At 47.5% G+C, this 57,671-nt stretch carries 49 protein-coding genes, 3 tRNA genes and 1 pseudogene (2 of these 53 running past the window's edge); 38 read left to right on the top strand and 15 right to left on the bottom strand.

Annotation, left to right across the window (positions count from 1 at the left end):
• Positions 1-867: the 3' portion of a metallophosphoesterase family protein gene (locus ACFQ3W_RS10485; protein ID WP_379319175.1), read on the top strand. 486 nt of this gene lie to the left of the window's left edge; 867 of the gene's 1,353 nt are visible here — the last part of the coding sequence; its start codon lies off the left edge, out of view; the stop codon is at positions 865-867.
• Positions 864-4,142, top strand: a complete 3,279-nt coding sequence (locus ACFQ3W_RS10480) for an AAA family ATPase (protein ID WP_379319174.1) — start codon at positions 864-866, stop codon at positions 4,140-4,142. The genes ACFQ3W_RS10485 and ACFQ3W_RS10480 overlap by 4 nt, the downstream gene beginning before the upstream one ends.
• Positions 4,143-4,433: 291 nt before the next feature.
• Here the strand turns inward: ACFQ3W_RS10480 and ACFQ3W_RS10475 are convergent, their stop codons facing one another.
• Complete coding sequence (locus ACFQ3W_RS10475) at positions 4,434-5,468, bottom strand: YkvI family membrane protein (RefSeq protein ID WP_379319173.1); 1,035 nt, start codon at positions 5,466-5,468, stop codon at positions 4,434-4,436.
• A gap of 102 nt (positions 5,469-5,570) precedes the next feature.
• On the opposite strand from ACFQ3W_RS10475, the gene ACFQ3W_RS10470 reads away from it, so the two are divergent.
• The 3 genes from ACFQ3W_RS10470 (at position 5,571) to ACFQ3W_RS10460 (ending at position 6,931) form a co-directional block, all read left to right on the top strand.
• On the top strand, positions 5,571-6,143 hold the full coding sequence (locus ACFQ3W_RS10470; protein WP_379319172.1) for a xanthine phosphoribosyltransferase: 573 nt from the start codon (positions 5,571-5,573) through the stop codon (positions 6,141-6,143).
• A gap of 105 nt (positions 6,144-6,248) precedes the next feature.
• Complete coding sequence (locus ACFQ3W_RS10465) at positions 6,249-6,569, top strand: hypothetical protein (protein ID WP_379319171.1); 321 nt, start codon at positions 6,249-6,251, stop codon at positions 6,567-6,569.
• A gap of 146 nt (positions 6,570-6,715) precedes the next feature.
• Complete coding sequence (locus tag ACFQ3W_RS10460; protein WP_379319331.1) at positions 6,716-6,931, top strand: hypothetical protein; 216 nt, start codon at positions 6,716-6,718, stop codon at positions 6,929-6,931.
• A 154-nt stretch (positions 6,932-7,085) separates the two neighbouring features.
• Here the strand turns inward: ACFQ3W_RS10460 and ACFQ3W_RS10455 are convergent, their stop codons facing one another.
• On the bottom strand, positions 7,086-7,559 hold the full coding sequence (locus ACFQ3W_RS10455) for a hypothetical protein (protein WP_379319170.1): 474 nt from the start codon (positions 7,557-7,559) through the stop codon (positions 7,086-7,088).
• A gap of 200 nt (positions 7,560-7,759) precedes the next feature.
• On the opposite strand from ACFQ3W_RS10455, the gene ACFQ3W_RS10450 reads away from it, so the two are divergent.
• Positions 7,760-7,844, top strand: a tRNA-Leu gene (locus tag ACFQ3W_RS10450).
• A gap of 143 nt (positions 7,845-7,987) precedes the next feature.
• Here the strand turns inward: ACFQ3W_RS10450 and ACFQ3W_RS10445 are convergent.
• Positions 7,988-8,896, bottom strand: coding sequence for an ArsR/SmtB family transcription factor (locus ACFQ3W_RS10445; protein ID WP_379319169.1), 909 nt, complete (start codon positions 8,894-8,896; stop codon positions 7,988-7,990).
• A 185-nt stretch (positions 8,897-9,081) separates the two neighbouring features.
• On the opposite strand from ACFQ3W_RS10445, the gene ACFQ3W_RS10440 reads away from it, so the two are divergent.
• The 8 genes from ACFQ3W_RS10440 to ACFQ3W_RS10405 all read left to right on the top strand — a co-directional run bounded on the left by ACFQ3W_RS10440 (position 9,082) and on the right by ACFQ3W_RS10405 (position 15,806).
• Entirely contained in the window at positions 9,082-10,578 is a 1,497-nt protein-coding gene (locus ACFQ3W_RS10440; protein WP_379319168.1) for an alpha-N-arabinofuranosidase, read from the top strand.
• Positions 10,579-10,584: 6 nt separating this feature from the next.
• Entirely contained in the window at positions 10,585-10,851 is a 267-nt protein-coding gene (locus ACFQ3W_RS10435) for a DUF6171 family protein (RefSeq protein ID WP_379319167.1), read from the top strand.
• A 545-nt stretch (positions 10,852-11,396) separates the two neighbouring features.
• Positions 11,397-11,481: transfer RNA gene (locus tag ACFQ3W_RS10430), tRNA-Leu, on the top strand.
• A gap of 154 nt (positions 11,482-11,635) precedes the next feature.
• Positions 11,636-12,313, top strand: coding sequence for a response regulator transcription factor (locus ACFQ3W_RS10425; RefSeq protein ID WP_379319166.1), 678 nt, complete (start codon positions 11,636-11,638; stop codon positions 12,311-12,313).
• 124 nt (positions 12,314-12,437) lie between these two features.
• A complete protein-coding gene (locus ACFQ3W_RS10420) occupies positions 12,438-13,352 on the top strand; it encodes an ABC transporter ATP-binding protein (protein WP_379319165.1) in 915 nt (304 codons plus the stop codon).
• A 1-nt stretch (position 13,353) separates the two neighbouring features.
• Positions 13,354-14,067: a hypothetical protein gene (locus tag ACFQ3W_RS10415; RefSeq protein WP_379319164.1), complete on the top strand. Its 714-nt coding sequence runs from the start codon at positions 13,354-13,356 to the stop codon at positions 14,065-14,067.
• A gap of 12 nt (positions 14,068-14,079) precedes the next feature.
• Positions 14,080-14,874, top strand: a complete 795-nt coding sequence (locus ACFQ3W_RS10410) for an ABC transporter permease subunit (RefSeq protein ID WP_379319163.1) — start codon at positions 14,080-14,082, stop codon at positions 14,872-14,874.
• A 23-nt stretch (positions 14,875-14,897) separates the two neighbouring features.
• On the top strand, positions 14,898-15,806 hold the full coding sequence (locus ACFQ3W_RS10405) for a sensor histidine kinase (protein WP_379319162.1): 909 nt from the start codon (positions 14,898-14,900) through the stop codon (positions 15,804-15,806).
• A gap of 82 nt (positions 15,807-15,888) precedes the next feature.
• On the opposite strand, the gene ACFQ3W_RS10400 is transcribed toward ACFQ3W_RS10405, so the two are convergent.
• Complete coding sequence (locus ACFQ3W_RS10400) at positions 15,889-17,379, bottom strand: glycoside hydrolase family 43 protein (protein WP_379319161.1); 1,491 nt, start codon at positions 17,377-17,379, stop codon at positions 15,889-15,891.
• A 167-nt stretch (positions 17,380-17,546) separates the two neighbouring features.
• On the opposite strand from ACFQ3W_RS10400, the gene ACFQ3W_RS10395 reads away from it, so the two are divergent.
• Positions 17,547-18,461 carry an ArsR/SmtB family transcription factor gene (locus ACFQ3W_RS10395; protein ID WP_379319330.1) on the top strand — a complete coding sequence of 305 codons (915 nt, stop codon included), beginning with the start codon at positions 17,547-17,549 and terminating at the stop codon, positions 18,459-18,461.
• Positions 18,462-18,520: 59 nt separating this feature from the next.
• On the opposite strand, the gene ACFQ3W_RS10390 is transcribed toward ACFQ3W_RS10395, so the two are convergent.
• Positions 18,521-19,801 carry a glycoside hydrolase family 27 protein gene (locus ACFQ3W_RS10390; RefSeq protein ID WP_379319160.1) on the bottom strand — a complete coding sequence of 427 codons (1,281 nt, stop codon included), beginning with the start codon at positions 19,799-19,801 and terminating at the stop codon, positions 18,521-18,523.
• Positions 19,802-19,909: 108 nt separating this feature from the next.
• On the bottom strand, positions 19,910-20,791 hold the full coding sequence (locus ACFQ3W_RS10385; protein WP_379319159.1) for a helix-turn-helix domain-containing protein: 882 nt from the start codon (positions 20,789-20,791) through the stop codon (positions 19,910-19,912).
• 112 nt (positions 20,792-20,903) lie between these two features.
• Between ACFQ3W_RS10385 and ACFQ3W_RS10380 the strand changes: the two are divergent.
• Both ACFQ3W_RS10380 and ACFQ3W_RS10375 read left to right on the top strand, forming a co-directional pair.
• Positions 20,904-21,024: pseudogene (locus tag ACFQ3W_RS10380) on the top strand (family 1 glycosylhydrolase); the annotation flags it as partial.
• A 93-nt stretch (positions 21,025-21,117) separates the two neighbouring features.
• Positions 21,118-21,202 (top strand) — tRNA-Leu (locus ACFQ3W_RS10375).
• Between the two features lie 84 nt (positions 21,203-21,286).
• Here the strand turns inward: ACFQ3W_RS10375 and ACFQ3W_RS10370 are convergent.
• The gene (locus ACFQ3W_RS10370) at positions 21,287-22,162 is read right to left on the bottom strand and encodes a helix-turn-helix transcriptional regulator (RefSeq protein WP_379319158.1); all 876 of its coding nucleotides are present in this window, start codon (positions 22,160-22,162) and stop codon (positions 21,287-21,289) included.
• A 169-nt stretch (positions 22,163-22,331) separates the two neighbouring features.
• Between ACFQ3W_RS10370 and ACFQ3W_RS10365 the strand changes: the two genes are divergently transcribed.
• The 10 genes from ACFQ3W_RS10365 (at position 22,332) to ACFQ3W_RS10320 (ending at position 31,771) form a co-directional block, all read left to right on the top strand.
• Positions 22,332-24,731 carry a hypothetical protein gene (locus tag ACFQ3W_RS10365; RefSeq protein WP_379319157.1) on the top strand — a complete coding sequence of 800 codons (2,400 nt, stop codon included), beginning with the start codon at positions 22,332-22,334 and terminating at the stop codon, positions 24,729-24,731.
• A 3-nt stretch (positions 24,732-24,734) separates the two neighbouring features.
• Positions 24,735-26,126 (top strand): glycoside-pentoside-hexuronide (GPH):cation symporter, encoded by a 1,392-nt coding sequence (locus ACFQ3W_RS10360; RefSeq protein ID WP_379319156.1) that lies wholly within the window; start codon positions 24,735-24,737, stop codon positions 26,124-26,126.
• Between the two features lie 114 nt (positions 26,127-26,240).
• Positions 26,241-26,540, top strand: a complete 300-nt coding sequence (locus tag ACFQ3W_RS10355; RefSeq protein WP_379319155.1) for a hypothetical protein — start codon at positions 26,241-26,243, stop codon at positions 26,538-26,540.
• 36 nt (positions 26,541-26,576) lie between these two features.
• The gene (locus tag ACFQ3W_RS10350) at positions 26,577-26,726 is read left to right on the top strand and encodes a hypothetical protein (RefSeq protein WP_379319154.1); all 150 of its coding nucleotides are present in this window, start codon (positions 26,577-26,579) and stop codon (positions 26,724-26,726) included.
• 221 nt (positions 26,727-26,947) lie between these two features.
• The gene (locus tag ACFQ3W_RS10345) at positions 26,948-27,628 is read left to right on the top strand and encodes a response regulator transcription factor (protein ID WP_379319153.1); all 681 of its coding nucleotides are present in this window, start codon (positions 26,948-26,950) and stop codon (positions 27,626-27,628) included.
• Positions 27,625-29,001: a sensor histidine kinase gene (locus ACFQ3W_RS10340; RefSeq protein ID WP_379319152.1), complete on the top strand. Its 1,377-nt coding sequence runs from the start codon at positions 27,625-27,627 to the stop codon at positions 28,999-29,001. Before ACFQ3W_RS10345 ends, ACFQ3W_RS10340 begins: the two co-directional genes overlap by 4 nt.
• A 67-nt stretch (positions 29,002-29,068) precedes the next feature.
• Positions 29,069-30,193, top strand: coding sequence for an ABC transporter permease (locus tag ACFQ3W_RS10335; protein ID WP_379319151.1), 1,125 nt, complete (start codon positions 29,069-29,071; stop codon positions 30,191-30,193).
• Entirely contained in the window at positions 30,190-30,867 is a 678-nt protein-coding gene (locus ACFQ3W_RS10330) for an ABC transporter ATP-binding protein (protein WP_379319150.1), read from the top strand. Before ACFQ3W_RS10335 ends, ACFQ3W_RS10330 begins: the two co-directional genes overlap by 4 nt.
• 14 nt (positions 30,868-30,881) lie before the next feature.
• Positions 30,882-31,241, top strand: coding sequence for a winged helix-turn-helix transcriptional regulator (locus tag ACFQ3W_RS10325; protein WP_379319149.1), 360 nt, complete (start codon positions 30,882-30,884; stop codon positions 31,239-31,241).
• Between the two features lie 113 nt (positions 31,242-31,354).
• Positions 31,355-31,771, top strand: coding sequence for a pyridoxamine 5'-phosphate oxidase family protein (locus ACFQ3W_RS10320; RefSeq protein WP_379319148.1), 417 nt, complete (start codon positions 31,355-31,357; stop codon positions 31,769-31,771).
• Between the two features lie 9 nt (positions 31,772-31,780).
• Here the strand turns inward: ACFQ3W_RS10320 and ACFQ3W_RS10315 are convergent, their stop codons facing one another.
• Complete coding sequence (locus ACFQ3W_RS10315) at positions 31,781-32,554, bottom strand: alpha/beta fold hydrolase (protein ID WP_379319329.1); 774 nt, start codon at positions 32,552-32,554, stop codon at positions 31,781-31,783.
• Between the two features lie 100 nt (positions 32,555-32,654).
• Positions 32,655-34,262, bottom strand: a complete 1,608-nt coding sequence (locus tag ACFQ3W_RS10310; protein WP_379319147.1) for a sensor domain-containing diguanylate cyclase — start codon at positions 34,260-34,262, stop codon at positions 32,655-32,657.
• 368 nt (positions 34,263-34,630) lie between these two features.
• On the opposite strand from ACFQ3W_RS10310, the gene ACFQ3W_RS10305 reads away from it, so the two are divergent.
• Positions 34,631-35,650 (top strand): L-rhamnose/proton symporter RhaT, encoded by a 1,020-nt coding sequence (locus ACFQ3W_RS10305; protein ID WP_379319146.1) that lies wholly within the window; start codon positions 34,631-34,633, stop codon positions 35,648-35,650.
• Between the two features lie 49 nt (positions 35,651-35,699).
• On the opposite strand, the gene ACFQ3W_RS10300 is transcribed toward ACFQ3W_RS10305, so the two are convergent.
• Positions 35,700-36,347 carry a class I SAM-dependent methyltransferase gene (locus ACFQ3W_RS10300; protein WP_379319145.1) on the bottom strand — a complete coding sequence of 216 codons (648 nt, stop codon included), beginning with the start codon at positions 36,345-36,347 and terminating at the stop codon, positions 35,700-35,702.
• Between the two features lie 168 nt (positions 36,348-36,515).
• On the opposite strand from ACFQ3W_RS10300, the gene ACFQ3W_RS10295 reads away from it, so the two are divergent.
• Complete coding sequence (locus tag ACFQ3W_RS10295; protein WP_379319144.1) at positions 36,516-37,034, top strand: putative ABC transporter permease; 519 nt, start codon at positions 36,516-36,518, stop codon at positions 37,032-37,034.
• A gap of 60 nt (positions 37,035-37,094) precedes the next feature.
• Here the strand turns inward: ACFQ3W_RS10295 and ACFQ3W_RS10290 are convergent, their stop codons facing one another.
• Complete coding sequence (locus ACFQ3W_RS10290; RefSeq protein ID WP_379319143.1) at positions 37,095-37,793, bottom strand: N-acetylmuramoyl-L-alanine amidase family protein; 699 nt, start codon at positions 37,791-37,793, stop codon at positions 37,095-37,097.
• Between the two features lie 141 nt (positions 37,794-37,934).
• On the opposite strand from ACFQ3W_RS10290, the gene ACFQ3W_RS10285 reads away from it, so the two are divergent.
• Complete coding sequence (locus tag ACFQ3W_RS10285; RefSeq protein ID WP_379319142.1) at positions 37,935-38,168, top strand: YqzE family protein; 234 nt, start codon at positions 37,935-37,937, stop codon at positions 38,166-38,168.
• An 80-nt stretch (positions 38,169-38,248) separates the two neighbouring features.
• Here the strand turns inward: ACFQ3W_RS10285 and ACFQ3W_RS10280 are convergent, their stop codons facing one another.
• Positions 38,249-39,685: an aminotransferase-like domain-containing protein gene (locus ACFQ3W_RS10280; protein ID WP_379319141.1), complete on the bottom strand. Its 1,437-nt coding sequence runs from the start codon at positions 39,683-39,685 to the stop codon at positions 38,249-38,251.
• Between the two features lie 123 nt (positions 39,686-39,808).
• Here ACFQ3W_RS10280 and ACFQ3W_RS10275 point away from each other — a divergent pair, with 123 nt between their 5' ends.
• Positions 39,809-40,744: a DMT family transporter gene (locus ACFQ3W_RS10275; RefSeq protein WP_379319140.1), complete on the top strand. Its 936-nt coding sequence runs from the start codon at positions 39,809-39,811 to the stop codon at positions 40,742-40,744.
• 70 nt (positions 40,745-40,814) lie between these two features.
• On the opposite strand, the gene ACFQ3W_RS10270 is transcribed toward ACFQ3W_RS10275, so the two are convergent.
• The 3 genes from ACFQ3W_RS10270 to ACFQ3W_RS10260 form a co-directional block, all read right to left on the bottom strand.
• The gene (locus ACFQ3W_RS10270) at positions 40,815-41,843 is read right to left on the bottom strand and encodes a hypothetical protein (RefSeq protein ID WP_379319139.1); all 1,029 of its coding nucleotides are present in this window, start codon (positions 41,841-41,843) and stop codon (positions 40,815-40,817) included.
• Positions 41,844-41,966: 123 nt separating this feature from the next.
• Positions 41,967-42,944: a YqhG family protein gene (locus ACFQ3W_RS10265; RefSeq protein ID WP_379319138.1), complete on the bottom strand. Its 978-nt coding sequence runs from the start codon at positions 42,942-42,944 to the stop codon at positions 41,967-41,969.
• A gap of 5 nt (positions 42,945-42,949) precedes the next feature.
• A complete protein-coding gene (locus ACFQ3W_RS10260) occupies positions 42,950-44,728 on the bottom strand; it encodes a DEAD/DEAH box helicase (RefSeq protein WP_379319137.1) in 1,779 nt (592 codons plus the stop codon).
• A 712-nt stretch (positions 44,729-45,440) separates the two neighbouring features.
• Between ACFQ3W_RS10260 and ACFQ3W_RS10255 the strand changes: the two genes are divergently transcribed.
• The 7 genes from ACFQ3W_RS10255 to ACFQ3W_RS10225 form a co-directional block, all read left to right on the top strand.
• Positions 45,441-48,068 (top strand): adenosylcobalamin-dependent ribonucleoside-diphosphate reductase, encoded by a 2,628-nt coding sequence (locus ACFQ3W_RS10255; protein ID WP_379319136.1) that lies wholly within the window; start codon positions 45,441-45,443, stop codon positions 48,066-48,068.
• A gap of 456 nt (positions 48,069-48,524) precedes the next feature.
• Positions 48,525-50,156: an ABC transporter substrate-binding protein gene (locus tag ACFQ3W_RS10250; protein WP_379319135.1), complete on the top strand. Its 1,632-nt coding sequence runs from the start codon at positions 48,525-48,527 to the stop codon at positions 50,154-50,156.
• Between the two features lie 71 nt (positions 50,157-50,227).
• Positions 50,228-51,181: an ABC transporter permease gene (locus ACFQ3W_RS10245; RefSeq protein ID WP_379319134.1), complete on the top strand. Its 954-nt coding sequence runs from the start codon at positions 50,228-50,230 to the stop codon at positions 51,179-51,181.
• Positions 51,182-51,194: 13 nt separating this feature from the next.
• Positions 51,195-52,124: a carbohydrate ABC transporter permease gene (locus tag ACFQ3W_RS10240; RefSeq protein ID WP_379319133.1), complete on the top strand. Its 930-nt coding sequence runs from the start codon at positions 51,195-51,197 to the stop codon at positions 52,122-52,124.
• A 47-nt stretch (positions 52,125-52,171) separates the two neighbouring features.
• A complete protein-coding gene (locus ACFQ3W_RS10235) occupies positions 52,172-53,152 on the top strand; it encodes a helix-turn-helix domain-containing protein (protein ID WP_379319132.1) in 981 nt (326 codons plus the stop codon).
• 31 nt (positions 53,153-53,183) lie between these two features.
• The gene (locus ACFQ3W_RS10230) at positions 53,184-55,181 is read left to right on the top strand and encodes a glycoside hydrolase family 31 protein (protein ID WP_379319131.1); all 1,998 of its coding nucleotides are present in this window, start codon (positions 53,184-53,186) and stop codon (positions 55,179-55,181) included.
• A 495-nt stretch (positions 55,182-55,676) separates the two neighbouring features.
• Positions 55,677-57,671 carry the 5' portion of a family 43 glycosylhydrolase gene (locus ACFQ3W_RS10225; RefSeq protein WP_379319130.1) on the top strand. Its footprint extends 66 nt past the window's final position, so only the first 1,995 of its 2,061 coding nucleotides appear in the window; it begins with the start codon at positions 55,677-55,679; its stop codon lies beyond the right edge, outside the window.

Raw genomic sequence — 57,671 nt, 5'->3', positions numbered from 1 at the left:
GATCCGTCTTCTCCTCTCTATCACATCGCTCTTCTGCATGGGAATGTCGATGGTCAGGAGGGGCATGATGCTTATGCGCCATGCTCGCTTCGCGATCTGAAGGAATCCGGTTATGACTATTGGGCGCTCGGGCACATCCACAAACGCCAAATTTTGCATGAAGGAGCTCCGTGGGTTGTGTATCCGGGCAACATTCAAGGACGGAGCTTAAAAGAGACGGGAGCGAAAGGATGCTATATCGTTGATGTTTCGGAGAGTGGAGCGGCTGATTTGCAGTTTCACCGGCTGGATCAAGTCACTTGGCTGGAAACTGAGATGCCAATTGACGACCTCAGCTCTGAGGAGGCTTGGAAAGACCGGGTGGAGGAAACCTTGGAGGAAATCCGAGCGGCTCAGGACGGAAAAATGAGCGTTGTCCGCCTTGTCTTTACCGGGCAAGGGCCACTTCATACCATGCTGCAATCGGGCCCCGAAAGTGCTGAGCTGCTGCAGGAGCTTCGCCGAAAAGAGACCATCCGCCTGGAAGAGGCGGGGGTTGCAGCACCTCCGGCGGGAGAGATTGTGTGGCCAGCGGGCTTTAAGGTCAATACCGCGATGGAGATAGACCGAGATTTTCTCCTTGGCGAGGACAGTTTCCTTGGCGAGCTATTACGGCTCGGGAGCCAGGCAGCAGGGTCGCCGGAGCTGCTAGATTCTCTTACACAAGAGGCTCTTGCTTCGCTTCGAGAAAATCGGCTGTTGCGGCGGCTGCTGAAGGAGCAGGAGCAGGAGGTCAAGGATCGTGAGGAACTGCTGCGCCGCGCTGAAGAGTTGGCTGCCGCGATACTGCTGGGCGAGGAAACGTCGGATGGGAGGGCTTCGTCATGAGGGTGGAAAAGCTGCAGGTCAATGGCTTTGGACATCTTAACGGGTTGAACATCGAGCTGCCGGGGCCCGTGACCGTCCTGTACGGTCCAAACGAGGCGGGAAAGAGCACGCTGCTCGGTTTTGTGCGGGCGATGCTATTCGGCATTCCGACGCGTGCCAACACTGCGGAGCGCTACGAGCCGGTAGGCGGAGGCGTTCATGGTGGAACGTTAACAATTCTGGGTGATGACGGTGCCCGGTGGTTGATCGAGCGATATGCCCAGCCGCCGGAAGGCAGGAGCTTGCCCGGTACCCGGGGGGACCGGCTGAGGATCGTGCGCACCGACACCGAAGGCACGGTGCAGGAGATGTCGCAGGAGGACATGCAGCGGCAGCTTCTCGGCGGCATCTCTAGAGCGATGTTCAAGCAATTGTTCGCTGTTTCACTGACAGAGCTGCAGGAGGTTGGCGCGCTGCAATCCGAGGAGCTCAGCCGATTTTTGTTCCACGCCGGAATTGGCGGGGGTGCGGCGGTGCTGCGCGGTGAGAAGAAGCTCATTCAGGACATGGACAAGCTTTACCGGCCACGCGGCCGGAATCAAGAAATTGCCCAGATGCTGCACGAGGTGGAGCGTCTGGAGCGGGAGGTCGAGGCGGCTAAGGCGCTGCTGCCTCGCTATAATGACGTCCTGGAGCAGCTGGAGGTAGCAGCTTCGCAGCTTGCAGAATGCGAAGCGAAGCGTACTGCTTGCAGTCGCGAAGCGGCCCTGCTGCAGAAGGCCGCAGCTGTTCGCGGCGACTGGCTGCACCGCGAGACGCTTCTCGCGGAGCTGGCCGCTCTCCCGCGGCATGAGCGCTTCCCCGAGCAGGGCATCGCTCGCTGGCAAAGTCTGCAGGCGGAGAAGGAGCGGCTGCTGCTGGAGCGTAGCGAGTGGGAGCGACGCCGAGAGGCGCTTGAAGCAGAGCTTGCCGCACTGAAGCCGCGGGAGGCCGTGCTGGAGCAGGAAGCCGTGCTGCGCGAGTTGGCCCGGCGACTGCCGGCCTATGAGGCACGGCAGCGGGAGCTGGCCGACCTCGTCGCTGAGGCCGCTCAGCTCCAGGGCCGGCTGGCCCAGTGTCTGCGCAGCATCCACCCGGACTGGCGCGCCGATGATTTGCGCGCCTTCGCGGGTACGGTCGGCGAACAGGAGAGCGTTCGCCGGTATGCGTCGCGGTTCGCCGCGTACGACAAGGAGATGGAGCTGCTGCGCAGCGAGCGCTATAAGCTGGAGCGAGCTATAGCTGCGGCGCAGGCAGCCTTAGAGGCCGCGGCGGCGAGGGCAACCGACAGTCTGGCTGCGTCGCGCCAGCCGTTCGCTGCGCTTATTCCAAAGCGGCGGGAGGATATCCGCGCCTTGTGGGACGAAATCCGCAGCGAGCTCGATCGCTGGCGGGACATCATTGCATCTCGGCAGTCTGAGACATCAGCTGCAGATGCAGAAAAGCTAGCTTTAACCCGGATGCGTTCGCTTTACCGAAAACTGTTTGCTGGAAGTGTCGTACTGACGGTGACTTTGCCCGCCGCTCTATGGATGACGACCCGTTCAGCTATAAGCGCTTCATTCATCGGTGTAATCCTACTGGGGCTCGATCTTTATTTAGGGCTCGGAGCTTATAAACATGAGCCGGAATTTGGGCAGCGCACCCGCTCTTCAAGACGCTCTCGCGGAGAGCTCTCTGTACCCGGGAACTCCGGGATGGAAGCGCAGCTGCAGACATTATTAGGTCGCCTCATCCAGCACCCCCTAACGGCTGCCACAGCTTTCGGCGAGGGGAGAGTGGCAGGTGGACTCCCGCTGGAGGCAGTTACCTGGGATGAAGAGGAGCGTCAACTGCGCAGGCTTATGGAAAATTGGCTGCTCTGGGATCAGCGCCAAGAGGCGCTTGAAGCCGAGGCAGCTTCCCGGCGCAATCAAGCCACTGACTTGCAGGACGAACTAAGGAGCCTCGAACGTGAGCTAAACCGGAGGGAAAGCTCATTTGCTGAGCTGGCTGCCGAATGGGAGGGCTGGCTGAAGGAACGCAAACTTTCACCGGAGCTGTCGCCCGAAGCGGTGATGGACGTTTTTCGTCTGGCTGAGCAAGGAAGAGAATGGCAGGGCCGAATCGATGCTTTCATCGCCAAAATGAACAGCATACGCGCGGAGAACGATTCGTTTAAACGGGATTGTTTGGCGGTGGCGTCAAATTTGCCTTCTCAGTTGGCCTCGGAACTGGTTGCCCGCGAAAATGTTAAATCTGCAGGAGATGCACCGGACGATCCACTCCATATACTGCGGTCTGCGCTTGCCGAATTGGAACAGGAGCTGGGGCAACTAGCGAAATATGAGCGGGCTGAAGCCAGATTGCTGCCGTTAAAGGAAGAAGGACAGCGATTAGATGACCGGCTGCAGCAAGTAGCTCAATCGCAGCAAGCGCTGCTTGCAGAGGGACAGGCTGCAAGTGGGGAGGAGCTATTGCGGATGGGAGCTAATGTAGCGCGTCGGGAAACACTGGAGCAGGAGCTGCGACACCTGGAACTTGCTGTGTTTAGCGGCCTGGAAGAGACAAGACGCAGTGAACTGGAGCGGCTGCTGCATAACCGTGATGAAGCTGAACTGGAGCGCCTGCTAAAGCAGGCGAATGCAGCTTATGAGGAAGCAGATACTCGCTGGCGGGAGCTTCAGGAAATGCGTGGACGGCTGCTGCAGGAGCAGGAGAGTCTGGAGGCCCGTTGCAAGCAGGAAGATTTGAAGCAGCAGTTGGAGGAGCAGAAGGCTTCACTTGCAGAAAGTGTGGACAAATATGCAGTGATGGCAGTTTGTCGTGAGTTAATCGCCAGGGTTCGGCGAATTTATGAGGAAGAGCGCCAGCCAGCCGTACTTCAGACGGCCTCCGGTTATTTTGACCAAATGACGGGCGGGATGTACCGGCGGATCGTTATGAAAATGGGCAGCCAAGAGTTGATGGCAGAGCATGCAGTGCATGGGCCGATTGAGAGCTCCCAACTGAGCCGGGGAACGGCAGAGCAGCTGTATTTATCTATGCGGTTAGCTTTATCCGAAGCAGTTGTGGGACAGGGGCGCCTGCCGCTGCTGCTGGACGATCTGTTTGTTAATTTTGATGCTACCCGGCTTGAAGGAGCGTTATCGGTACTAAAGGCAGTGTCCAGCCACCAGCAGATCGTGATGATGACTTGCCATGAGCATGTTGTTCGCCGGGTACTAGATCAACTACCCGGAGCCCAAATTGTCGAATTGGGTCAACAAAGCGTCTAGAATTTATTAAATGTATTTTGTGCAGCTAAACATGGTCTTTTTAGAAGCTTTGAGCCTTTAAATGCAGAAAGTGCAGCTAATACGGAGTAAAATAACTTTGCTAATTTAAATAGACTACTTTAGATGTAGGTTTTACAATTAAAATTCAAAAATCCGCAATTTCCCCGGATTTAGCTGCACTAAATACATTTAGTGGTGAATGATACCAACAGCAAACATAATACCAATTGCGTTCCGGAGCTCTTGGAAAAACGCCAGTCGACTTTTTTGTAAATAGTCTCCCGGTGATTCTCAATCCTTACGCCGATACATCGCTAGCATGAAGGCCCAAAGTAAGCTAAACATACCGAACACCGGGTAAAGCACAGACAGTAGGGAGCTGAAGCCAAACTGGCTTGTCACATAGCAAATGACTAATATCGCGACGGAAATCCATTTTGGAGGAACGTGAATGTACTGCTTCAGCTGTAGAGTAACGCCGTAAACGTCTGCAACGAATGTACTGAATATCTCCATGAATATAAGCAAAATGTAGATTAGCTGTATGGTTGTCCCAAGCTGCTGCGCGATACTGCCCATCGGGATTTCATATTGTACGATTCCTGGCATGTAGGCGGACAGTGCAAAATGTCCGGCCATTAGCATAAAGCCGACACCTGCGCCGCCGAGAATGCCGCCTATGATGATCACTCTTCGGCTTGCTGTATGACTGCCGATCGGTACGAGCACCGCCTGCGCCATCGATAAATTAAAGGCGGTATACATTAGCGGCGAAGCCCACACGGCCAGTAAACTGCTGTCGGTACCTAACGTAAAAAAACGCGTCGCTCCCGGTGTTCCGGCCGTATTGGAAATGATCGCTAACGATAAAATAAGCATCATGGGGACGACGATGGAATTCAATTGCATGACGCCGCCGATTCCTCTGCCAAGGAGTAAATAAGTACAGATTAACGTAATCCAGAGGCCTGTCTGATAATGAAGGCCCAGGTGCTCCATAAATACGGACCCAGCTCCGGCCAACATGACGCTGTTGACCCCAATTAGAACGACCATAGTGAAAATGCTTAGTCCCCGACCGATTCGATCGCCGAACAGCCGTCGATTTAGGTCCTCGTAAGAGGATGCTTTGATTTCACGTGCCAGCAGCATCATCTTCGTGCCAAGCCAGATGAACAGCAATGTTGACAGGAGGATCGTCAATACGCCCCACTTGCCGTACCGGGTGAAAAACTGAAGAATTTCCTGACCCGTTGCAAAGCCGGCGCCGACTACGGTGCCAATATATGTGAAAGCGATTTGCAGAACTTTCACTGCATTTTTCATGGTTTTCCCCCCGGTACATGTGCTATATATAGTACAAGGTATGTTGTCCGGGAACGGGACATGACTCAAACTAAACGAGAAGATTTTTCTGGAGGAAAGAATATGGAGCTATTGAAGCAAAGGATCGTGGAGCAGGGGGTTATCGTTTCTGATCAGGTGCTTAAGCTGGACGGTCTGCTCAACCATCAGGTTGATCCGCAATTAACGATGCAGATGGGTAAAGAATTCGCTGAGCGATTCCGGGATGCAGGGGTGACACGTGTTGTAACGGTGGAGTCGTCAGGCATTGCTGTCGCTTTTGCTACCGCCTATGAGCTTGGGGTCCCACTGGTGTTTGCCCGGCGGAAGAAGACGCTGCTGGCTGAGCCGGACATGCTTTGCGAACGGGTCCCATCCTTTACGAAAGGCATCGTGACCGATATTCTGGTATCCCGCGAATTCATCCAGGAGCATGACCGGGTTCTGTTCATCGACGATATTATTGCGAACGGAGACGCGGCAAGAGGATTGATTAAGATCATAAGCCGCGCCGGAGCTGAACTCGTCGGTGCAGGAATTGTAGTGGAGAAATGCTTTCAACCCGGAGCAAAAGCGATTCGTGATCAAGGGATCCGCCTGGAATCGCTAGTGAAGATTGCTTCACTGGACGGCGGACGTATTACATTTGCTGACTAGGGTGGACTGGAGTATTTAGAAAAATCCATCCATTTTTTCATGAATCCTTTGCAGGCCTTCTTTTTTTCGCTATAATGAGGATTACTAGGGAGAGGAGGCTTACGAATGGGGAAAGAATTTGCCGTAGACACTGAGTTTTTTATTTCGAAATTGTCAGATGCTAAGGTTACTTTTGAACGTGCCCTGGATTGTAAACATACAGAGTTTGATGACCTTTATCCCTATATGCTCGAACATCCCCAGTTTTTCTGGTACAAACGGTATGTAGCATGGTCGCAACTGTTAACGATAGCTGAACTGTGTCAAGAACTGAATGTGCCTTGGAAGGATCAGTTCACCCCTCAGCAGGTAGGGTATGTAGAACAAAGGGTTATGTCGGCAAAAGTATTGGATTTCTGGTTCGAGAAGGAGCATGCCTCACGTTAAGTTCGTAGGCCGCAAGAGCTCTGCCGATCGCCAAGAAAGAGCTTCATGGGATATCAAGACTCCGGCTGGTCCAGTGCCAGCGGGGTCTTTTTTTGAATAAGAGTGCTCAACGTCAGAAAATCATGAAGTGGAAGGTGAAGGTTTCGATGATATCGGATGATCAATTGAATGAATACCGTCTGTCCGGCGAAAAGGTGCGCGTCGTCCGGGACGCGCTCGAAGAAAATGACGTCAGAGGCGTCGTGGTGGCTTGGGATGAGAACCATGTGCTGATTCGGAAGCCCAACCGCAATGTCGTAAAACTGGACCGTAACTATATATATCGCCCCTCCCGGGAGCCTCGCATTTCTCTGGAGGACTAGAAGCATAATTTCCGCTAGATGGGACATCGTATAGGTTGATCTGCAAGATCATTCTATTGGGGTAACCCGGGTACAGGGAGCATTATCTGGTTCCCCGATCCAATAACTAACTGTATATGTGCTACATGAAGGGGGGCCCTAAAGGTTAAAGCAACTAAACTTTAGAGTCTCCCTTTGCTGTGATGTGTGCGGACTTGGCGACAGGGCTGTTTGTTTTGTGCGACGATAAGGAAGCAGATTGCTTCGTTTTGATGGGACTTGGACTACCGTCACTCCCTAAATAGGCGCGCATTCGAGACGAGATTTCCCGGCGCATGCCGGCCCAAAGAATGCGCATCTTTCCATGAAATCCGCGACAGCGGTATTCCGCTTCGATACCGGACTCGTCCTGGGTAACTCGGTATATTTCAATTTTCCTTTCACGGAATACGTCATGAATTTCCGCGAGCACCAGATTGACGCGCCGTTCTCCGCCGCGAATGAAATCCACATATACATCCGGGCTCTTAAGCACTCCGCTTTGTTCCAGAATGCGGGCATCCCGCTGAAATATTTTCTGCAAAAATCCGAGCAGCAAAGCGCTTTTGATCAGCGCAAGCTCATCTTCCTTGAGGCCGGGTACAGCCATCGAAAAACGCCTCCCAATTAATACGAACTTATGTTCTTATTCTACTCTATACGGGTGATTTAAATCAAGAAAAAGAAGGAAATCCGTTTTTAGGGGGGAGGAACTCAAACAAACGTATGAAAAATATGTTGACTCAAGTTCTGCTGCGTGATATTATAAATCTTGTCGCTGCAGAAAAACTTCTGACAGTCAGACAACAAGCGGTCGTGGCGGAATTGGCAGACGCGCACGGTTCAGGTCCGTGTGGGCTAACCCCCCGTGGAGGTTCGAGTCCTCTCGACCGCATTACCAAACGATGAATAAGCTCTTGAGTTTCCTTTGTTGGAAATTCAAGAGCTTTTTGTTTATGTTATACCCGTAACCGTAACGCTTTCTCCGCAATTTACCTCATCAGCTCTTTGGCCGTATCATGATCAGCGTACTATCCGTTAATCTTCTGTATAAAACAGTTCGAGGATCAAATGATCGCTGTAGTTGCCAAATCCTTTTCCGAACAGGGTCAATCCACCAGGATGAACGGCTTCATTTTCAACAGATAACCGAAATGTACATTGTTTAAGACGGATGTTAACTTCGCTTAAAGTTACATCCGATAGTTTCAGTCCGTCCATATACGTACCGTCCTGCGTAATGCGCAGTCGTTTCAGCAAGCCGTATTGGTTGGTTTGGCGGGGCCACCAATCCGGTGTATATTTACCGGGCCTGTCGCCGTAGTCGCCGGGACTGGTCCACGTTCCTAGCATCTTTCCGTTAAACGTGAATGTGATGTCGGAAGGGTAATTATTATTTATTCCCGGGGCCTCCGACGCAATCTCCATTGTCAGCACAAGCTCTTGCGGGTTCTGGCTTGACAACAAATAATTGGGTGCCTTGTATTCGATAAAGCCCTTGCCGAACCAGAGGATAGCAGCATTGATTCGTTCGGGTTCCCAGAAATAGCGGGGATCGTCGAAGCTGCCGATGATGTTGTCCGCTGTAGCCAAACCGCAGGTCGGTTCGATGTAAAAATCGGAGTAATGCCCGACCGGAATTTCCACTCGGTGACTTTTGCGCTTGGATGCGGGTTCCGCGGGAAATTGGATTTCCGCACCAGATACGGCAAGAGAACAAACTTTTTGCAGACCGCTTTTGCCCGGCGTCATACGGGTATCTACCAGACCGGACTCTGATAGCTTACGAACATGCATCGTCATGATCGCGCTTGATAATCCAACCGCCTCGGCCAATTCTTTGATATTCATCGGACGTATCGACAATAGGCGCAGCACGTGCAAACGGACGGGACTTGCGAGTGCTTCGTAAACGGGAAGCGATTTTTCTGTAAGGTCAAGTTTCATGAGTATCCACCTTATTGTATTTGGTTAATAAATATATTAAACACATATCTGATTTTTGACAAGATAACAGGATTGGTGTTTGATCTGTCGTAAGTAAATTGACATAAATAAACAATGAAGAATATAATATTTATATAAATATGAATTAATTAATATAAACATTAATTAAGGAGTGAAAGCTATTTATGACATTCAAGGGTGTATTAAATGCCGATACCGGCAAGGGTACGATCAGCCGCCATATTTACGGCCATTTTTCCGAGCATTTGGGCAGATGCATCTATGAAGGAATTTGGGTGGGCGAGGATTCGCCGATTCCCAATACAAACGGAATTCGCAATGATGTTGTGAAAGCGCTTAAGAAAATTAAAATACCGGTTTTGCGTTGGCCGGGAGGATGTTTCGCGGACGAGTACCATTGGAAAGACGGCATCGGCCCGAAAGAAGGAAGAAAGCGAATGATCAACACGCATTGGGGCGGCGTAGTGGAGAACAACCATTTCGGTACCCACGAATTTATGCAGTTGTGCGCGCAGCTTGGGTGCGAGCCTTACATCAACGGCAATGTCGGCAGCGGCACGGTTCAGGAGATATCTGAATGGGTGGAGTACCTGACGTTTGGCGGCGTTTCTCCGATGGCTGAGCTGCGTGTCCAAAACGGCCGTAAGGAGCCATGGAAGGTTACCTACTTCGGTGTTGGCAACGAAAATTGGGGCTGCGGCGGCAACATGCGTCCGGAGTACTACGCAGACTTGTATCGCCGTTATCAAACCTATGTTCGGGACTATGACGGGAATAAGATCCACCGGATTGCCTGCGGACCCAATTCAGATGATTACAATTGGACGGATGTGCTGGTGCGTGAAGCCGGACGGTATATGGATTCGATTACGTTGCATTATTATACGCTGCCCAACGATAGCTGGGAGGACAAAGGAGCAGCAACCGGATTCGACGAGAAGGCTTGGTTCGTTACGCTGAAAAAAGCGCTGAAGATGGATGAGCTGATTACGCGCCACAGCACGATTATGGATAAATACGATCCAGAGCGTCGAGTTGGCCTTATCGTGGATGAGTGGGGAACCTGGTACAACGTGGAACCGGGCACCAATCCCGGCTTCCTGTATCAGCAAAATACGATCCGCGATGCGCTTGTCGCCGGACTGACGCTGAATATTTTCCATAAGCACAACCATCGCGTCCGTATGGCCAATATTGCTCAAACCGTCAATGTTCTTCAAGCCGTCATTTTGACGGAAGGGAAGAAGATGGTTTTGACCCCGACGTATCATGTTTTCGACATGTATAAAGTTCATCAGGACGCCGAATTGCTGGAACTGTCGTTAGATGCGGGCAGCTACAAGCTGGACGATAGCGAAATTCCGGCGGTATCGGCCACGGCATCCCGCGATGCCGAGGGGTTGATTCACATCAGTTTCTGCAATCTGCAGCATCAAGCCGAAGCCAAAGTGGTCATCGACCTGCGCGGCCTGGCTTTCGACGGGTTAAAAATTGAAGGCTCAACGTTGGCCGGGGAGAAAATCGACGCCCACAATACGTTCGAGCAGCCGGATGCTGTTGTACCGCAGCCGTTTAATGCCTTTGGACTGGAGAATGGCAAGCTATCGGTTACGCTTCCGGCTATGTCGGTCACCGCGCTGGAACTGAAAACTGAGGCGTAATCGGCCATGGCGGACACCTCTTGCAAGGCTTGCCGGGACGACTACAAGGTGACTGAGGCCCAAATGCAGCGGCTCTTAAAAACGTCGGCGTTCGCTCCCGAGCGCCGGGTAAGCGAAGGACAGTATCAGGACAGGTTGCGCATCTGCCGTGCCTGCCCGAAGCTGGCAGACGGAGTGACCTGCGCGGTCTGCGGCTGCATTATCCCCGTCGTCGCCTGGCTGAAGGAGCGTTCTTGCCCATTGCCGGGCGGCGGTCTGTGGGAGAAGGTTTAACACCCGGTTGAAAAGACTTCATAGACACCTTCATAGGAAGGCGGTGCAAGGAAACTCCCTTGCACCGCCTTTTTTCTCAATATATCAGAAAGTATAAAATTACTGGGGAAAGAATCATGCTAGCTGTGTATGTGGGAAAAAAAGCTTATAGTACAGCACGGAATGAATATAAAGTGGGGGACACGCTCCGTACTTTCAGACCTTGCAGACGATCAGCAAAAGAGTAATATGGCGAGTGAAAAATGGGTGTCGACCGAAATGGGTTGACCTCCTCTTAATCTTACGTTAGCAATTAACGTTACCGTTAGGACCTACAAATTAAATGTATTTTTGTTCGAGAATTATTAGTGGACAATCACGATGACGGAGCAGCACTTTGGAGTGGCAACGCCCAAAATCGTTCTTCTGGTACAAAAATGTCGTCGCTACGAAACGGAAGTGAACTATAAAATTCTCATAAGGAAAATATTGTGAGTTGACTCTCCTAAAGGCACATGATACTTTATGTTTTTCGTTGCTGCGAAACACTGCACCAACGAAAATGTGCGGTCGTGGCGGAATTGGCAGACGCGCACGGTTCAGGTCCGTGTGGGCTAACCCCCCGTGGAGGTTCGAGTCCTCTCGACCGCATTCCTTTAACAAAGAACAAGCTCTTGAATTATTCCTAGGGATGATTCAAGAGCTTTTTTGCATATTCAGAATTTTGTTAGGCTACATCCTTTATAATAGTTTTGAGAAGATAGATGAACATTGTCGGGATATAATCATTTTTGGGAGGCACTGTATGGTTAACATTCTTGTGGTTGAAGACGACAAAGAAATAAACAACCTATTATGCAATATCTTAAGTGAAAATAAATACAACTGTGTATCCGAATACTCAGGGAAATCTGCCTGTGAAGCACTGAAAACCAACACATTTGATATGGTGTTGCTGGACTTGATGCTTCCCGGAATTACAGGTGAAGAATTGCTCAAAAACTATCGGCGATTTTCAAATGCCCCGGTTATTATAATATCAGCCAAGGATGAAACGGCTGTGAAGGTTGATATGCTTCGCACAGGCGCGGATGACTATATTACCAAGCCCTTTGACAATGAAGAAGTGGTAGCAAGAGTAGAAAGTCACTTGCGGCGAAGTCGGGGCTATACTTCTTCTTTGCTTGTTGCCGGGCCATTGGAGTTCGATACGGAAACCAATTGCTGCGAAGTGTCAGGACAGCCTGTTGCATTGACAGGAACTGAAATGAAGATTCTTAAATTGTTTATGGAGAATCCTCAAAAGCTATTTACAAAAGCTAATCTCTTTACAAGCGTCTGGAATGAAGAATACAGTTACGATGATAATGCAGTTAATACACATATCAGTAACCTAAGACGAAAGCTAAAATCCGTTTGTCCGGATGTGGAATTTATCGAGACGGTTTGGGGCATCGGATATAAGCTTGCCGCCAGCTCATAAGGGCATTTGTCGCCTGTTCTCGTTTTACACGGGAACAGGCGATTTCTTTAGAAACTCTTATGAAATATCTTTAGAAACTCTTGAGAATTGCCATTCATAATAGATGGCAAAGGAGATGAACGGAATGGAAGAATCCGTATTTGAAGCAAGAAATTTAACCAAGAAATATCGGGGAACGCTGGCACTTGATCATATCAATTTTTCATTGCGACGTGGTGAAGTGTATGGTTTTATTGGTGAAAATGGTGCGGGGAAAACCACTACGATCCGCCTTATTACAGGTTTATCGTTTCCGTCAGAGGGAAGCATGTCACTGTTTGGAAAATCCGGTGAAAAAGAACTTCAAAGGCAGCGCGCCCGCATCGGGTGTATGGTGGAAACACCTGCGCTTTACAAAAACATGACAGCTGAACAGAATTTAGAGGCCCAGCGCATTCAACGAGGTATCCCGGATAAAGAATGTATCCGTAAAACATTGAAATTGGTGGGCTTATCAGATACAGGTAAAAAGACCGTGAGACATTTTTCGCTGGGTATGCGCCAGCGGTTAGGAATTGCAATGGCTTTGCTGAACGACCCGGAGTTCTTGATCCTTGATGAACCTATCAATGGCCTTGACCCGTCAGGTATCGTAGAAATCCGGGAACTTATGAAACGGCTCAATCAAGAAAGAGGAATTACGCTTCTAGTGTCCAGTCATATTCTCAGCGAACTATATCAGACGGCCACCCGCTATATTCTGCTGCACAAAGGTCGCGTGCTGGAAGAATTGACTCAAAATGAGCTGGATGAGAAGTGCAAGCGGCATATTGCCATTAAGACAAACGATGCCGCCAGTACAGCTGCCGCGCTGGAAAACACTCTCCATACGACAAACTTTCAAGTCATGCCGGACAATACGGTACGCCTTTATGATCACCTGGACAACATGGAAGATGTAGCACGAGTTCTTTCACAGGCAGGTTTGCTCGTGACTGGCCTCAGTCTTGCCGGGGATAGTCTGGAAGACTACTTCCTGCATAAAATCGGAGGCCGGTAATATGGGCAATTTATTGCACGCAGAAAGGTACAAACTGTTTCACGACAAAATTTTCTGGATAACCCTTGTTGTCATCGTAGCATTTAATATGATTGTAGTTTCAGGCAGCACAATTTTCAGCATGTCCGGACATAACGCACTATCTGAAATCATGAAAAAGGAAATACTTACTATTCTGATATCCTGCATTTACGGGGGGCTCTTTATCGGCGATGATTTTGCGGAACGTACGCTGTATCATGCGCTGATGGCAGGGAAAAGCCGTGTCTCTGTTCTTTTGGCAAAAGCCGGTTCTTTCTTAATCGCGATTGATATCATACTGTTTATTTTTCCCTTATTGCTTGTCATGATCTGTACCGTGAGAAATGGGTGGGGGATTGCGCTTTCTGCAGGTGTGATTTTACATTTTGCAGGGTTGATTGTGGCACTGCTTATACTAGGATTTTCAATCGGAGCTTTATCCCTGTTGGCAGCAGTCTGCTTCCGTGATGTCGGTCGCACCATTGGAATCCCGATTATCCTGAACTTTATCACGATTCTGCTGCTAAATGGCCCATATGCCACTGCGCTTGCACATATTCTCCCGGCTGGGACATTGATTCTTATGGTGAACGGCACAATGTCTCCGGCCAAAGGTATAATTGTAGGATTAATCTGGTCCACATTCCTGTTTATTGCTTCTGCGCTGATTTTCAAGCGCGCGGAGCTTCGCTGAGAGGTGTAAATAATGAGTAATTTGCTAAAACATAGATGGTATGAAATAAGACATAATCCGATATTTTGGATCACACTTGCAGTATGTTGTGCTTTCGCTCTCCTTGTTACGAACTTTACCGGGCTGAAATATTTAACAGATCCCCCCATGGTTGTCGGTATTTCTTATAACATTCAGGGCTTTTTTTCGGCCTTGACCGCAGATATTATTTTCCCTCTGCTGATTATCAGCGGTGCGTTTACGGCAATGATGCTGGGTCAGATGTATTCTGAGCGTACAATTGATCAGGAGATTGCAGCGGGCCACAGCCGAATATCTATATTTGCCAGCCAATGCATAATCGGTTTTGCTGTTCCCAATATTGCCGTTTTCCTGGCAATTTTCTCTGGTTGTCTACGTTGGGTGGGGAGTATTCCGGCGCCTTCCGCAGGTGAAATGCTCCCTTATTTATTCCGAGTTATTATACTTTTACTATTACTGAATTTTTCGCTCTTTTCAGTCTGCACTTTTATTGTGGTACTTTTCAGGGACACGGCCAAAACGATAACCATTTCCGCGTTGTTCCTACTGGTTGCCTGCTGGACAATGCCTGCTTTAGAGCAAGTCGCACCACATGTGCATGGGACGCTTTATACCAATGCCCCATCGCTTTCACTATTACTGCATCCCGCCTTTTTAATGCGATATGTCTTGTATTCGACACTTACTCCATTACAGGGGTTGTGGTCTGCCGGGGTAGCCATCGGCTGGACAGTTTTATTTTTAGGCATTGCTTATTGTGTATTCCGCAGATGTGAACTAAAATAGCACGGAAAGAAGGCGGCAAAAAAATGATTTGGATACTATTTGGTGTATGTATTGTAGCATCCATATTAGGCGTCCGCCTTTTCCGCCTTAAACGGCAGCTTCATGATATAACTTCTCAATTAGATGAACGCACAAGCGAAAAAACAGAAAAAAAGGTTACGGTTGCGTTAATCGACAATGATCTCAATGAACTTGCCACCGCTATTAACCGCAATTTGGATTTGCAGAAAAAACTGCGTATTGATGTACGCAGTAATGATCTTCAACTAAAAGATTCCATTGCAAATCTTAGCCATGACTTGCGAACACCCTTGACTTCAATTTTAGGGTATCTGCAATTGTCACGGAATCCCGAATGTCCGCCTGAAAAGCGTGAGGAATATCTGAATACTGTCAATGATAAAGCACATTCGTTAAAATTCATGATAAACAGTCTGTATGAACTGTCCGTACTGGATGTAAAAGAAACGCCGCTTAGTAAGGAAAAATTAGATTTGAATCTGCTTCTCAGCGACATACTTGCAGATCAATATGAACTGTTTCAGAAACTTGGAATCATCCTTGACATCAATCTCCCCGATCATCCTGTCTGGATAACCGGCGATCGTATTGCTTGCACACGTATCATCCAAAATTTACTGAACAATTCATCCCGTTACGCAAGGGGAAACGTAAGAATCAGGATGGAAGCGTCCGGTTCATATGCGTTTTTGTCCATAAGCAATCCTGCGCCCAATCTAAAACAGGAAGATATTAAGCGCCTATTTGAGCGCTTTTATACAGCGGATAAATCCAGAACCAGCGGTAGTTCTGGATTGGGACTTTATATTGTGAAAACATTATTGAAAAAAATGAACGGTAAAGTAGCCGATGTTTCTTTAGAAGATCACATTCTTAATATTAAAGTAGGATTCCTTTTAGACTTGCACTAATCTGTGTTACATTAGCTTATTACACTTAAGGTTAACGTTTATTGGGCTTTACATTTTTCTAGGTAACCTATTAGGGCGAATTTTAAAGATACTTGCACCTAAATCTTGAAAATTCAGCCTCAGAGCCTTCCCCATAGGCATATAAACCGATAAGTACGCCTGTAAATCCTCCCGCAACCTCAGAGGAAAGGTATCTGGTTTGTGCCGTACCTAAGAGAATGTCCTTCCCGTTTGTGTGAAGGAGGAAGCTATAGCGCTCATTAGTTGCCCGTATGATGAGAGTAGCATGGTTTTCACTTCCTAGGTCTACTTCATGCTCAACGGATTTAATATCCCCGATGTTCAGGCGCTCGATCACTTTATACCCGTTCTCCTCTTTGCGTACTGCTAAATCATAATGATGATTTTCATCCAAATAGAGCGTGATGCCGGCTTCTCCGCTTATAAGCTGTACATCGCAAGAGATTTCCGCGTTGAAGTCCCTTTGGCGAATGCCTATAAATGTCGGGGATTCCGGCATATCCAAAGTCACTTGGGTCCCTTTAAGCTCGGCCTTGCCCGATTCCAAGCGATAATTCTCTGTAACAGGATGACGGAGATAGCACCAGTCTAGATTCCAATCCGTGTTCTCGAAAGTAAAGGTCTTTTTCTCCTGTTGGATGACATGACTCGAGATCCGCTCGGTCTCAAAACTCGTAAGAGTGGTACCTTTATATCCTGCCATAAACCAGCCATCCTCGCCGAAAGTAACCGGTGTCAGGAAAACTTCGCGGCCTAGGTGATGGTAGGTAAGCCATTGGCCGATTTGACGGAAGCCCAGATGGAGCATCCACCAATTTCCTTCGTTATCTTGAATCAAATCGCCATGGCCAACCCCCTGCAGCTCATAACCGCCCAGATTACGATTGGTCAATACCGGGTTGTTTGGATAAGCTTCGAACGGACCGGAGATAGATTCTCCTCTTGCATAAGTGACCATATGGCCATATTCAGTTCCGCCTTCGGCCGCCATGAGGTAATACCGACCATTTATTTTATACATATGAGGGCTTTCCAAATACCGTCCGCCTGTTCCTTGCCAAATCGAACGGCTTGTTGACAGCTTGTCGCCCGTTTCAATGTCAATTTCAGACTGAACGATACCGCCATTCCCGTAATCGTCCTTCCCGTTGCTCATAAAGAAGACTTTTTCGTCTTCAAAATACAAATCGGGATCAATCCCTCCTTGATCCACATAGATCGGTTCAGACCATTCTCCATAAATATCGTCAGTCCATACATAAAAATTCTGATGAGTGGTATCGTTGGTCGTGGTCATGTAGAATCTCCCGTTGTTGTGCCGTATCGTGGGAGCGAATACACCGCCGGAACTCCCCACCTTGCCGAGCTGAATCTGACTCTCTCGGGTCAGACAATGACCGATTTGCTTCCAGTTAATCAGGTCTTTGCTCTCAAAAATCGGAACGCCGGGAAAGTACTGAAAGGAACTGCAGATAAGATAATAGATATCTTCTACTTTGCAAACACTGGGGTCTGGATAAAATCCTTTAATGACCGGGTTATTGAATTTCATACATCCACCTCTTTCATAAATTCACAATTATATAAATCTAATGCGATCAGCTAAGGAAATTAAACACCATTATTAAAAGCGGCGCAACGGATTAGGCTTGATTGTCCATGTTAAATCTTTTAAATTAATATATATGTGATTTCAATAGGTGCAGTCAGGAGATTATGATGATCATCAGAGCGAACGGGGAACCGCAATTTATGCCGTTATACGAAGCGTTGGCTAGCGAAGTTAGATGGAAAATTATGAGTCTCATTGCCGATAACGAGATGAATGTGAAGGATATTGCGGATCAGTTGGAACTTAGCCCTTCTATCGTCACCATGCACATTCGAAAACTCGAACAAGCAGGGCTCATTGGAAGTCACCGAGTACGGCTAGGCGGGGGGACGCACAAAATGTGTTTCCTCAAACAAAAAACCGTCGAGATTCAGCTGCCGTCTGCCGGTCACACTGCGAAGTTCAGAGAACAGAGCATTTCAGTCGGTCATTACACCGCTTTTGAAGTTCATCCTACTTGTGGACTCGGCACGCACGAGAAAGAAATCGGAGTTTGGGACGACCCGCGCTACTTTCTCGATCCCGAGCGGGTTCACGCCGCCATTCTGTGGTTTGGGTGGGGGTATGTAGAATACAAAATGCCTAACTATTTGCTTGCCGATCAAACCGCGGAAGCCGTCGAAATTTCCATGGAGATTGCTTCGGAAGCTCCCGGCCTAAGGGATTATTGGCCTTCGGATATTGAGTTCACATTCAACGGTGTTTCCCTTGGCACATGGACAAGTCCGGCCGATTTCGGAAGAGCTGCACGAGGGAAATATACACCCAAATGGTGGCATCGAAATGTGAATCAGTACGGGTTATTGAAGACGATTCGCATTGATGCATCGGGTACATTTATAGATGGTGAGCCGATGTCGGAGGTGACCCTCGCGGATCTCAAGCTACAGGAACCGTTCTGGACGCTTCATTTCGCGGTTGATGAGCAGGCAGTTAACGTAGGGGGATTGACACTCTATGGTTCCGGATTCGGCAATCACAATCAAGACATTGTAGTCCGCGTGTACCTTAATGATAACTAAAAGCTAAAGTAAAGAGATCTGCCTCATTAACGGGCAGATCTCTTTTAATGGCAGTATTCTTAAAAGAAACGATAGAGGCGTACCCCGTGCGGCGGCACCGTGGCGTGCAGTGTGCCTTCTTTAAGCTCGGCTGGCGCTCCGCTCCAAAGCTCGGTTCCAGCGGCGGTGCTTGTTAGGCCGATCTGTGAAGTGGCCAGGTCCAGCGGCAGCGGGCTCTCGCCAATATTGAAGATGGCGGCGTAGCCGGAGCCTGCGGCGTCTTCGGCCGTCCAGACGATAAGGTCGCCCTTGCGTAGCGCTTCCTTCGCTCCGAAGCTATCCCGGTGCATATGCAGCACCTCGCGGTTAGTCAGCAGCGACAGCGTCCAGTCGTCGCAGTCCCGCAGCTCCCCGCCGAAGATGAGCGGCGAGCGGAAGATGCTCCAGAGCGACATCATTGTCAACTGCTCGTCACGCGTGAACCGGGTCCAACGGTCCGCCCCTCCGCCATCCACAGAGCGAATGCCAATGTGGCCAAGCGGCAGCATGTCACAGTCCGGCCAGCAACCTGCCTGCGGTACGCCTTGCCATGACCGGCAACGGTCGAACATATCCAACAACAGCGGCCACTGGTCCCAGAAGTCGTCCGTGACTCGCCACATGTTGGCATGCTCGGCGAAAAATGCTGAGTATTCCACCGGAGCGGGTCCGGGGGATAGGCTTAGCACCATGGGCCGGCCGCAACGCTCGATCGCTTTGGAGATCAGGGCGATTTCCGGCTGATGTGTATCGTACAGCCTGGAAGCCGCGATGTCGTCCACCTTCACCAGGTCGACGCCCCACTGTGCATACAGTTCAAAGAGAGAATCGTAATAGGCCTGCGCCCCTTCCTTCGAGGCATCCACTCCGTACATATCCGTATTCCATGGACAGATAGAGTTCGTATGCGCAATATCGCGTGCTGTCACGGCTGTACCCAGAATCGGAGTGGCGGCGTGGACAGCCTGTCTCGGAATGCCGCGCATGATATGAATCCCGAATTGTAGTCCCAGGCTGTGTACATAATCGGCTAACGGCTTGAAACCCCGGCCGCTCGCTGCGGAGGGGAACCGGTTTTCAGCAGGTATAAGCCGAGAATATTCATCCATCACAAGCGGAACAAACGGCCGATATTGAGAGGAATTTGCATGGGGCTCGTACCACTGAATATCGACGGTAATGTAGCTCCAGTCGAATGCTTTGAGATGCTTCGCCATGTATTCCGCATTGCCCCGAATCTCGTCTTCCGTTACGGCCGCGCCGTAGCAGTCCCAACTGTTCCAACCGAGCGGCGGTGTAGGCGCTGTAAGCTTATGATCCATTGTAAAGCTCCTTTACTGATTAATTATTGCTCTTGCTAAGTTCATCATAATAAAGGAGATTAGCAATATCTATAGTAATCTTGAAAGCCCAATAGTACAATATTGCGGTTAATCAAAAAACAACTTGCGGTAAGTAAGGCTTTCGCCACCGCTGCGGAATTCTCCCGGCGTGAGCCCAGTCAAGTGGCGGAACGCTTTGATAAAATAACTTCCGCTGGAGTAGCCAATACGCTCGGCAATGGTCTCAATGCTAAGAGCGGTCCCCCGAAGCAGCTCCATGGCCTTCTCGGTGCGGACGCGGGTTAAGTAAGCGCCGGGAGTCAGGCCCGTGCTGGCCGAAAACCGGCGGATCAAGTGGTATTTGGACAGGGAGACATGTTCGGAAAGCTGATCGATACTGATCATACGTGAATAGTTGAGCTCTATAAATTCGGCTGCTCGCCTTACGTTCTCCGGCCAGTTCTCCCTGTCCCGTAGAGTTGTGACCTGCATTCTGGCCAGTTCTGTCACGAATTGATAGACGCAAGACGACGCGATCAGGGGATCGGATATTCTGCCCGCACCCGCATCGACCACAATCATTCGCGCCAGCCGGACTGGTGCAGAGTCTGCGGGCAGATGAGGAACCTCCCCGGCTTCATGGAGGAATTTGCGCCAATGAGGCAGAATAAGATTAGGCCGAAACAGCAGGAACAGGAATTCCCAAGGCTCCTTTGATTCCGGGTGGTAATAATAGCGGTGGGGTCCTGGGATTTCAGCGAGAAAAGCCTGTCCGGCGGTGACACGGTGAGTCCGGTTTCCCGACTCATATACGCCTTCACCGGAGATGGTGTACTGGAACAGCAGGAGAGGTCCATCGGTCCGCTCCAGTCCGTCCCAACAATAAGATGGATCAGTGATAGAATCATAGCCGGCCGCAAACAATACGCACAGCTGGAGCTCCTTATCTTCGGCGAACCGAAAGCCGTAGGTACCTCTAGGGATGTCCATAAATGTCCTCCTTATAGTGAAGATGCCTTATGGTGAGGGTGGTATATAACTAATCATACGACTTAACCCGTATTCTTGCTACGAACTTCATGGACAAAAAGCCGGCGAGTTCTCCAAACGCTATGGCTTCATTTAGTGGACATGATGATGGCAGCGGTACTTTGGAGTGGGAGCGCAAAAAATCGTTCTTCTGGTACAAAAATGTTATTGCTACAAATGGGGAAGAGTTGTAATTTTGCATTAGGAAAATATTGTGAGTTGACTCTCCTAAAAACGCATGGTAATATATATTTCGTTGCTGCGAAATACTGCACCAACGAAAATATGCGGTCGTGGCGGAATTGGCAGACGCGCACGGTTCAGGTCCGTGTGGGCTAACCCCCCGTGGAGGTTCGAGTCCTCTCGACCGCATCCACTTAATCAATGAACAAGCTCCTGAATTTTCCTTTGTGGAAATTCAGGAGCTTTTTGTATATTTGGAATCGTATAACCCTTCTAATGTTTACCTATATGATTCTTTCGATATTTAAGCGGCGATATATCATATTTTTGTTTGAATAATCTAGAAAAATAAGGAACCCAATTATAACCGCAAAGTTCAGCGATTTTTTGTATAGGATAATCTGTTTTAAGTAAGAGATTTTTAGCCTGTTCTAACCTGTATTCTTTCAAGTATTCCATGGGTGTATATCCGTAATATTGTTTTAAGTATTTGGCAAGTGTATTCTCATGCAAATTAAATTTGGCAACTAACGTGTCATTAGTAATATCTTGATTAAAATTTCCACGGATAAATTGTTCAACTTTTTCTGCAATAAGGACGCTTATATCTTTTGCATGATTTTGTCCATCTAAGAGATTTAATAACGAAAAAAAACGTTGCTGAATATCCCAAAATGTTATATTTGTATCTTTTCTAGTTGTACCAACCAGCAAATCTTGTATTTTTTGATAAATGTCATCTGCATCAATAAGTTCACATTTTTTAGAAAGATGAATGGTATGAAATTTATTATGAAAGTGAAGCGACGGAATAGGAATATTTGATTCCAGTTGTTTTGCTTGATTACTTTGTACGTAATTACCAGTGGTGAAAAAGTGAATCCAATAAAATTTTGTTATTTCATCTGTTGGTTTTAACGGATAATGATGCTTATTGGGTAATAAGACGAACATTTCATTTTTTCTAACCGTATAATCTGTACCTTCTTCGCCTAAGTACAAAGCCCCTTCTTTAACGATGATAATATCAAAATATTCCAGGTTCTTTCTGTCAGGATGCAAAGTGCCTATGCCGAACTCAGTTAAGTTTCCTTCGATAAATATGGGAAAAGGTGGAACGGCAATAGATATTATCAAATCATCGTCCATTTAAATGTCCCCCTCCTTTAATTAGCCAAAGTGAAAATGTATAAAAAGACATTGTAATTGTTTATTTAATTATTGGCGTTTTCATTATACTATAGTAAGCGATTACAGTAATCATTTCAATAGATATCAGTGTTCTAGTTGCTTATATAAAACAAAAGGAGGTTACTAGGTGGAGAATCGAAAATTTATGATAGAGTTCTGTCCAAATGGAAATGTATCAAAATTAATCCTGAAGAATGATCCACATAAAATGAATTGGGTTGTCGATGAGAGTTATTTAGAAAAAGTGAATTATGATGATAAGGATAAATTGTTCGGTAACTTTAGTATTTCTATAAACGGAAAAAAGTATAACAGCAATAAAATGGATGGGAAATTAATTCTATCTGAACAATTGGCAACGGTAACATATGTTTGTGATGAGGTGGAGATCCTTTTTAATTATGATTTAAGCCAATCCGCGGATTCCTTATTTTGGACGATTCAATTAATGAATTTTACAAATAGTGAGGTCCACATTTCTGATTTTAGAGTTTGGTCATCATTTGCCTATGTCATGTATCGCATTAACGATTTAAATATTCAAACAAATCATTCAACTGCTGTTTTTCCGTCCATTTCAAAAAGCTTCACAAAATTGGCCTGTATGAGAAGAAGCAATAATGCGCCACACCTGGGGATCTACCAGCTAAGCGGGGAAACTAAATCAGTAGGAACTTATTGTGAATATGAAAATCTATTCTTTGAAAACGTTTCCCCTTCATTGGATGGTATTTTATTTCATCAATTGGTTTTTGCAGGCGGATATCCTGAAGGATTTGCTAACTCCGATTGGATCTATTCAAAAGATGGATTTTTAGTGAAAGCGAATGAAAACAAGATTTGGCAATTTGTACTTGAGGAATATGATGATCAAGAGAATTTCTATCAGGTAGGTAAGAAATATGGACATCCGGTATATAATTTTGAACCGCTTGCCATAACAAATCAGCCATATGATTTCTCTTTTAGTCTTCCTTCCAATATTTCTTTGAGAGATGCTTACGTTGAGTATAGAGATTCAAATGAAGCTTGTAAGAAGCTAAGTATTATGTCATATGTGAAAAAAAATACAAATAATTATCAGGCCACTTTAATTTTCGAAGAACCTGGTGAGCATAAAGTATCCATAGAACTGGATAACGGAAAAATGGATAACGTTATTATTAATGTGATGAAACCTATACAAAGCATTTTCGCCAATAGGGCACAATATATCAGCAATGTACTCTATAGCGGCCCGGAGGGAAACGTACCGTATTCTTATTCCCCAATCTCCAATCAAGGAGAATCGTTGGGAAAACTAAGTTTTGTCTTGAAAAAGAATTTATTGGGTGATAGCCCTGATATTTCTGAGGTGCAGAAGGTAGAGGAAAGTTGTGTTAATTATATTCGGCCTAAATGGTTTGTTAATGGAGATTTTTTAGAGCCTTCCTTCCTCTATGGTGATTTCTATCGATGCATGGATTTCGAATATATAGGTCATGTTTTTTATCTGTTATCGCGGTTTGACCAAAATATATTAAAGTATAACAGCCCTGATACGTATTTAGAGTGGGCAGCTGAAGTATTTAGATTACGTGTAAATCCTGATTTGCATCACACGGTTAGAGGAAAAGAAGAAGCAAAAATGTTGGGGACTTTCTCTTTATATATCAATGGCTTGCTAGATGAAATAAAAGAGCGGGGATTAACTGATAAATATAATGAAATAAATGCATTATGGTCTGACATAGCTGCGAATGTTGCAAAAGACAGTGACGCTTATAAAGCAGCGGTAACAGAACATTTTTATGACAACGCTGGGTTTGGTCCAGCAGCAAGCGCATTAGCGAGTTCCGGTCATATCGAAGCTGCCAAGAAGTACGGAGAATTATTGCTTGCCAATATAGGTTTTTCAAATGATTTTAGAGCACAAAATCCGGATCGCTGGTGGGAATCGCTCTCTTATATGATTCACTCATTGTGGGGAGGGTTAACTTCTGCAGCCACTCTTAAAGTCTACGAGGAATTACATGATACTCGCTATTTAAAGGCAGCTTATAGAGCTACTGTAGGAATTTTATATTGTTATGATACGGACGCAAAAGCTACTGACCAGAGGTTGAATACCGGAGAAGCAGCATCGACATATAGTGTTGCGGGGCCGAACATGAATCGTCCTGATTTATCAAGAAATCGGTTTGGACAATCAACATTTTATAGAGACGGTGGAATCTTTTCGAAGTTGTTCAGCAAAGAAGAAGAAACTTCTGACTGGGATATGGGAGAGGAACTTGCAGCATACCTTGATGGATTTGGCAAAAAAACCTTCTTATATGAAGAAAACAATCAAATAAAAGTAATTAATGGCTGTATTGAACACACAGATCGAGGATTGATCATTCATAGCTACGCTCCTTATCCGACAGAATACCATTTTTACGATGCCGATTCACATTTTATTTCTCAACATGGAGAAATAGAGAGAGAAATTCTTTATACAGAAGGACGCTTTATCAGTTTAAAAAAAGAGCGGGAGGTAAAGTGAAAAATGGAAAATACAGTAAAAGGATTTGAAACCATTAGTGACGGCGATTCAAAGCCATCGAAATTATCATTAAAGCGAATATTAGCTTTCGCTAGTACCGATACAGCAGGTAATTTGCTCTACTGTACCCTAACAAGTTATATCATGTATTTTTATACGGATGTATTCGGAATTTCTGTAGCAGCAACGGGTATGATTTTGCTTATAGCGCGAATTTTCGATGCTCTTGATGCCCCAATTTGGGGGATTGTAATTGATCATACGCGTACAAAATGGGGACAAAGCCGCCCATACTGGTTATGGCTTTCTATTCCTTTTGGCGCTGCCGTTTTTCTGGCCTTTCTTGCTCCAGACATATCTATAAATGCAAAAACGATTTATGCATTAGTAACCTATGTTTTAGCGGGTATTATCTACACGGGGATTAGTGCTTCAATGTCGTCCGCACTTCCAAATCTGACATACGATTCTGATGAAAGAGTCCGTTTAAATTCTTGGAGAAGCAATGGGGGAATGATAGGGTATTTAATTACTGCTTCGTTTACACTTCCCTTGGTTGACTTCTTTGGAAATGGAAACGATAAACTGGGATTTAGTATTACTGTAGGAATTTTTGCAGTTGCAGCTATCCTGCTCCTTCTTTTCGCTTTCAGCGGAACAAAAGAAATTGGTATTACACAGAAAGCTAAATCAATTTCTATTCGTGAAAGTTTTCGTGCTATTAAAGGGAATTGGCCATGGATTACATTAGTTTTAGTATTCATTTTATATTGGTTAGGAAACACGGCCAGAGCGTCGACAGTAATTTATTATAGTGAGTATAATTTGGGACATAAAAATTTAGCCTCTATCTTAAATGGTCTTGTGGTTGTCCAAATGGTTTCTATAACATTGCTCCCTTATCTAGTTAAACGCTTTATTAAGTCCCATACGCAAATTATTGGATTGTCATTGGCAGCCTTGGGTCAAATCATTATTGGGATTGCTGGAAGTAACATCACGATGATTATTATTGGCTGGACAATAGCTTCACTAGGTACGGGTATAGCAGTTACTTTGCCTTTTGCAATGCTTTCGGATACAGTCGACTATGGCGAGTGGAAGAGTGGTATTAGAGCCAGCGGATTTTTGACAGCAGTTGGAATCTCATTCTGTATTAAGTTGGGTGCGGGATTAGGCAGCTTTATTCCTTCAATCATCTTAGATTCTGCAGGTTACGTGGCAAATGCGACACAGACGCCTGAATCATTGGCAGCAATTAAGTTTTGCTTTACTTGGCTACCGGCAATTTTCTTTGCGATAGGAGCTATTATTATGTTGAAATATGTAAAATATGAGAAAAATGAAAGCAAGATTAGACAGGAATTAGAGGCAAGATTGGAAACGAACGATTAATTTTTGCAAAAATAGCTTCAAGCAATTTATTATGTTGCTTGAAGCTATTTTTTATGACAAGTTTTGGGTTTTGAGAAATTTGCAGGTTCCAAACCATTGACCGGAGACGAAGATATGTATAAAGATTCCATATGGGCAAAAGAAATTATTGCAAAGCAAAACCGTGAGGGCTCGTGGGGATATTTTCATACACTTAGTGCGCCGAACAAGTCCCCCATAACGACGGAACAAGCTTTGCGGAGGTTGCAAATTCTTGGATATACTATAGATGACGAGCCGATACAAAAAGCCGTATCTTACATGAGCGATTGTCTTGCGGGGAAAAAGCAGATGCCGGACAGGCGGGAGAAGTTGCACAACTGGGGCATATTCACTGATACCGATAGAGGCGTACCCCGTGCGGCGGCACAGTGACCCGCAGCGCGCCTGCCGTAAGCTCGGCTGGTCCGATTGAATAAAGCCAGAGAACTGCTGCGAACCACAGCAAATACCGTTACAGAAATTGCAGCAACGGTCGGCTTTGAGAATGTCGGAGATTTTGATTTGAATCATAAAATCTTACTTGTAGATGATGAAAAAGGTATTGTTACAATGGGATGAGCATTGTGGATTCCATAGAAACGGTTGAGGTGTATTCGATGGGAAGTATTATCGGCGTGTCGAGCCGCCAGGATCACGAGCCTGATTCAAAGTGAATATTTGCTGAAGTCACGGCTTAAAATCCCACTGCTGTTCATGCATGATGCGATACACGGATACAGGAATGGGTATGCTATAATATAGCATTGAATTAATAGGAAACGGAGTGTAGTGATTCCATAATGATAAAGCATCTGCTTCTCGCTGACGATAATGCAAATATAAGACAGCTCGTTCGATATGCTATGACAAAGGAAGGCTATCAGGTGCATGAAGCGCAGGATGGCCTGGAAGCGGTCAAATTGATGGAACGAGAATCTATAGATCTGGCGATTATAGATATTATGATGCCTGGAATGGACGGTTTCGATCTGTGCGATTATATTAGGACGAATTACGATATACCGATTATTTTGCTCACTGCCCTTGATCAACTTTCAGACAAGGAGAAAGGCTATATGCGCGGGACGGATGATTATGTAACGAAGCCATTTGATCCGGAAGAGCTGGTTTTCAGGGTCAAAGCGCTGTTTCGTCGCTACACTCGAACTTCCAGCGATACCATTCGGATGAATCGTATTGTTATTGACCGGAAAAATATAGAGGTTTCCGATGGTCAATCCGTTCTTTTTTTGCCGATGAAAGAATTTGAATTGCTCTCACAACTTGCACAGTACCCAGGTCGGCTGTTCTCCCGCGATGAACTGATTCAACTCGTCTGGGGAGCAGATTACGAGGGTGATGACCGTACTGTCGATGTCCATATTAAGCGGCTTCGCCAACGTTTTGCTGATTATACGGATGATTTCACCATTCAGACGGTTCGAGGCATCGGTTACAAGATTGAGGTGAACGCGCTGTGAAATCATTGTACTTCCGAGTCTTTTTCATTACGGTAGCAGCTATCTTGATTAGCAGCTTGCTGGGATTTTTATTATCGAATACCTACTATCATGTGAAATTGAAGCCCTACAATGATAAGAAGCTGGTAGTCATTGCGGAGCAAATGAAACAATATGTTGAGAAGGTACCTTCCAGCATGGATCAATATCTGCAAAATGCAGCGGCGCTTGGTTATGAAATTTATTTGACGGATGGTCAAGGAAATGATCGATTCTATGGACGCGAATTCCGCGTGCAGGATTTGGACCAAAAATCCAGAGATTCGGTGCTTGGGGGGAAAGTGTATCACGGTGTCGCTCAGTTTCCAAACACACTGTTTATCACCGGCTTTTTCGATAATCGGTTACGTAATACCGTCGGAGTACCCGTCCAGATTGGTAATCAAAAATATGCCTTATTTATGCGCCCTGATGTGATTTTACAGTTTGGTGAATTGCGTACGTTCTTTGCATTAATAGGTCTGCTTACTGTTGTAATGAGTATCATACTATTTTTAGTTAGCACCAGATATTTAGTTAAGCCGATTACACGCCTGTCTGATGCGACAAAACAGATTGCCCAAGGCAACTTTAATCTTAGATTACCGACCAGTAGACGTGATGAAATCGGGCAATTGGCCGGACACTTCATGATTATGAGTCGTGAATTAGAGAGAGTCGACCAATCACGTCAACAATTTGTGTCGAATGTATCGCATGAGATTCAATCTCCACTTACTTCAATTCAAGGGTTCGCAAAGGTGCTGGCCGAACGTGACCTCTCCCAAGAAGATCGTGAGCACTACTCCTCCATTATCGAAGAAGAAAGCCGCCATCTCTCATTGCTTGGCAAACAACTTCTTTTGCTCTCAACCCTGGAGCAAGGACAAGAGGCTTTAAACAAAGTAACTTTCTCACTTCAGAGTCAAATTCGCCAAGCGGTTCGAGTACTACAATGGCAATTAGAAGAAAAGGAGCTATTGCTTAAAATCTCTGTGCCCGAATCGATTAAGATTCACGGGGATGAGGTATTGCTCATGCAAGTGTGGATGAACCTGCTTAGCAATGCGGTGAATCATATTCCTATTGGGAGAACCATTGAGATCCGTGCAGAGGAAACGAACTCTCATCATATGATTTATATTCGGGATACAGGAAACGGAATTGCTCCCGAACATCTACCATTTATATTTGATCGGTTTTACCGAGTAGACACTGCCCGAAAACATTCTTCCGGTCGAACAGGACTTGGACTGGCTATTGTTAAGAAAATAGTCCAAGTCCATGGAGGTCACATCGAAGTGGTTAGTTCGAATGACGGAACACTTTTTACGGTGGCACTACCTCGTATGTAACATGTTGTTCATTTGCCGTTCATTTTCATTTCCTATACTTTGGTCATAACTAAAGGAGGGAAACATAATGTTTTTAGCTATTCGAGAAATGAGGTTTGCTAAGGGGCGGTATTTATTAATCGCTACAATTATGGTGCTTGTAGCATTTCTTGTTTTATTTGTAACGGGTCTTGCGCAAGGACTTGCGTATGATAACGCGGCATCCATTAAGAATATGGCTGCAACTCATTTTATTTTGGAACAAGATTCTAATCACCGTTTCACTCGGTCTCAGGTTGATCAAAATCAGCTTCAAAAAGCTGCCGCAATTGTAGGAGAAGAGAACGCAGAGCCGCTTGGGGTGAAAATGGCAACAGTCATTCCATCTGGAGAAAAAGAGAAGATTGATGTCACTTTGCTTGCCGTTCAATCAAAAGGTTGGATGGCACCAAAAGTCACAAATGGCTCGTCCATCTCGGAGCAGACAAAAGGTCATGTTCTCGTTGATGACAAAATGGCTGATCATGGTGTAAAAATCGGCACAATCATTGAGGATCAAGCTTCAGGAACAAAATGGACCGTAAACGGGTTTGTGAAAAACGAGTCTTTCAGTCATACACCAGTTGTATTCTTAAATAAGCAGGACTGGTCTGATCTTCAAGCGCAGGCACGAATTCGTCAAGGAATTGAACCAGCAAACAGCACAGTATATAATGCGATCGCTATTAAAGACTCGAAGGAAAAAGTTAAGGATATTCAGGCCGCATTGCCTAATACAGAAGTTATTACGAAATCTGAGGCTGTTTCAGCGATTCCCGGGTACAAGGAAGAGCAAGGCTCGCTAATGATGATGATCGTATTTTTGTTTGTCATCTCTGCATTTGTACTAGCCGTATTCTTTTATGTCATCACGATCCAGAAAACTAGTCAATTTGGTATTCTGAAGGCTATTGGCACACGTACTGCTTATTTAACTAGAAGTGTGGCCATGCAGGTCTTGGTGTTATCGGTCGGCAGTTTGGTGATCAGCGTCCTGTTGGTTCAGCTTTTTGAGGCTGTATTACCAAGTTCAATGCCCTTTCAATTAGGATTCTTCACGTTGCTGCTTACTTGTTTGTCCTTTATAGCAATGTCTCTGGCCGGCTCTCTAGTTTCAGTTTTGAAGGTCGCCAAAATTGATGCCTTGGATGCGATTGGGAGGGTAGCAGCATGAGAAACAGACTTGAAATACAGGAAATTACACGGACTTTTGAAGATGGCGGTATAGAAAGAAAGATTTTAGATAAGTTAAACCTTGAGGTGGCAGAAGGCGAACTGGTTGCTGTTATGGGCCCGTCAGGTTCAGGCAAAAGCACATTTCTGTCCATAGCAGGTGCGCTTCTTGAACCAACGAGCGGGGATGTTTTACTCGATGGGGGGTCTATCATCGGCAAAAATAAGCAAGAGCTTTCTGAACTGAGACTTCGAAAAATTGGATTCATATTTCAAAGCGCCAATTTAATCCCCTACTTGAAAGTAGAAGAACAACTGGTGCTGGTAGCCAAGCTAGCCGGCATGAATAAGACAGAGGCAGCCAAACGGGCAAAAGAGCTGCTCGATAAAATGGGATTGTCTCATCGACTAACCGCATATCCTCAGAAGCTTTCAGGGGGTGAGCGGCAGCGGGTCGCTATCGCAAGAGCCCTGATGAATGACCCAGCTGTCCTTTTCGCAGATGAACCAACGGCAAGCTTAGATGCATCACGAGGGTTCGATGTAGTAAGTATGATCGCGAAGCAAGTAAAACATCAGCAAAAGAGCGGAGTTATTGTTACGCATGATGACCGCGTGCTGTCGCTTTGTGATCGCGTGCTTTTCCTTGAGGGTGGAAAGCTGGTCCAAAAATAAGGGAGTGGTAAATCGTGAAGCTGAGGGAAAATTATACCTGCCCATTAGAGATGACCCATGACATCATAAGGGGAAAATGGAAGCCGATCATTTTGTGGCAGCTTGGCAAGTCCCGTTCCTCGCTGGCCAATCTGGAGAGGGATATCCAGGGGATTACTCAAAAAATGCTGCTGGAGCATTTGAAGGAACTGCTCGATTACGATGTCGTGGCGAAGCAATCCTTTGAAGAGTATCCTTTAAGGGTGGAATATTTCTTGACGGAGAGAGGAGAGAAGCTTCTGGAGGCGGTTGTCATCATGCAGGGCATCGGGATTCAGCTTATGCAGGAGAGCGGGATGGAGAGCATTCTCAAGGAAAAAGGCTTGATCGGTTAAGTTCATTCGCATACACACAAAAAAGTGGGTACTGTTCGGAACGTCCGAAGGTTAGTATACTGCAAACATAAACCTAAATTTTCATTTTGACGATTGGAAAGGTGGCAGTATAAATGGACGATATTTTGCAACGGGTAGAAAATCTAATCGATAAGCAGAGCACCGCTTTTGTCGGCTCTATTGACGAAGAGGGATTCCCGCAGATTAAAGCGGTGCTCGCCCCTCGGGTGAGAGAAGGAGTTAAGCAATTTTACTTTACGACGAATACGTCCTCGATGAGAGTCCGGCAATTTCGCGAAAATTCCAAGGCCAGCGTCTATTTCTGCGATCAAGCCCGGTTTATCGGGGTGATGTTCAAAGGGACGATGGAGGTGCTGGAAGACGAAGCCTCCAAGCAGCTGATCTGGCGCGAGGGCGATACGTTGTACTATCCGCTTGGGGTAACAGATCCGGATTATTGCGTTTTGAAATTTACCGGGGAGACCGGGAGATATTACAGCAGCTTTAAGTCGACAAGCTTCGATGTTTGACCCCTTTAATTAGTGGCCGCAGTGATGAATAAACTGCTTGATCAGTTCGTTCAAGAAACCCGGAGCTTTAGTAGGGATCTGGTGTTTCGTATTTTTGATAAAAACCAGCTCACTTTTAGGCAATCGTTCTTTTAGCAGTTTGGCGTAAGTATGGAACAGGGTATCCTTCTCTCCGTAAACCAACAAAACAGGTTGAAGGATGTTTCCCAATTGGGCCGTACAGTTATAATGCAAACTATATTGATAATATTGTTCGGCGTTTTTGGCGTTTACTTTTTTGGCATCGTTAAACAATGATCTGAAGAAAGACAGCTTGGGTTTTGCTTGACCCCAGGCAGTGGAGAGCGCAACTATACCGACCGCACCGATTCGAGACAAGAAGCGTCCACGCGATATTTTGTTTCTTAGCTTTTTATCATTAACTTCGGACATTCCGCCGATTACAATGCCGCCGAGTGCTCGATCAGGACAGTTCAACAGAAAATCGAGCACTACCGCGCCGCCGGTTGAGTAACCGCACAAAAATGCCTTTTCAATCTTCAAATGATCCATCAACTGCCTGATATCCCGGGCGATTAGCGGATAAGTAATTTCTTCCTTGGAAGGTCCACTTTGTCCATGGCCGCGGATATCGAAAGAGATTATTCGAAAATCCGCTGACAATTTCATCTGATACTGAAAGGTTATGCTTGTCAATACCGGAGGATGGATGAATATGACCGCTGTTCCTTTTCCGCAATCCTCATAATGCATTTGATATCCGTTTATATAGGCATGGGACATTGAATTCACCTTCCCTAATTGCGGTGTAAATGCATCTTTATTTTGCGTATGATCTGATTTCTTCATCCATGGAAATAGCTCCTATTTGGCTTTGGCCCGCTCAGGAATTGTCCTGCGCCCGAATCATCACCGTACGGTTGCGTCCATCCTCTTTGGCCCGGTAAAGGGCAGTATCCGCAAGATGGAATAACTCCGCGGCTGCGGAAGAGTGCTGTGGATAGAGGGCTATGCCAATAGAAATTGTTACGGTATAGTCAACCTGCAAAAATGCCTGCTCCACCGATTTTCGAATCTGCTCCGCCTTCAGATAAGCCTCGGAACTATCCGCATGGCGCAGCAGCACCACAAATTCCTCACCGCCGTAACGGGAGCTTATATCCTGCGCGGTTACCCCTGCCTGAATCACACCAGCCACCTGTTTCAACACAAGGTCTCCCATTTGGTGCCCATATGTATCGTTTATCGTCTTGAATCTGTCGATATCCATGACCAGAACGCCAAAGGGAATCAACTGGTCTATCCAGCGCTGGATCGTGTCCTCGAACGTTCTTCGGTTCATCATGCCGGTCAACGCGTCCGTCATCGCTTCATGGGTTAGCTGTTCGTTCTGCCGCCGAAAATTACTAAGTGCACTCACGACCGTACGAGTCAGCAAATCAGCCTCCCGATTCCAATGGGCTCTCAGCTTGGGCGGCTCTACGCTACCTTGCTCAAAATTTTGAACCAAATTGGCGAGGGATACAAATGGATTGGCGATCTGGCGGGCTGTCCACACGACAATTAGGGTCAAAACGACAAGCGGAATCGCTATGCGCAGAAGAAGCAGAACGAAATGTTTATACAGCTGATCATAAATCTTCTGCGTCGGCGATACTACGACAATGCCCCAACTGGTGGAGGAAATTTGGGTATATCCCGCAAGTGAATCCACTCCGTCCAAATTAATATACTGCTGCTTTCCGCTTTTCCCTTGCTCTAACTGCTGCACAATGATATTGGCGCTGCTGATATCCTTACCGATTCGGTCACTGTTGGGATGATACAGCACTTGTCCTTTGGAATCTACAATATAAAAATAAGAGGTACCGTTCTTTTCGAACTGGCTGCCAAAGATTTGATTCAGGATATTCTTGTCCTGCAGATAGATGGTACCGCTGATGAACCCTTTGTAATTTCCTTCCTGATCAAAGATAGGCTCACTGAGAAATACAATGATTCGTTTGGTTTTGGAAGTCATATACACTTCAGAAATAAAAGCTTTTCGCGACTGCAAGGCGGTATTTGCAGCATGTGAAGTAATATGTGAACCGGCGGTTCCTATAGTTTTCGGAGAGATGGCTCGAACCATACCGGTCTCATCCACTAATGCCATGGAGTTAAAATAACCGCTGCTGTTCCGGATCAGATCGAGCCTGGATTCAAGCTCTTCCTTTTGCGGCGACTCTTCCGGCTCGCCGAAGCTAACGGCTGCATTTTTTAGACTGGACTGCATGAATTGAAAAAGAGAATCCATGGTTTTACTCATCTGAACCGCAGTGGATAAATTCAGGCTTAATGTATTATTGATCAGGGATTTTTTTTGCGTCTGAGTGGATGAAATGATGGAAATGGTTAGTGTCAGCAAAACTGAGAGAATTACAAACCCGGTAAAAACGGCAGTCAGACTAATCTTTTGTTTCTCTTGATACGGCTTGAAAAGCGAAATCATCTCTGTGTCTCCCCCGCAGCTGATACAAGCATATTACCGATTATGCAGCTTTAATAAAAAAGAACCGACAAAGCCGGTTCCTCCGATTACGAAATTGTATAGTAGGAGGTTTCACATCCTCCTCAAATTGGAGCCACACAAAAAGTAGTAGATTCCTCCATTACTATAGCGAAAAGTGTAATGAAAATCAACGATTTCTGCATGTAGCCGCTAGGTTGGCATCCGCAAGGCTGAGCCAAAACTGACCGTTCCTGATAGTGATAGATTTTACATTGCCTTTTTCCTTTTTCCTCCTTATAGTTAATTTAGTGAATCAACAAAGTTTCGGCACCTTGGATTGGAGCCAATAGGGAGAGAAAGAGACAGAGATGGTAAATGGATTGTTATTGTTGTTGTTGGCGTGTTTGTTTCAAGGCAGTTTTGGACTTGGCATGAAGAAGTACCAGCCGTTTTCCTGGGAGACTTTTTGGATTATCTTCTCGGTCTGCGGTATTGTATTAATTCCAATCGGGTGGACCTGGTTGGAGGTTCCGGAGTTTATGAACTACGTTCGAGAAACGCCTGTTCACGTACTCGGATTGGCATCGTTATGCGGTCTGATCTGGGGCGTCAGCGCTATTTTGTTCGGACAAGCTGTAGATTCGGTAGGCGTTTCCTTAACCTACGGAATTAACATGGGAATATCCGCTTCGCTTGGTGCGCTGATTCCGCTGCTGATTTTCGGTAACATTCCGCCGGTCCTTTCCTTTGTTCTGCTGCTCGTCGGGATGGCGATTATGCTAACGGGGGTTGCCGTAATTACGAAGGCAGGGTTGGATAAAGAAAAGATCCTCGCTGAACGAATGTCTTCACAAGGAGACGGGGCACAGAAAAAGTCGCTGACAAAAGGAATTCTGATGGCTTCCTTAGCTGGTCTTGGTTCTGCTGCCATGAATATCGGCTTTGTCTATGCGAATCAGACGCTGGATATTGCGACTAAGCACGGAGTAGAGGCGACAAGCGCTAGCCTGATTCCTTGGGTCATTACGCTGTTCGGTGGTTTTATAGCCAATTTTGGTTACGCCCTTGTTATGATGATCAAAAATCGGAGCTATCGCGATTTTACCGCAGAAGGTTCGAGTAAGGCTTATGTGAAAGCGATTATTACGTCTTTTGTATGGTACTTGGCCCTTGGCTTCTACGCCAAAGCTACGGTGATGCTCGGACCGATCGGCTCAAGCGTCGGCTGGCTTGCCTTTAATGGCCTGGCTTTGATTGTCAGCAATGGATGGGGCTTAAAGGATGGAGAGTGGAAAGGATTCCCGACTCCGAAAAAATGGCTGCTCACCGGGAACTTGATTCTGATCGTGTCATGGATTGTCGTTGGAATATCTAACGGGTTAGCTTAAATAGGCATCAATACAAAGGGCCATCCTTTCGGAATGGCCCTTTTTCACGTTAAATTTTAACACTAGCTTTCAAATGGGGAAGAGAAGAACTTGCCTGCCGATCGTGTTTTGGAAAAGCTGTAGGTGTGGCAGTAAACACGAGTTCATTGTAGAAAAAGAATTTCCTAAACCGCTTGATCACTTCATATTTATACTCCCCATGGTCGAAAAGCTGTAAATACCCGTCTTCGCTGCGAATGTGTTCCCCGTCGTCGTATTTTTGCATGAACCAGTTACCCAATTTGCGTTGTGGACATAAATATGGCTCGATGATCATCATCTGCCCGTCAGGCTTCAATACCCGGCGAAATTCATGCAGGTACGTGGTGATTTGTTCATCGGGAATATGGTGCAGTACAGCGATTATAAGGATGAGGTCGATCGCCTGATCGGCTAGAGGGATACGCTTTTCATCAAACACCATAAAGTCATAGTCCGGATGCAGCTCCTTGGCAAATTCAATTCTTTGGGCGTCCGGATCAACTCCGTAATAATAACCTGCATCGCATATGGAACAGTTCGCCCCCGTTCCGCATCCAAAGTCCAGAACATTTCTACTTTTTAGAGAGACCATGCTTCGAATGTGGTCGTGAATGTATTTTTGGGTAGACCACTGAGGTCTGACAAATCGGTGATACAAACGCGGGGATAAATACATGCTGCAACACTCACCACCAGTTCTTAGATATAGTGCTTAATGTTCCGCGAAATGAGTCAATTCATACAAGTCTAAACGGCATGGAAACTAGTGGTACTAAATGCATGTTTTGGTGGGGCTGCGGAGAATAATAAGAGGGATCAAAAAAACAGAAAGGGTTGACTTTTGGTGACGGCCTACGAAGGATTGTTTTATTTTCTCGTCTACTCGCTGTTAGGCTGGCTGCTTGAAAATGTATACAGCTTATCTACGCAGGGCGTGTTCTGGAAAGAAGGGTTCCTGAAAAGTCCGCTGAAGCCGATGTATGGTATTGCTCCTCTGCTGCTGCTTTCGTTACGCGGGGATGGGCAACATGCTTTTATCGTCGCATTAGGCTGCCTATTGATTCCGACCATCGTCGAATATTTAAGCGGGTATTTACTCTTTACCTTCTTTGGTAAGCGGTGGTGGGATTACTCTGAGCTTCGAGGGCAGCTTCATGGGCACATATGCTTTCGCTTTTCTATGTATTGGGCGGTGCTGTCGGTGCTGGTGCTGGAATTTCTTCATCCGCAGATCGAAGTCATTTACCGGAGTATGGAAGAAGTTTGGGAACCGGCAAGCTTGTTATTTCTGCTGCTATTTGTATCCGATTTACTTTGGACATGCTGGGACCGGCGGAGGGAATGGCGGCGGAGTTTGGTTTAGGCTTGAGAAAAAGAAGTCCCGGATGGAGTCCGGGACTTCTTTTTATGATAGACGTTTTTGTTAGAACGAGACAAAGTATTCAGCAATACCTGCATATAGTGCCTCGGCGATTTTTTGCTGCCCGCGGGGGCTAACGAGCATGTCTCGGTCTTGTGTGTTGCTTATAAAGCCGGCTTCGACGATGATTGCAGGTACGTCCACGTGGTTCAGTAAATAAAACGGTTTACCCACTTTAGGGGTTTTTGGAGTAGGAATGCGGTATAGCCTCCCAAGAGCTCCCTGAAGGGAAGAGGCTAGCATAGCGCTTCTTCCCTCATTCTGATGCAGGACAAGCGGCCCGTGCTGCGCCTCGTCACGGCTCCAATTTACATGCAGACTGACTACGATGGCAGCCGGTATGTGCTCACTTAGTTCTTTCCGCTGAGCCAGATCTCTGATATGCCGGGAGCGGATGCTCAGCCAGCGATTGTCGTCGCTTAAAGCGTAATCCCCTGTACGGTTGAGAATCGCTCGGTATCCGTGACTGCGAAGAACGACGTACAACCGACGTCCAACTTCAAGATTGATATTTTTCTCTAAAATATCACCGTATGAGGTTCCGCCATCGATTCCGCCATGTCCGGCATCAATCAGGATAACCGGTTCAGGGAAGGCGTGTCTTAGGTCTTTATCATCGGCCAGAGCGGAGGGGCTCCAAATTCCAGACGTGCACGTAAATATGAGCATCAACGCGAGCAGGGAATATAAAACTTTACTCATTCGCTTCACCTTCTCGGTCTAATTTTCACTTAGGGTTAGCTCAAGGAGAATAAATCATGCATGGTGTAAATGATCGGCGTGATTTTTAGTTTAGGGAAACAGCCAGCGGTGCAAACTATAAATAAAGAGTGAATTTGATTCATGAAAGGAGTTGTAACAGCGATGGCTAAAGGAGACGAATTGGTAAAGTACATTACCGAACGGGTAGTTGATTATGTGGAAACACCGCGGGAGATCCGGCGCGAACGGACGAAGGAGAAGGAGCCATGGGCCCGCCGATGGTTCGGCATGATTCCATTTTCCATTTCTCTTTGGGTGGATGATTTACCGCTTAAGCGGAAACGGAAAAAGGAAACGTCATCCCGTCACGTATAGTGTAAGCCGAAATTGCTTAAAAAGCGGTCGCGTAATTCCTGTAGGAAGAAGCGGCCGCTTTAATTTTGCAGCTCAATAAATTAAGAACCCGGTGTCATTGCTCCGGCAATCTCCACGAGTCGCCCAACCCCGGCACGTATATGCTCCTCGTTGACGAAAGAATAGCTAAGCCGGATCCATGAACTCATCTCACCAAGGGGATCGCAAATTCTCCCGGGAACGAAGGAGATCGAATGCCGAACGCATTCCTCGAGGAAAGCATTCGCAGACAAGCCGTCTGGCAGCTTGACCCACAAATTAAGGCCGCCATTTGGGGTGACCCAGCTAAAGCCTGCTCCGGCAAGCCCCTTCTCCATAAGAACCCGACGGATTTGCAGAGCGGTTCGCAGCTTTTCCAGATGCATCTGAAGTCGTTCGGACTCGAAGCAGCGCAGAAACAATTTTTGGTTGACGAGCGGAGTCCCATTATCCGCAAGCGACTTGGCGGTGATTAAAGGACGAATGACCGGGCTTCGGGCAAAGACCGCGCAAATGCGTAATCCAGGTGCCACATATTTGCTAAAGCTGCGGAGATATACAACCCAGCCTTCCGAATCGTAGGTAAATAACGGTGGAGGTGGAGGCCCCTCAAAATAAATGTCATGAAAAGCATCGTCCTCAACCAACAGGCAGCCGTACTGCTCAGCCAGTTCAACTAAACGTTTACGCTGAGAGGTTGGTACTGTATAGCCGGTTGGGTTGTGAAACGTTGGATTCATATAGAAAATCCGCGGCTTGTGCAGCTTCATCAATTGCTCGACGAGCTCCAGATCGTAACCAGTCGGTTGGATGTCTACAGGTAACAGTCTCGCGCCATGCTGCCGGAAAATATCAATAGCGGCGCTGTAAGTCGGCCGCTCCACCAGTATTTTGTCCATCGGCCGGATGAAGCTGCGCGATAATAGGTCGATGGCCTGTTGCGCCCCGGTTGTAATCAGAACCTCGTCTGAAGTTGACGGAATGTTGTGATGCCTTAGCAGATAACGACTTAGCACTTCTCGTAGTTCCACGTCCCCTTGTGCGGAGGAGTAGGTTCCAAGCAGCTTGGGGTAGCTGTCAAACACCTCCTTTACATATTCCGATAGGAATAGATTCGGAAGTAGGTTTGGATCGATCAGGGCTTGCGAAAACTGATAAACGGACGGAATTCCATGGATCTCGTTCAGATGGTTTTTCAAATGGCCGGAAACGGATAAGAGCGGGTTCTCCATAGCGAGTGGCGAAACTTCATCATAGTTTTTGCTGCCCACATAGTAGCCGGATTTTTCTTTGACGTAAACGATTCCGTTTTGTTTCAGCATTTGATAGGCCCGAAATACGGTCAGCCGGTGGACTTGCAATTCCTGTGCAAGGTTACGGATTGAGGGCAGTTTGTCATGGGATTGCCATTCTCCTCGCTCAATGCGGTCTATCACAAAGTCGTACACTTGCTGAAACAGCAGCTTCACGTTTTCCTTCGGCCTTACCGTTTGGCTCACTACACACTTCTCTCCTCATATTGTTACATCCCATTGTAGCAGAATGGCAAATGATCTGTTCTGTTATGATTCATCTGTTCTGCTCGCTTCCCTGTATGATACAAGGCAAGGAGGAATGCAGCAATGGTCATTATCAATTATTTCATCATGTGTCTTATCTTCGGTACAACGTTCCTAGCCATTAAGGTAGGTGTTGATGCGGCGTCGCCGCCTTTTTTCTCCGCAGGAGTCCGCTTTCTGACGGCAGGGTTAATCATGTTTCTGTGGATGGTATGGAGAAAAAAAGCGAGCTTTGCAATTCTGCTGCGCAAGGAGATGCTTCTTACTGGAATCGGCCTTACCTTCGGCACGTTTTCGACCTTGTATTGGGCAGAGCAACATGTATCATCTGGAATCGCCGCTGTGCTGTCGGCTACGGGTCCGCTCATGATCCTCATCCTGCAGATGTTGATTTTTCATCAAAAAGCGTCCGGTGCTTCCTTGCTCGGGATCCTGTTAGGATTCACGGGGGTCGTATTGCTAGTGCTTCCAAGCCTTACGGTATCCGTCAGTTTGTGGTGGGGGATCGGCTGCGTCGCGATTTTGATTGGAGAAATCTTTTATTCTTCAGGCGCTTTGTACTCCAAAAAAGTAATTCAGAGCTTTCCGAAAGAATCGCCTATTGCACTGAACGCAGCCCAGATGATCTACGGGGGACTATTGCTCCTGCTCTTATCCTGTTTTACCGAGCAGGTTCATTCCGAGGTGCTAGTTTCTCCGGCCGCAATCGGCTCGCTGCTGTACTTAATCGTCGTCGGGTCGATGGTAGGGCACAGCTTGTTTTATTGGCTAATTGCTAAAACCAATCCTATTTTCCCAGCCACATGGCTTTATGTTTCACCGCTGATCGCCTTGACCATCGGGGTGCTATTGTATGGCGAAACGATAAATGGGATTACGGTTCTTGGAGGAATTACGATTATAGCGGGAACGATCGTTTCGAATTTTACCAATTTGAAGCGGCTGCTGCGTAAACCAGGTGCCGCGTCTTCAAGCTCTACTCTCCAAAATGAAGCATAACGGGAAAAAAGCGCGAGCCTGAAGGAATTTGGCCCTTCAGCTCGCGCTTTTTAGTTTGTGATGATTCGAATTATTGCGCCTTGGTTAAAGTGAATGAGTGCTGGTCTTGATACTTCACGAATTTGCCCGCATCCATCAAAGCGTCTAGCGCGATGAGGCGGGGGCTTGCGGCTGAGCCGGTGAGTAAATAAATAGAGCCCGTCAGCTTCTTGTCCACATTTGGTGAATCATCTTCCGTCCATGTTTGATAACCATAGACAGGGAGGGGAAGAGAGTAAGTCCGCTTCGGTCCAGAGGCCACGAAAACGAGTTGCTTGCTTAAAGTAAGCTGCTTGATAAGAGCTTCGGGTTTGTTCGGAAGCTCTTTAGCGGTCATCCATAACAGATTGTCGTAAGGCTTGAAGCTTTCGGCGGTTCGAAGGATCCGGCTTGGCGTAAGCTCAGGCTGACTGCTTCCAGCAGCTGTCTGCGGAGCTTTATAACTGACGGTTTGGAGCTCCCAGCTCTTAACCGTCTCCGGTAGTTGTTCTCCGGTAGAAGCATTCAGAAATTGTACCGCAGAGCCGTTGCCCGGCTCCTTGATCAACCATTCCGCTAATGCGGGCCCGCCGTACAGCGGAATGGCTGTAACTTCAATAGAGTTCATTTCTGAAGCTATTCCGCTGTCTTTAAGGCCAACGCTTAGCGTAGCTTTTGCATACAAGGAGTCCGGTCCAGCACCGTACTCAACTAGTTTATATTGTCCGTCTGCCGTAACGGAGATGATGAGGTACCCAAGCGGAGTACCTTCGGCTTCTTCTTTCGTTTGCGCGGGTTGCACCGTGACAAGCCAGCTATGCGTACCCGGGCCTAGCGGTTCAATGAAGGTATCTGCGCCGTCCCAGGTAGTAAAGCTTTTTGACTGGGCCAGCTTGCGGATGACATCCTCCGCGAAGCGGCGCAGTTCCTTCGGAGCCGGATCGACCTGCTGGTTAGCTGCTGCGGCTGTTTCTAGAGTCATCCACCCGGCCAGCCCCCACGAACTCAGACTTACGGGAAGCAGAAGTCCCGTGCAGAGGATCATTTTTAACGTTATCGTTAGGATTGGGCGAAGCTGCATTTCAGTAAATCACCTGCCCTTTCTTTCATATATGCTTGTCCCATTTTACTGAATCTGGAACAAAAAGGATGTTGCAACGTGTCGCGCATAAACAGCTGAGAGGGCTTCTATTTTTGCGGTCTTTTAGCGAGATCGGTCTATTCCTGGATACCTGGGCGAACGCAGATGAAAGATGCCGCTCGCCAGAGCGGAAACGACAATTCTCGGGTCGTACTGCCAGCGAATTTCTCCGCGCCTCGCTTCATATTGCTCCCTTGCCGCCTGATTTTGCTCCTCATCCGGATTCTTTAATAAATCCTGGTAATAAGCATCAATGAGCGTTAGTTCCTCTTGCAGCCGCTCTCTTGCCTGATTGGCCCAGTCGTTATCATACGCTTCAAGCTGCTTGGTCAGTTTGGTCTCGAGCTCGGCACGTCCTTGATCCAGGGATAGCCTCGTCGGCTCAATGTGGATGTTTTCTGGAAGCCTCGGAACGAGGGTTAACCCCGATAACCTGGTGAGGAAGGACTCATCAATTCGACCGTCAAGCAGGGAGATTCCGAAAAAATGTAGCTCCTCGCGTTTCATATCACAGCAGAACTCGACCTTAAAGCATACGCCGAGCCAGGGCTCATAAGCGGCTGGAAGCAGGGTAGTGCGCTGCCTTAGCCCTGGATCCTCGAACAGATACATATAGCGCCCGCCCCGTTTGACCGCTTCGAAAATTTGCTTTAGCCGCGGGCTTCCAAACGTCATTTCCTCACGTTGAATTCGTCCAGCGCCAAGCACAGGTAGGGGACGGACGGCTCCATAGTAACGTCCAAGCAGCGTGTCCTCTTGAGGGGCTGTTGAAGCCTGGCCAATATTGGGGCTGCCGGCTCGCTTCTCCTCGGCCGCCTGATGCCGCTCCGGATCAAAGATGAATGAGAACGACATCGTTTCAGGCTCCGCGCCGGTTCGTTCTATGAATCCCCAGTAATAAGGCCGATTCGTCAAATCCCGGTCGGCACGGGGCGATAGCTTGACCGTGACATGAGAGGGGGATTTTTCGATGATCTGGGAGTCCGTCGCTTCCAAGTAGGTCATCACAAATTGTTGAATCTGCTCGCTTGTCATCGTCAAGCCTTTCAACCTCCTAACAGCTGTTTGAGATTTTCACCTGACTCGCCCTCGGGTGGTTCGCTGTCAATCTCCGCCTTGATGTCGTGAAAGGTACGACCTAAAGATTCCACACGGTTCGCAATTTCTTCCTCGCTGCCGGATTCGAGCAAAATTTTGTAAATGCTCTTCTCCAAGGAATGCTCCTTCTCAAATCGTTCAAGAATAACGTCGAGATGACCGATAACCATTTCAAACATGTTGATCTTCTCATGGAGTAAGTTAAGGATATGCTCCTCGATGGTTCCCTGGGTGGATAGGTTGTATATTTTCACATCATTCTGCTGGCCAAGCCGGTGCACACGTCCGATTCGCTGCTCCACCCGCATCGGGTTCCAGGGCAAATCGAAATTGATCATGTGATGGCAAAACTGTAGATTGATGCCTTCGCCGCCTGCTTCAGTTGCGATCATAACCTGGGCTCGGCCGCGGAAAAGGTCCATCATCCAGTCTTTTTTCCCCCGGTTCATTCCGCCTCGATACGGTACAGCGGTCATATTCCGGTCGCGGAAATATTTCAGCAGATACTCCTGAGTTGCCCGGTATTCCGTAAACACGATCACCTTGTCGTTCATGTCCCGGATGAGCTCCATCGTTTTTTCCGCTTTGCTGTTCGCTTGAATCGCCTTGATGAGGCCGACGAGGTCCCAAATTTTATCCCGCACCGGGGAATCGGGGGCTAGCTTCTTGGACAAGTTGACCAGCGTGACGAAAACGGCGTCCCGGCTGCTGCAAACTTCCCGCTGCAGAGTTACAAGCGAGAGCATGCTACTAAGGTCTCCGCCGGCTGCCTGATATTGGTCTTTGACAAAGGAAGTAACCCCATCGTATAATTTCATCTCTTCCGGTGAGAGCTCGACATGGATGTTCCGAACGATTCGCTTGGTAAAATCCAGCTCACCGTCGCCGCGCCGATTTCGGATCATGACCTTAGCGAGCTCGTCCTTGAGCTGGCCTTCGTTCTTCGGCAGGCGCTTATCGACGACGAAGTTGGCTGCAAAATCGCTTTGGCCGCCGAGCTGGCCCGGCTTGAGCAATGTAATAAGATTGAACAGCTCGCTCAGGTCGTTTTGCACCGGTGTTGCGGTCAGGAGTAGACAGTATTTTTTGCGTAGCTTCAGCATGAATTGGTAGTTGGTCGTTTTCTTGTTTTTAAGCTTATGAGCTTCGTCTACGATGACCATGTCGTATTCGCCGTTCAGTAAAATATTTTTATGAGGATCGCGTTTGGCGGTATCCATGGATGCCACGACCACATCGTTTTGCCAGGAGTGTTCTTTTTTCTGGGCTATAGCAGGAATGCCAAACTTTTGATTGAGCTCTCGAACCCACTGAAGAACAAGGGAGGCGGGAACGAGAATCAGCACCTTCCGGACAAGTCCGCGAACGATATACTCTTTTAGGATCAAGCCGGCTTCAATGGTTTTCCCAAGCCCGACTTCATCGGCTAGAATGGCGCGACCACGCATTTCAAAAAGCACCTTGCGGGCCGTTTCCGTCTGATGCGGCAGCGGGGTGACGTTTTGCAGATGATTCAGGCACTGCATTTCCTCAAAGCTCGTGACTAACGAAGCGGTTTCCGCCTGGAGGGCGAGGTTAAACAGCTTCCAATCGTCCCAAGGGCCGCCTTTTTCCTGACGGGCTGCAAGATCTTCAAACCAGCTTTTATCGAATTCGATAGGAACGTGGGCGTCTATAGCTGGATCGTCCGAGGAGCTTGGAGCATGGCCTGAGGGGTACGAATTCATGATGTAAAACCTCCCTTATCGTTGCATATTCGTGCTTGCAGACGTAGATGTAGTATGGACGAAAAAGAGGCAGTTCATAACTTGCCGGATATATTGGAAATGCTGATCAGCCACCAGCCAAGCTCAGGCCTTATCTACGGTGGAGTTGGAAATTTTTCAGCTGGGTTTCATAGGGGTTGCCCGAAAAATAGAGAGAATCGCAGCAAATCGAGGATCGGACGAGCGGGACTCAACTTATAGGCTAAAATTTCAGTCTGTCCCTCTGTGACATCGAGATATTGTATAGTATAATGGTATTCGCACACAATATGTTGTGATTAATACATATGATGATATCGTTTCTATCGTGTGCGGCGGGTGATTAGGCCGATATTAGGCCGTCCCAAAATGGCATTTTCCCCGGTTTTTCAGGCGCTTTTAGGCGCTGTGAAGCGTGGGTGAAATAGGTATTTTTCTGGAAATTTTATAGGGATTTAAGAGCCTCGGTTGATAGATACCTGTGTACGGGCTGGAGGCTTGAACTTAAATGGAGCGGGTGCTTGTTAACGCTCAACAAAACTTAAGCTTATGCTTCCGAAGACAGTTTTGTTTCGGAGACTATTTAATGAAGTAATGCTCAACAAAACTTAAGCTTATGCTTCCGAAGCAGTTTTGTTTCGAAGACTGTTCAATGAAGTAATGCTTAACAAAACTTTTATGAGAGGTGTTTTCTTTGAAAACTGTGCAAAAGCATCGCCTTGAGGGGCTTAGCGAGAAAATCTTTTTGGATCGGTACGCTTGGAAAAATCCTGACCCGAGCCATGCGAAAGTCGGTGATGTTGTCCTCGTACTCACGAAGGATGATCCGAAGTTCCCAACCAAGGAAGTCGGGGAAATCGTTGCCCGTGAGGGACGCACCGTAACGGTCAAAACCCGCAGTGGGGAGCTGGTGGAATCCGACGTGGAGAAGCTGACGCTCAATATCGAGAAAACGCCTGAAGAAATGTGGGATCGTTTGGCGACTGCGATGGCCTCTGTAGAAGCTACGCCGGAGCTGCAACAAGAGTGGGAAGAGAAGTTCCGTCATATTTTGTATGATTGGAAGCTTGTCCCGGGCGGACGGATTGCAGCTGGCGCCGGTGCCAGCGAAGAACTGACACTGTTTAACTGTTACGTTATCCCTTCACCGAAGGACAGCCGTGGCGGCATTATGGAAACCTTGTCGGAAATGACCGAGATTATGGCTCGCGGCGGCGGCGTTGGCATTAACTTAAGCTCGCTGCGTCCACGCCGTGCGGTGGTTAAAGGCGTTAACGGCTCCTCCAGCGGCGCTGTGTCCTGGGGCGGATTGTTCAGTTACACGACCGGCTTGATCGAGCAGGGCGGAAGCCGCCGCGGCGCGTTGATGCTGATGCTTAACGATTGGCATCCGGACGTGCTTGATTTTATTACGGTTAAGCAAACGATGGGCCAAGTGACGAATGCGAACCTGTCTGTTTGCGTTAGCAACGCTTTTATGAAGGCCGTGAAGGAGGATCTCGATTGGGATCTTGTTTTCCCGGATACAACATATGAGGATTACAACGAAGTGTGGGACGGCGATCTGGCGAAATGGCAGGCCGCTGGCCGCAAAGTCGTGCATTACCGCACCGTGAAGGCGCGCGAGATTTGGCATACGATCATTGAATCGGCATGGAAATCTGCAGAGCCTGGCGTTGTATTCATGGAATACTACAACCAAATGTCCAACAGCTGGTACTTTAACCCGATCATTTGCACGAACCCATGCGGGGAACAGGGCTTGCCGGGCTGGGGAGTATGTAATCTGTCGGCGATGAATTTGTCCAAGTTCTATGATGAAGAAAACCACGACGTAGCTTGGGAAGATCTCGCGACGACAACTCGTTTCTCGGTCCGCTTCTTGGACAATGTTATCAGCAAAACACCTTATCATTTCGAAGAAAACGAGAAAAACCAAAAGAAGGAACGCCGCGTCGGTCTCGGAACGATGGGTCTGGCTGAGCTGATGATCAAGCTGAACATTCGTTACGGCAGTCCGGAATCGTTGGAATTCCTCGATAAGCTGTACGGCTTTATCGCGAAGGAAGCGTACCTTGCTTCTGCGGACATTGCGGCTGAGAAAGGGTCCTTCCCGGCGTTCGAAACGGATAAATATCTGCAAAGCGGCTTCATGAAAGTGATGACCGAGGTTTATCCGGAGGTCGGCGAAGCGATTCGTGAAAAAGGCATCCGCAACGTTACTATAATTACTCAGGCGCCAACAGGCAGTACGGGTACGATGGTCGGAACTTCGACAGGCATCGAGCCTTACTTCGCCTTCAAATATTATCGCCAAAGCCGCCTTGGCTTTGACGAGCAGTTTGTACCGATCGCCAAGGACTGGATGGATACGCATCCGGGCGAAGAACTGCCGGATTATTTCGTAACCGCCATGGATTTGTCGGCGGAGGATCATATCCGTGCGCAGGCTGCTATCCAGAGATGGGTCGATAGCTCGATTTCCAAGACGGCCAACTGTCCGTCGGACTTTACGGTCGAAGAAACGAAGCGGCTTTATGAGCTGGCGTTCGATCTCGGCTGCAAAGGCGTGACGATTTACCGCGACGGAAGCCGCGATACGCAAGTGCTGCAAACGGAGAAGAAGGAAGATAAGACGGAAGCAAAAGCGGCTGAGACGACAGAAACAGCTTCTGAAAGCGGCGCTTCCGCAGATGAGCAAGCGGCTCTGAACGGACTTGATCAAAGTCTTCCGGTGAACGTAAGCCCTGAACAGAAAAAAGTGTTCGACAACAAATACAAGAGACGTCCGCAAGTGCTGCATGGGGCGACTTACAAAATCAATACGCCATTTGGCATGGCCTATATTACAATCAACGATCTGCACGGCATACCGGCAGAAATCTTCTTGAACGTAGGGAAAGCAGGTTCCGATGTATTCGCGATGGCGGAAGCGCTTGGTCGCGTGTGCTCCCTGTTCCTCCGCTACGGCGACCACGGGGAAAAGGTTGAGCTCTTGATCAAGCATCTGAAAGGCATCGGCGGTTCCGGCGCGATCGGCTTCGGACCAAACCGCGTGGAATCCATCGCCGACGCTGTGGCAAAAGCACTGGAGACCCATGTGCAAAACGGACCTTACGACGACCATGATCCGGCACCAGTTGCTGCTACGATCGCTCATCACGACGATCACACCGCTGCTGCCGAATCGCATAACGGCGGTTCGCACAGCCATGCGCATGTCACCTCCCGCGACCTCTGCCCATCCTGCGGCTCGGCTTCGCTGCTGAACGTTGAGGGATGCAAAACCTGCAGTAACTGCGGGTATAGTAAGTGTTCGTAAGAAACCAAATTTTCAGAATTAGTGAGAAACTCTTCTTTAAAAGAGATAGATCGCCTTATCTTGCCCTCTTGGACAGGATATTGGCGATCTTTTTTAATGTTCTGGGATATGCACGATGTTATCGTTACCTGCGTACAGAGCTAGGACGGTTATCTCCAGTTGCCTATAAGAAAATGACGGTTCAGTTCAAAGCAATGGGCTGTTCCCAAAGAGTCATTTGTTCGAAAAATAGGAAACAAGAAAGGTCAATATCCGATGATTACAAGGTAATATACGATGAGACAATCAGAAAAGGAAAAGTTACAATGGTTATAGTGTTTAAACGCTTTCATGGTGAGTGCGCACACCAAATCATGACGATGGTTTTCGCCTTTCAATGCATAAGAAAAGGTAAAAAAGTAGGGGGAAATCGTTGAACACGTTTCAATGGATTTTATTCAATAGGGAGGGACTAAAATGAATCTAAAAAGAATGATGGCCGCCTTATTTGCGTGCTGTTTGGTTGGCGCGGCATTGACGGGCTGCGGAGGAAAAAGTGAATCCAGCGTGAACAAAAATGGAAACGCTTCAACCAATGAGCCGACGAAACTGACAGCGATTTTTGTAAAGCACTCGCTCACGAAGGACGTCAAGGATATGAAGTGGCTTTCCGATTTGGAGAAGAAGGCCAACGTGGATATCGAATGGCAGCAAATTTCCGCCGACTGGGATCAGAAGAAGAGCGCTCTGTTTGCCAGCGGCGAAATTCCGGATCTGTTATTCAATGCTACAAAAAATTCGGATTTCGTGCAATTTAACGGCTTGTTTGAAGATCTTAGCCCCCTGATTGAAAAGAACGCACCTAACATTCAAAAAATGTATAGTGATCACCCTGAATTGAAAACGCTTTCCACGCAAGCCGATGGGAAGATATACAGTACGCCCAGATACAAAGGTCTATGGCCAAGTTCGACTGCTACGATGTTTATCAATAAAACCTGGCTTGACAATCTGGGCCTAAAAGTCCCCACAACCTGGGATGAGCTGGAGAAGACGTTAATCGCCTTCCGCGATGGCGACCCGAATAAGAACGGCGACACCAAGGACGAGATTCCAATGGATTTTAACCCGATAGGTTGGAGTTTCACACCGAAACTTCTGCTTGGCAGCCTTGGCTTACCTTTGTCCGATGACGTGCCGGACGGCTACTTTACGGAAGACGCACAGGTTAAAAACTTTTATGTGGATGAACGATTCAAAACGCTGATGCAGTTTTTGCAAAAGTTGTACAGCGAAAATCTCATCAACAAAGAAGCCATTACGCAGGATTATTCCAAATATCAGTCCCTCGCGCGCGGCAACGGTTCCACCGCAAAAGTAGGCTTTACTTGGGGTTGGGAGACCGGTGACCGTTTTGGCAACGAACTGAAGGACCAATATATTGCTTTACCGCAGCTCAAGCAGCATGCCGATTCTACGGATGAACTCTACTGGAGCTATGACTATTACAACCAGAACTTCGGGGATAATGCAGTTGCCATGAGCGCCAATTCCAAGAACAAGGATGCGGCAATGCGATTTATCGACGCTTTTTACGAGCCTACCGTCAGTCTCCAGGTGTTGTTCGGCGGTATGAACGACACCGACAAAGGCATTAAAGACAATGGGGACGGCACATACCAAATTCTTCCCCCAGCCGACCCTTCGCTGGATCCCGGCTCATGGAAATGGACCAATACATTTGCAGACAATGGTCCGATGTACGTTGCCGACGATTTGAAAGATAAAGTGACATTAGGGACTGACATGCAGGCTGTATTTAAAGAGAAGTCGGTATACAACGACTTGCTCGCCAAGGCGGACCTGAAAACGAACGTCTATCCGCAGGCATTTATGAAATACAGCACGGAAGACATCAATACAATGGCCATGAATCAGGCCAATATCAACAACGTCACCGATCAGCAATGGGCGCAATGGTTGACGACGAAAGCCGATATTGAAAAGGAATGGGGAGCTTACGTCGCCAAAGTCAATAGAGTCGGCCTTAAGCAGAACCTGGAAATTCGCCAGAAAGCTTATGATGCGTACTTGTCGACTTTGAAATAGGGATTGGAACGGATGCGGTTAATTTTCGTTTAGCCGTATCCGTTTTCTTACTTGAAAAAGGGGGAATAGAAATGAAGCAAGTAGAGACCAACCAACAGATTTTTCCTGTCCGCAAAGGAAAGAGCCCGGGTAAATACTTGGGGAACTATCAATTATGGATCATGGTTCTCCCGGCTGTTGTTTATATTGCGATTTTCTGTTACGGACCGATGTACGGCCTTCAGCTTGCTTTCCGGGAATTTGATTTTGGAAAAGGGATTACAGGAGGGGACTGGGCAGGCTTTAAGTATTTTGAGCAGTATTTCAACAGTCCGATGTTTTGGCCCACGCTCAGGAACACGTTTGTTATCGCTTTTTTTTCGCTTGTGCTCGGGTTCCCGCTGCCGATATTGCTTGCGCTGATCATCAATTCCATTCGAAATCATAATCGCAAACGTGTACTGCAGACTACGGTCTATATGCCGTACTTTATTTCAACCGTGGTTATGGTCGCTTTATTGCAAATTATGCTTTCTCCAACCACGGGCTTGCTCAGTAACTTATTGAGATCACTGCAACTAATTTCTGCAGACGCGAATCTCCTTGGCGATCCCGGGGCGTTTGTCCCTGTATATGTTCTTTCCGGAATTTGGCAGTTATGCGGTTGGAACAGTATTATTTTTATTGCAGCGCTATCTTCGGTGGATACCCAGCTTTACGATGCTTCCAGAATTGACGGGGCAAACCGCTGGCAAATCGTTCGGCATGTGGAAATCCCTGCGATTTTGCCCACAATTATTATTTTACTGATCATGAACATGGGCAGCATTCTGAGCGTTGGCTTTGAAAAGACCTTCCTGATGCAGAACAGTCTCAACAAATCCGTATCTGAGGTCATCTCGACTTATGTATTCAATGTCGGAGTCAAATCCAACCAATTCAGCTTCGGCTCGGCCGTAGGCTTGTTTAATACGGTCGTCAACTTCTTGTTTCTTATGCTGGCCAACAAATTGGCCAAGAAATCATCGAACATTAGTTTAATGTAAGGGAGGTGAAGGTATGTCACGTTGGAACTTGCAAAATTCGCACAGTATAGCCCATTCGAGCGGCTTAGCTGACCGGTTGTACACGGCTGTCGTGATTGTTGTTAGTATTTTTGCCTTTATAATTGTGGCCTATCCAATCTACTTTATCATTATCGCTTCATTCAGCAACTCCACGCTGGTTAGTCAGGGCAAGGTTATCCTTTGGCCGAAAGGAATCAATTTTTACGGTTATGAACAAATTTTTAACGATGGACGCATTTGGCAGGGGTATTTGAACACCATCATTTACACGGTGCTTGGTACCTTACTGAATTTGGCGGTTACTTTGCCGGCCGCCTATGCGCTTTCCCAACGGGGATTCATCGCACGCAAAGTCATTATGCCGCTGTTTGTATTCACAATGTATTTTGGCGGCGGAATGATTCCTACGTATTTGCTGGTCCGTGACCTGCATTTACTTAATACCCCATGGGTCATGATTGTGAACGGTGCGTTGAGTGTCTACAATTTAATTATTACACGTACATTTATTGAAAGTTCGATTCCGCAGGAGCTTTATGAAGCGGCAACGCTGGATGGGTGCTCCCATTTTCGTTATTTCATTTCCGTTGTAATGCCCCTATCCAAAGCGGTCATTTCGGTCATTTCCCTGTACTATATGGTAGGCCACTGGAACGACTTTTTTAACGCTCTGCTATATATTAACAAGGATGAGCTCCAACCGCTTCAGATCGTTCTGCGTAATATTTTGTTGTCAAATCAGGCCTTTGCGGGCGGAGCCGGGTCCGGGGCGGGCGCGGGCGCAGGCAGCTATGCCCAGCAGTTTGCGGATCAGATCAAATATGCGGTCATTATCGTGTCGACGGTACCTGTATTAATGATTTATCCGTTTATACAGAAGTATTTCGAAAAAGGGGTTATGATCGGCGCAGTCAAAGGCTGATGTGTACTTAGGTGAATGTCTTCCTTGCTGAATTCGGGAGGTGCCAAATGAAGAAAAGCCTTGAATTATTGGAATTCCTCGGGGAACCCGTTTCGCGGGATATGAAGGAAACGCTGGCTCACGGGAGCAGACAGTTTCGTATGAGCGTACACATGACAAGAGTTCCTTCAATTAATAATGTTGTGTTGTATTCTCATTGGCATGAGGAACTGGAGTTACTGTTTTTGGCCAAAGGCAGCGCGCTGTTTCACATCGGTCAGGAAAAAGTAACGGTACGAAGCGGCGAAGTTGTTTTCATACCGCCTAACCTTCTGCATTCCGCGAGTCGGTTGGATCAAGAGGAGATCGTTTTTTATGCCGTGCTAGTGCACTTCAATTTTCTCTCCAGCCTGGAAAACGACCAGATTCAACAGCAGTATATCTTGCCGATATTTATGCAGAACCGCCGTTATCCCAAACTGATTACGCGCGAAATGGACGAAGAGTTGCATATCTACCCGCTATTGGAGGAAATACGCGATGCCTATCAGCAAGAATCACTCGGTTACGAGTTGCTGGTCAAAGCAAAGCTTCTGGAGATTTTGTACCGCTTGCAAAAGTGCGCGATCCATGCTGATGCTGACCTAGATATTGGGGAATCGAGAAACAGCAACTCTTTGCAGGCCAAAAAAGTGCTGGCATACGTTCAGCAAAATTACGGAAAGCGCATCACCCTTGCGGACATGGCGCAGCACGTGAACCTGAGTCCGGCCTACTTTTGCCGCTTTATGAAAAAGCAATTTGATCTCTCACCCATGGATTTTTTGAACGAATACAGGATAGCGGAAGCGATAAGCTTGATGGAGACTACGGACAAAAAGATGACAGAAATTGCTGAGCTGACAGGGTTTTGCAACGTCAATCGTTTTACGGAAACCTTTAAGAATTTTTACGGCTGCACGCCTGCCTATTACCGGAAAGCTATTCGGAATCATGCGGGGGACGGACAACATGCCGTAAGGTGTGACACCGATTTGAAATCATATTAATTCAGACAAAAGAAGAAAGGAAAATAGAACAATGGAATTTTTTTGGAGAGAAGGAAATCATTTGGTTTGGCGGGGTAACGGGGAAACGCTCTGCCTTGAGCCTTGGGGACATGACAGTTTGCGCGTTCGCAGTGCCATGATGGGAGAGGTTCTCGATACGGACTATGCCCTGTTGGCGCAGGAGCCTCAGGATACGGAGATCGTGATCGAGGACAACGAAGCTTTCATTCGCAATGGAAAAATCAAAGCGGTTTTGAAGCTTAACAGTTGGACGAAAAATTGCCGGATCAGCTTTTTTAATCAAGAAGGGCGTTTGCTCTTGCAGGAACTGGACGGTTACGGCTGCCTCAACCTGTCCGCACGCAAGTTTAAACCCATTATCGGCGGAGATTTTCGCTTGACCGCCAGTTTTGAGTCCAACGATGAAGAGAAACTGTACGGCATGGGGCAGTATCAGCAGGAGATTCTTAACATCAAGCATTGCAACCTTGAACTTGCGCACCGTAATTCGCAGGCCAGCGTGCCGTTTGTGTTGTCGAGCCAAGGTTACGGGTTTTTATGGCACAATCCTGCCGTGGGCCGGGCCAGCTTCTGCAAAAATGTGAGCGAGTGGTTCGCCGAAAGCACCAAGCAGCTCGACTACTGGATCACGGCGGGCGACACTCCGGCCGCGATCGTAAGCAATTACGCCAGTGTTACCGGTTATGTTCCAATGATGCCGGAATACGGGCTTGGCTTCTGGCAGTGTAAATTGCGCTATTGGAATCAGGAGCAACTGCTGGAGGTAGCTCGTGAGTACAAACGGCGCAACCTGCCGATCGACGTGATCGTGTGCGACTTTTTCCATTGGCCGAAGATGGGCGACTTCCGTTTTGAGGAGGAATTTTTCCCCGATCCGAAAGCGATGGTGGAGGAACTTAAAAGCCTGGGAATCGAGCTCATGGTGTCCGTTTGGCCGCAAATCGACTTGCAAAGCGAAAATTTTGAAGAAATGCGGCAAAAAAACATGCTGGTCAAACCCGAAATGGGCGTTAATATATGCATGCGTTTCGGGGGAGAAAGCGTGTTTTACGACGCGACAAATCCGAAAGCGCGCAAATACGTTTGGGAGAAGTGCAAAAAGAACTATTACGATCATGGTATTCAAGTTTTCTGGTTGGACGAAGCGGAGCCGGAATACGGTGTATACGATTTTGACAATTATCGCTACAAGATGGGGCCGAATGTGCAGATCGGCAATGTTTACCCGCAGCTCTTTTCCCGTACGTTTTATGACGGCATGACGGCGGAGGGACAACAAAATGTCGTGAATCTCGTTCGTTGCGCCTGGGCGGGCAGCCAGCGCTACGGCGCACTGGTGTGGTCGGGAGACATCCACTGCTCCTGGGAGGACTTCAGACGGCAAATTTGCGCTGGACTGAATATGGGTATTGCCGGTATCCCATGGTGGACCACGGATATTGGGGGATTCAGCGGCGGCAATCCCGAAAGCGAAAGCTTCCGCGAGTTGCTGGTTCGGTGGTTTCAATACGGCGCATTTTGCCCTGTTATGCGTCTCCATGGCGACCGCCAGCCTACACAGAAGGTATACCGCAAGGATGGTACCGAAGCCTTGTTCTCCGGCAGCGACAACGAGGTTTGGAGCTTCGGCGAAGAAGTATATCCCATACTGGTGAAATATATGAACCTACGCGAAGCGATGCGGCCGTATACCCGCAGATTGATGCAGGAAGCGCATGAACAGGGATCGCCGGTTATGCGGCCGATGTTCTATGAGTTTCCGCAAGAGGATATCTGCTGGGAATTGAAGGATCAGTACATGTTCGGGCCGGACATTCTGGTAGCGCCTGTTCTGCAGGAGGGTTCCACCGAGCGCGAGGTGTATCTGCCTGCAGGGGCCGAATGGACCGAGCTGCATAGTGGACGCGTCTACAAAGGTGGCCAGACGATCACAGCCGCCGCTCCGCTCGAGGTGATCCCGGTATTTCTGAAAAATGAGGCTTGCCCGGAATTGGTTGGCGCGATTTAGTTTGATCGTTGCCTCCTTTTGGCCGATGGATGGTAAGCGCGTCCAATAAAATAAAATGGTATCGGTGGATTGGAGGAGTTCTCAAAATAAGCAGCAAGCCGGCACACTCTGTCGGCTTTTTTACTTTTCATTTTCCGGGGAAAGTAGAAGTTCAAACAGGAAGATTATTCAACTAATCTACCGCTATCCGATCCTTGTCAAAAATAAAGAGAAGGACATGCTCGGCACCGGGCATCATTCAATATTGTATGAGCCGGAAACGGATAAGTACCGGATCGCATATCACCGGTTTGTGACGCCGCTTGGCCAATTTGCAGAAGGCAAAGGTTATCGGATAAGATACAGTAATTCTAATATATAGAAACGCTTTTTAAATTCATCATTTACCGGGAGTCGTTCCCTTGTTGTATGGGAGTCGCACGATTCGGCACGATTTTAGCCATAACCAGAAATGAATATGAAAACATACTTGCAAAGTGGGGAGACTGATTGTTCATGTTGTATTTAGAAAACAACACTTCTTTTTTGTTGCCTTATTTTTTGACGTCAGATGTTGTACTGCCTGCGGAAATCGGGGGAGAAGCCGTTGTCTGGCGTTCTTCTTTGTTTGAATTACTGGATAAACATGGACAGCTGGTATCTCAACGTGAAGAAATAAGCCCTGAGTTTCGGTTGACCGCAAACACTAACCGGCAGGAGTACAGCTTCACGGTTCGTCTGCTGGGTGAAGAGCGTCGGTGGCTGGCCGGTTATACTCGCGAGCCCAACGAAAACTCTAATGTTTACAGCAGATTTGTGGCAGACAGCCTTCATCTGGCTTTAAGCCGGGAAAGAGAAGAAGGTGGCTTCGAAGCGCTGAACAGCAATTACGGCGTGCTGTTTGCCAAAGCCGACTACAGTCGATCGGAAGCGGGCGAAACCAAGCTGCTGCAAATGCCAAGATTTTTCCGGCTTGCTGGCCAAGGTTTTGGAATTTTGGCCATCCCGCTTGATTATGAGGAGCATGTGGACGGACCAGGCGAGCTGCTATATTTTGAAACGCAGGACTTTGTCCATTATGAAGAAAAGAATAGAATCAAAATAACCCAAACCGCATGGTTGGATTATTCCTGCGAGCTGGATGCGGCCACCCGGCTTTACCGGATCGGCTGGAAGGAAGAGAGCGGCGAAACCCGGTTTGTGACCACAAAGGATTTCAAAGACTTCAGTCTTCCACAGCCAGGGGTCATCTTTCCGGCAAGGTTCGCGCAATTGCCGATTGAAGGCGCAAGGGCTGGTCAATTGATTGCCTTGACCGCTTCGGAGGCGGCCTATCTTGAGCACAAGCTGGGGCGTGTGCGCCATGTTTCTGTAGACGACCCGATAATAACGTTAAATGCGGGAGCACCTTCCCTGAATTTGAACAACGCGCGAGTCACGGCCCGCTATACGGATGGCAGCGTTGCCCTCAAACGAATTGAAGTCGACCGGAACGAGGCTGCAACCATCGATTTGTCGCAGCCGGGAAGACATGAGCTTGAAGCGAAGATCGTCCGGCACCGTTTTCCTTATCCGATGATGAATACCAGACCCGATCCATACGTTCTCCTGTATAAAGGACGGTATTACTTTATTTCTACGGATGACGACTGGCAACGCAAGATCTTTATCCGTTCTTCTGAAACGCTTGAGGGGCTTGAGGACGGCAAGACGGAAGAAGTTCTTCTCTGGAACGGCAATGTCCCGGAGGGAGAGCGGCGTGGGGAGCACTGGGCGCCCGAATTGCACGTTATCTGCGGCAAATTGTACTGTTTTCTGGCGATCAGCGTCAACAATGCATGGGACGGGGTGCAGGCTCATGTGGCTTTACTTGAGGGTGAGGATCCCATGAATCCGGCGCATTGGGGGACTCCACAGCGGGTGCTGAACCGTCATGGTGAAGTGCTGACGGATACGCACCACAGAGAGCGGGACATCTCACTGGATATGACCTATTTTGAGCTTGGCGGCAAATCCTATGTCTGCTGGTCGCAGCCGAAATGGATCGGAGAAGAGCAGGAGCTGGCCGCCCTTTACATGGCAACGGTGAACCCGGAGCAGCCTTGGCGTCTTACAAGCGACCCGGTGCGGATCTGCAGAAATGAATATGGCTGGGACCGCAACGGCGGCATAGCTTCCGGGGTCTCGGAGGGACCGTATGTGCTAAAACAGGGAAGCAGGATGTTTATGATATTTTCGGGGTCAGGCGTTGGTCCAACCTATGCCGTTGGCATGATGGAAATGTCTGCGGCCGAGGATCCCTTGGATATTCATGCTTGGAGGAAATACAATTACCCTCTGATGCATTCCTTGAGTCAGCCAGGACAGTATGGGCCAGGACATAATATGTTTGCACAGGATGAGTTTGGCGATTGGTTTAATGTATACCATGCCTGCGGAGTGAACGGCGGACATCGTCATGCCAGCATTCGTCCGGTGCATTTTCGGTTTGACGGCTCGCCCATTCTCGAT

The sequence above is a fragment of the Paenibacillus puldeungensis genome (genome assembly GCF_042678945.1).
Classification (GTDB): Bacteria; Bacillota; Bacilli; order Paenibacillales; family Paenibacillaceae; genus Fontibacillus; species Fontibacillus puldeungensis.
Note: the sequence above shows the minus strand (reverse complement) of the source record. Positions and strands in the feature narration are given on the sequence as shown.

Excerpts from the sequence above, each read along its gene's own strand:
- ACFQ3W_RS10480 (WP_379319174.1), top strand. The coding sequence starts at position 864 with ATGAGGGTGGAAAAGCTGCAGGTCAATGGCTTTGGACATCTTAACGGG.
- ACFQ3W_RS10475 (WP_379319173.1), bottom strand. The coding sequence starts at position 5,468 with ATGAAAAATGCAGTGAAAGTTCTGCAAATCGCTTTCACATATATTGGC.
- ACFQ3W_RS10470 (WP_379319172.1), top strand. The coding sequence starts at position 5,571 with ATGGAGCTATTGAAGCAAAGGATCGTGGAGCAGGGGGTTATCGTTTCT.
- ACFQ3W_RS10465 (WP_379319171.1), top strand. The coding sequence starts at position 6,249 with ATGGGGAAAGAATTTGCCGTAGACACTGAGTTTTTTATTTCGAAATTG.
- ACFQ3W_RS10460 (WP_379319331.1), top strand. The coding sequence starts at position 6,716 with ATGATATCGGATGATCAATTGAATGAATACCGTCTGTCCGGCGAAAAG.
- ACFQ3W_RS10455 (WP_379319170.1), bottom strand. The coding sequence starts at position 7,559 with ATGGCTGTACCCGGCCTCAAGGAAGATGAGCTTGCGCTGATCAAAAGC.
- ACFQ3W_RS10445 (WP_379319169.1), bottom strand. The coding sequence starts at position 8,896 with ATGAAACTTGACCTTACAGAAAAATCGCTTCCCGTTTACGAAGCACTC.
- ACFQ3W_RS10440 (WP_379319168.1), top strand. The coding sequence starts at position 9,082 with ATGACATTCAAGGGTGTATTAAATGCCGATACCGGCAAGGGTACGATC.
- ACFQ3W_RS10435 (WP_379319167.1), top strand. The coding sequence starts at position 10,585 with ATGGCGGACACCTCTTGCAAGGCTTGCCGGGACGACTACAAGGTGACT.
- ACFQ3W_RS10425 (WP_379319166.1), top strand. The coding sequence starts at position 11,636 with ATGGTTAACATTCTTGTGGTTGAAGACGACAAAGAAATAAACAACCTA.
- ACFQ3W_RS10420 (WP_379319165.1), top strand. The coding sequence starts at position 12,438 with ATGGAAGAATCCGTATTTGAAGCAAGAAATTTAACCAAGAAATATCGG.
- ACFQ3W_RS10415 (WP_379319164.1), top strand. The coding sequence starts at position 13,354 with ATGGGCAATTTATTGCACGCAGAAAGGTACAAACTGTTTCACGACAAA.
- ACFQ3W_RS10410 (WP_379319163.1), top strand. The coding sequence starts at position 14,080 with ATGAGTAATTTGCTAAAACATAGATGGTATGAAATAAGACATAATCCG.
- ACFQ3W_RS10405 (WP_379319162.1), top strand. The coding sequence starts at position 14,898 with ATGATTTGGATACTATTTGGTGTATGTATTGTAGCATCCATATTAGGC.
- ACFQ3W_RS10400 (WP_379319161.1), bottom strand. The coding sequence starts at position 17,379 with ATGAAATTCAATAACCCGGTCATTAAAGGATTTTATCCAGACCCCAGT.
- ACFQ3W_RS10395 (WP_379319330.1), top strand. The coding sequence starts at position 17,547 with ATGATCATCAGAGCGAACGGGGAACCGCAATTTATGCCGTTATACGAA.
- ACFQ3W_RS10390 (WP_379319160.1), bottom strand. The coding sequence starts at position 19,801 with ATGGATCATAAGCTTACAGCGCCTACACCGCCGCTCGGTTGGAACAGT.
- ACFQ3W_RS10385 (WP_379319159.1), bottom strand. The coding sequence starts at position 20,791 with ATGGACATCCCTAGAGGTACCTACGGCTTTCGGTTCGCCGAAGATAAG.
- ACFQ3W_RS10370 (WP_379319158.1), bottom strand. The coding sequence starts at position 22,162 with ATGGACGATGATTTGATAATATCTATTGCCGTTCCACCTTTTCCCATA.
- ACFQ3W_RS10360 (WP_379319156.1), top strand. The coding sequence starts at position 24,735 with ATGGAAAATACAGTAAAAGGATTTGAAACCATTAGTGACGGCGATTCA.
- ACFQ3W_RS10355 (WP_379319155.1), top strand. The coding sequence starts at position 26,241 with ATGTATAAAGATTCCATATGGGCAAAAGAAATTATTGCAAAGCAAAAC.
- ACFQ3W_RS10345 (WP_379319153.1), top strand. The coding sequence starts at position 26,948 with ATGATAAAGCATCTGCTTCTCGCTGACGATAATGCAAATATAAGACAG.
- ACFQ3W_RS10335 (WP_379319151.1), top strand. The coding sequence starts at position 29,069 with ATGTTTTTAGCTATTCGAGAAATGAGGTTTGCTAAGGGGCGGTATTTA.
- ACFQ3W_RS10330 (WP_379319150.1), top strand. The coding sequence starts at position 30,190 with ATGAGAAACAGACTTGAAATACAGGAAATTACACGGACTTTTGAAGAT.
- ACFQ3W_RS10320 (WP_379319148.1), top strand. The coding sequence starts at position 31,355 with ATGGACGATATTTTGCAACGGGTAGAAAATCTAATCGATAAGCAGAGC.
- ACFQ3W_RS10315 (WP_379319329.1), bottom strand. The coding sequence starts at position 32,554 with ATGTCCCATGCCTATATAAACGGATATCAAATGCATTATGAGGATTGC.
- ACFQ3W_RS10310 (WP_379319147.1), bottom strand. The coding sequence starts at position 34,262 with ATGATTTCGCTTTTCAAGCCGTATCAAGAGAAACAAAAGATTAGTCTG.
- ACFQ3W_RS10305 (WP_379319146.1), top strand. The coding sequence starts at position 34,631 with ATGGTAAATGGATTGTTATTGTTGTTGTTGGCGTGTTTGTTTCAAGGC.
- ACFQ3W_RS10300 (WP_379319145.1), bottom strand. The coding sequence starts at position 36,347 with ATGTATTTATCCCCGCGTTTGTATCACCGATTTGTCAGACCTCAGTGG.
- ACFQ3W_RS10290 (WP_379319143.1), bottom strand. The coding sequence starts at position 37,793 with ATGAGTAAAGTTTTATATTCCCTGCTCGCGTTGATGCTCATATTTACG.
- ACFQ3W_RS10285 (WP_379319142.1), top strand. The coding sequence starts at position 37,935 with ATGAAAGGAGTTGTAACAGCGATGGCTAAAGGAGACGAATTGGTAAAG.
- ACFQ3W_RS10275 (WP_379319140.1), top strand. The coding sequence starts at position 39,809 with ATGGTCATTATCAATTATTTCATCATGTGTCTTATCTTCGGTACAACG.
- ACFQ3W_RS10270 (WP_379319139.1), bottom strand. The coding sequence starts at position 41,843 with ATGCAGCTTCGCCCAATCCTAACGATAACGTTAAAAATGATCCTCTGC.
- ACFQ3W_RS10260 (WP_379319137.1), bottom strand. The coding sequence starts at position 44,728 with ATGAATTCGTACCCCTCAGGCCATGCTCCAAGCTCCTCGGACGATCCA.
- ACFQ3W_RS10250 (WP_379319135.1), top strand. The coding sequence starts at position 48,525 with ATGAATCTAAAAAGAATGATGGCCGCCTTATTTGCGTGCTGTTTGGTT.
- ACFQ3W_RS10245 (WP_379319134.1), top strand. The coding sequence starts at position 50,228 with ATGAAGCAAGTAGAGACCAACCAACAGATTTTTCCTGTCCGCAAAGGA.
- ACFQ3W_RS10240 (WP_379319133.1), top strand. The coding sequence starts at position 51,195 with ATGTCACGTTGGAACTTGCAAAATTCGCACAGTATAGCCCATTCGAGC.
- ACFQ3W_RS10235 (WP_379319132.1), top strand. The coding sequence starts at position 52,172 with ATGAAGAAAAGCCTTGAATTATTGGAATTCCTCGGGGAACCCGTTTCG.
- ACFQ3W_RS10230 (WP_379319131.1), top strand. The coding sequence starts at position 53,184 with ATGGAATTTTTTTGGAGAGAAGGAAATCATTTGGTTTGGCGGGGTAAC.